The 55896-nt window shown below is 42.5% G+C and carries 63 protein-coding genes and 1 tRNA gene; 55 read left to right on the forward strand and 9 right to left on the reverse strand.

The genetic code is table 11. The features are described 5' to 3' along the window. Positions 1 to 71: 71 nt before the first annotated feature. Together PSU78_RS00295 and glnA are read right to left on the reverse strand one after the other, a co-directional pair. Positions 72 to 581, reverse strand: coding sequence for a DUF4124 domain-containing protein (locus PSU78_RS00295; protein WP_300382571.1), 510 nt, complete (start codon positions 579 to 581; stop codon positions 72 to 74). A gap of 150 nt (positions 582 to 731) precedes the next feature. Then, a complete protein-coding gene (gene glnA, locus PSU78_RS00300) occupies positions 732 to 2141 on the reverse strand; it encodes a type I glutamate--ammonia ligase (RefSeq protein ID WP_013149217.1) in 1410 nt (469 codons plus the stop codon). Between the two features lie 373 nt (positions 2142 to 2514). Between glnA and PSU78_RS00305 the strand changes: the two genes are divergently transcribed. Genes PSU78_RS00305 through mtgA form a run of 3 tightly spaced genes read left to right on the forward strand, consistent with a single transcriptional unit; the run spans position 2515 to position 4572 of the window. Further along, positions 2515 to 2964 carry a rhodanese-like domain-containing protein gene (locus tag PSU78_RS00305; RefSeq protein WP_300382575.1) on the forward strand — a complete coding sequence of 150 codons (450 nt, stop codon included), beginning with the start codon at positions 2515 to 2517 and terminating at the stop codon, positions 2962 to 2964. A gap of 3 nt (positions 2965 to 2967) precedes the next feature. Beyond that, positions 2968 to 3807 (forward strand): shikimate dehydrogenase, encoded by an 840-nt coding sequence (aroE, locus tag PSU78_RS00310; RefSeq protein WP_300382577.1) that lies wholly within the window; start codon positions 2968 to 2970, stop codon positions 3805 to 3807. Positions 3808 to 3837: 30 nt separating this feature from the next. After that, positions 3838 to 4572, forward strand: coding sequence for a monofunctional biosynthetic peptidoglycan transglycosylase (gene mtgA / locus PSU78_RS00315; RefSeq protein WP_300382579.1), 735 nt, complete (start codon positions 3838 to 3840; stop codon positions 4570 to 4572). A gap of 3 nt (positions 4573 to 4575) precedes the next feature. On the opposite strand, the gene PSU78_RS00320 is transcribed toward mtgA, so the two are convergent. Further along, positions 4576 to 4800 carry a DUF2798 domain-containing protein gene (locus PSU78_RS00320; RefSeq protein ID WP_300382581.1) on the reverse strand — a complete coding sequence of 75 codons (225 nt, stop codon included), beginning with the start codon at positions 4798 to 4800 and terminating at the stop codon, positions 4576 to 4578. Between the two features lie 30 nt (positions 4801 to 4830). Continuing rightward, positions 4831 to 7644, reverse strand: coding sequence for an excinuclease ABC subunit UvrA (gene uvrA, locus PSU78_RS00325; protein ID WP_300382583.1), 2814 nt, complete (start codon positions 7642 to 7644; stop codon positions 4831 to 4833). 242 nt (positions 7645 to 7886) lie between these two features. On the opposite strand from uvrA, the gene PSU78_RS00330 reads away from it, so the two are divergent. From PSU78_RS00330 to PSU78_RS00425, 20 genes are all read left to right on the forward strand, one after another. Then, a complete protein-coding gene (locus tag PSU78_RS00330; RefSeq protein ID WP_300382697.1) occupies positions 7887 to 9272 on the forward strand; it encodes an MFS transporter in 1386 nt (461 codons plus the stop codon). Positions 9273 to 9275: 3 nt separating this feature from the next. After that, positions 9276 to 9791: a single-stranded DNA-binding protein gene (gene ssb, locus PSU78_RS00335; protein WP_300382585.1), complete on the forward strand. Its 516-nt coding sequence runs from the start codon at positions 9276 to 9278 to the stop codon at positions 9789 to 9791. A 161-nt stretch (positions 9792 to 9952) separates the two neighbouring features. Then, on the forward strand, positions 9953 to 10237 hold the full coding sequence (locus tag PSU78_RS00340; RefSeq protein ID WP_300382587.1) for a zinc ribbon domain-containing protein: 285 nt from the start codon (positions 9953 to 9955) through the stop codon (positions 10235 to 10237). 30 nt (positions 10238 to 10267) lie between these two features. Further along, complete coding sequence (locus PSU78_RS00345; protein ID WP_300382589.1) at positions 10268 to 10873, forward strand: DUF502 domain-containing protein; 606 nt, start codon at positions 10268 to 10270, stop codon at positions 10871 to 10873. Positions 10874 to 10960: 87 nt separating this feature from the next. Beyond that, positions 10961 to 12745: an aspartate--tRNA ligase gene (gene aspS, locus PSU78_RS00350; RefSeq protein WP_300382591.1), complete on the forward strand. Its 1785-nt coding sequence runs from the start codon at positions 10961 to 10963 to the stop codon at positions 12743 to 12745. Between the two features lie 16 nt (positions 12746 to 12761). Beyond that, a complete protein-coding gene (locus tag PSU78_RS00355) occupies positions 12762 to 13394 on the forward strand; it encodes a hypothetical protein (protein ID WP_300382593.1) in 633 nt (210 codons plus the stop codon). A 35-nt stretch (positions 13395 to 13429) separates the two neighbouring features. Then, positions 13430 to 13957 carry an adenine phosphoribosyltransferase gene (locus PSU78_RS00360; protein ID WP_300382595.1) on the forward strand — a complete coding sequence of 176 codons (528 nt, stop codon included), beginning with the start codon at positions 13430 to 13432 and terminating at the stop codon, positions 13955 to 13957. A gap of 92 nt (positions 13958 to 14049) precedes the next feature. Continuing rightward, positions 14050 to 14442, forward strand: coding sequence for a VOC family protein (locus PSU78_RS00365; RefSeq protein WP_300382597.1), 393 nt, complete (start codon positions 14050 to 14052; stop codon positions 14440 to 14442). A 157-nt stretch (positions 14443 to 14599) separates the two neighbouring features. Continuing rightward, complete coding sequence (locus tag PSU78_RS00370) at positions 14600 to 15403, forward strand: quinoprotein dehydrogenase-associated SoxYZ-like carrier (protein ID WP_300382598.1); 804 nt, start codon at positions 14600 to 14602, stop codon at positions 15401 to 15403. 103 nt (positions 15404 to 15506) lie between these two features. Beyond that, the gene (locus PSU78_RS00375; protein ID WP_013149202.1) at positions 15507 to 15926 is read left to right on the forward strand and encodes a secondary thiamine-phosphate synthase enzyme YjbQ; all 420 of its coding nucleotides are present in this window, start codon (positions 15507 to 15509) and stop codon (positions 15924 to 15926) included. A gap of 151 nt (positions 15927 to 16077) precedes the next feature. Further along, positions 16078 to 16284, forward strand: a complete 207-nt coding sequence (locus PSU78_RS00380; RefSeq protein ID WP_300382601.1) for a hypothetical protein — start codon at positions 16078 to 16080, stop codon at positions 16282 to 16284. A gap of 40 nt (positions 16285 to 16324) precedes the next feature. After that, entirely contained in the window at positions 16325 to 16567 is a 243-nt protein-coding gene (locus PSU78_RS00385; RefSeq protein ID WP_300382603.1) for a hypothetical protein, read from the forward strand. A 108-nt stretch (positions 16568 to 16675) separates the two neighbouring features. Further along, positions 16676 to 16855, forward strand: coding sequence for a hemin uptake protein HemP (gene hemP, locus PSU78_RS00390; protein ID WP_300382605.1), 180 nt, complete (start codon positions 16676 to 16678; stop codon positions 16853 to 16855). A 36-nt stretch (positions 16856 to 16891) separates the two neighbouring features. Further along, complete coding sequence (locus tag PSU78_RS00395) at positions 16892 to 17734, forward strand: energy transducer TonB (RefSeq protein WP_300382607.1); 843 nt, start codon at positions 16892 to 16894, stop codon at positions 17732 to 17734. A gap of 49 nt (positions 17735 to 17783) precedes the next feature. Further along, on the forward strand, positions 17784 to 18527 hold the full coding sequence (locus PSU78_RS00400; RefSeq protein WP_300382609.1) for a MotA/TolQ/ExbB proton channel family protein: 744 nt from the start codon (positions 17784 to 17786) through the stop codon (positions 18525 to 18527). After that, positions 18524 to 18946, forward strand: coding sequence for a biopolymer transporter ExbD (locus tag PSU78_RS00405; RefSeq protein ID WP_300382611.1), 423 nt, complete (start codon positions 18524 to 18526; stop codon positions 18944 to 18946). The genes PSU78_RS00400 and PSU78_RS00405 overlap by 4 nt, the downstream gene beginning before the upstream one ends. 103 nt (positions 18947 to 19049) lie before the next feature. After that, positions 19050 to 21344, forward strand: coding sequence for a TonB-dependent siderophore receptor (locus PSU78_RS00410; protein ID WP_300382613.1), 2295 nt, complete (start codon positions 19050 to 19052; stop codon positions 21342 to 21344). Between the two features lie 25 nt (positions 21345 to 21369). Beyond that, positions 21370 to 22050 (forward strand): Fe2+-dependent dioxygenase, encoded by a 681-nt coding sequence (locus PSU78_RS00415; protein ID WP_300382615.1) that lies wholly within the window; start codon positions 21370 to 21372, stop codon positions 22048 to 22050. 76 nt (positions 22051 to 22126) lie between these two features. Beyond that, complete coding sequence (locus PSU78_RS00420) at positions 22127 to 22390, forward strand: PepSY domain-containing protein (protein ID WP_300382617.1); 264 nt, start codon at positions 22127 to 22129, stop codon at positions 22388 to 22390. A 26-nt stretch (positions 22391 to 22416) separates the two neighbouring features. After that, positions 22417 to 22947 (forward strand): cytochrome b/b6 domain-containing protein, encoded by a 531-nt coding sequence (locus PSU78_RS00425; RefSeq protein ID WP_300382619.1) that lies wholly within the window; start codon positions 22417 to 22419, stop codon positions 22945 to 22947. Positions 22948 to 23011: 64 nt separating this feature from the next. Here PSU78_RS00425 and PSU78_RS00430 read toward each other — a convergent pair whose 3' ends face one another. Further along, a complete protein-coding gene (locus tag PSU78_RS00430) occupies positions 23012 to 23443 on the reverse strand; it encodes a CBS domain-containing protein (protein ID WP_300382621.1) in 432 nt (143 codons plus the stop codon). 94 nt (positions 23444 to 23537) lie between these two features. Here PSU78_RS00430 and PSU78_RS00435 point away from each other — a divergent pair, with 94 nt between their 5' ends. The 25 genes from PSU78_RS00435 to xerD all read left to right on the forward strand — a co-directional run bounded on the left by PSU78_RS00435 (position 23538) and on the right by xerD (position 46118). Further along, positions 23538 to 24473, forward strand: a complete 936-nt coding sequence (locus PSU78_RS00435) for an EamA family transporter (protein ID WP_300382623.1) — start codon at positions 23538 to 23540, stop codon at positions 24471 to 24473. Between the two features lie 59 nt (positions 24474 to 24532). Then, on the forward strand, positions 24533 to 25258 hold the full coding sequence (locus tag PSU78_RS00440; protein ID WP_300382625.1) for a YebC/PmpR family DNA-binding transcriptional regulator: 726 nt from the start codon (positions 24533 to 24535) through the stop codon (positions 25256 to 25258). A gap of 63 nt (positions 25259 to 25321) precedes the next feature. Then, a complete protein-coding gene (gene ruvC / locus PSU78_RS00445) occupies positions 25322 to 25885 on the forward strand; it encodes a crossover junction endodeoxyribonuclease RuvC (protein ID WP_300382627.1) in 564 nt (187 codons plus the stop codon). 73 nt (positions 25886 to 25958) lie between these two features. After that, positions 25959 to 26537 (forward strand): Holliday junction branch migration protein RuvA, encoded by a 579-nt coding sequence (gene ruvA / locus PSU78_RS00450; RefSeq protein WP_300382629.1) that lies wholly within the window; start codon positions 25959 to 25961, stop codon positions 26535 to 26537. A gap of 43 nt (positions 26538 to 26580) precedes the next feature. After that, the gene (locus PSU78_RS00455; protein ID WP_300382631.1) at positions 26581 to 27486 is read left to right on the forward strand and encodes a DUF4349 domain-containing protein; all 906 of its coding nucleotides are present in this window, start codon (positions 26581 to 26583) and stop codon (positions 27484 to 27486) included. A gap of 66 nt (positions 27487 to 27552) precedes the next feature. After that, positions 27553 to 28611 (forward strand): AI-2E family transporter, encoded by a 1059-nt coding sequence (locus tag PSU78_RS00460; RefSeq protein ID WP_300382633.1) that lies wholly within the window; start codon positions 27553 to 27555, stop codon positions 28609 to 28611. A gap of 51 nt (positions 28612 to 28662) precedes the next feature. Further along, positions 28663 to 30705 (forward strand): TonB-dependent siderophore receptor, encoded by a 2043-nt coding sequence (locus PSU78_RS00465; protein WP_300382635.1) that lies wholly within the window; start codon positions 28663 to 28665, stop codon positions 30703 to 30705. A 21-nt stretch (positions 30706 to 30726) separates the two neighbouring features. Next, positions 30727 to 31725: an ABC transporter substrate binding protein gene (locus PSU78_RS00470; RefSeq protein ID WP_300382637.1), complete on the forward strand. Its 999-nt coding sequence runs from the start codon at positions 30727 to 30729 to the stop codon at positions 31723 to 31725. 1 nt (position 31726) lies between these two features. Continuing rightward, positions 31727 to 33844, forward strand: coding sequence for an EAL domain-containing protein (locus tag PSU78_RS00475; protein ID WP_300382639.1), 2118 nt, complete (start codon positions 31727 to 31729; stop codon positions 33842 to 33844). A 57-nt stretch (positions 33845 to 33901) separates the two neighbouring features. Continuing rightward, positions 33902 to 34936, forward strand: coding sequence for a Holliday junction branch migration DNA helicase RuvB (gene ruvB / locus PSU78_RS00480; protein WP_300382641.1), 1035 nt, complete (start codon positions 33902 to 33904; stop codon positions 34934 to 34936). A gap of 2 nt (positions 34937 to 34938) precedes the next feature. Continuing rightward, positions 34939 to 35361, forward strand: coding sequence for a tol-pal system-associated acyl-CoA thioesterase (gene ybgC / locus PSU78_RS00485; RefSeq protein ID WP_300382643.1), 423 nt, complete (start codon positions 34939 to 34941; stop codon positions 35359 to 35361). A gap of 47 nt (positions 35362 to 35408) precedes the next feature. Next, positions 35409 to 36083, forward strand: a complete 675-nt coding sequence (gene tolQ / locus PSU78_RS00490) for a protein TolQ (protein WP_300382699.1) — start codon at positions 35409 to 35411, stop codon at positions 36081 to 36083. Between the two features lie 3 nt (positions 36084 to 36086). Then, positions 36087 to 36485, forward strand: a complete 399-nt coding sequence (locus PSU78_RS00495) for an ExbD/TolR family protein (RefSeq protein ID WP_300382645.1) — start codon at positions 36087 to 36089, stop codon at positions 36483 to 36485. A 35-nt stretch (positions 36486 to 36520) separates the two neighbouring features. Next, positions 36521 to 37354, forward strand: coding sequence for an energy transducer TonB (locus PSU78_RS00500; protein ID WP_300382647.1), 834 nt, complete (start codon positions 36521 to 36523; stop codon positions 37352 to 37354). 184 nt (positions 37355 to 37538) lie between these two features. Next, a complete protein-coding gene (gene tolB / locus PSU78_RS00505; protein WP_300382649.1) occupies positions 37539 to 38858 on the forward strand; it encodes a Tol-Pal system beta propeller repeat protein TolB in 1320 nt (439 codons plus the stop codon). Between the two features lie 132 nt (positions 38859 to 38990). Then, the gene (gene pal, locus PSU78_RS00510) at positions 38991 to 39569 is read left to right on the forward strand and encodes a peptidoglycan-associated lipoprotein Pal (protein WP_300382651.1); all 579 of its coding nucleotides are present in this window, start codon (positions 38991 to 38993) and stop codon (positions 39567 to 39569) included. Between the two features lie 46 nt (positions 39570 to 39615). Beyond that, entirely contained in the window at positions 39616 to 40464 is an 849-nt protein-coding gene (gene ybgF / locus PSU78_RS00515; protein WP_300382653.1) for a tol-pal system protein YbgF, read from the forward strand. Positions 40465 to 40633: 169 nt separating this feature from the next. Continuing rightward, positions 40634 to 41272, forward strand: coding sequence for a 7-carboxy-7-deazaguanine synthase QueE (queE, locus tag PSU78_RS00520; protein ID WP_300382655.1), 639 nt, complete (start codon positions 40634 to 40636; stop codon positions 41270 to 41272). A 26-nt stretch (positions 41273 to 41298) separates the two neighbouring features. After that, positions 41299 to 42003, forward strand: coding sequence for a 7-cyano-7-deazaguanine synthase QueC (gene queC / locus PSU78_RS00525; RefSeq protein ID WP_300382657.1), 705 nt, complete (start codon positions 41299 to 41301; stop codon positions 42001 to 42003). A 151-nt stretch (positions 42004 to 42154) separates the two neighbouring features. Next, positions 42155 to 42655, forward strand: a complete 501-nt coding sequence (rpsP, locus tag PSU78_RS00530; RefSeq protein WP_300382659.1) for a 30S ribosomal protein S16 — start codon at positions 42155 to 42157, stop codon at positions 42653 to 42655. A 104-nt stretch (positions 42656 to 42759) separates the two neighbouring features. Continuing rightward, a complete protein-coding gene (gene rimM, locus PSU78_RS00535; RefSeq protein WP_300382702.1) occupies positions 42760 to 43299 on the forward strand; it encodes a ribosome maturation factor RimM in 540 nt (179 codons plus the stop codon). Positions 43300 to 43320: 21 nt separating this feature from the next. Further along, positions 43321 to 44076 carry a tRNA (guanosine(37)-N1)-methyltransferase TrmD gene (gene trmD, locus PSU78_RS00540; RefSeq protein ID WP_300382705.1) on the forward strand — a complete coding sequence of 252 codons (756 nt, stop codon included), beginning with the start codon at positions 43321 to 43323 and terminating at the stop codon, positions 44074 to 44076. An 86-nt stretch (positions 44077 to 44162) separates the two neighbouring features. After that, positions 44163 to 44558, forward strand: a complete 396-nt coding sequence (rplS, locus tag PSU78_RS00545; protein WP_300382661.1) for a 50S ribosomal protein L19 — start codon at positions 44163 to 44165, stop codon at positions 44556 to 44558. Positions 44559 to 44710: 152 nt separating this feature from the next. Next, positions 44711 to 45217 carry a methylated-DNA--[protein]-cysteine S-methyltransferase gene (locus tag PSU78_RS00550; RefSeq protein WP_300382663.1) on the forward strand — a complete coding sequence of 169 codons (507 nt, stop codon included), beginning with the start codon at positions 44711 to 44713 and terminating at the stop codon, positions 45215 to 45217. Further along, positions 45210 to 46118 carry a site-specific tyrosine recombinase XerD gene (gene xerD, locus PSU78_RS00555; RefSeq protein ID WP_300382665.1) on the forward strand — a complete coding sequence of 303 codons (909 nt, stop codon included), beginning with the start codon at positions 45210 to 45212 and terminating at the stop codon, positions 46116 to 46118. The genes PSU78_RS00550 and xerD overlap by 8 nt, the downstream gene beginning before the upstream one ends. Positions 46119 to 46125: 7 nt before the next feature. On the opposite strand, the gene PSU78_RS00560 is transcribed toward xerD, so the two are convergent. The 3 genes from PSU78_RS00560 to folB form a co-directional block, all read right to left on the reverse strand. Continuing rightward, positions 46126 to 46716, reverse strand: coding sequence for a histidine phosphatase family protein (locus tag PSU78_RS00560; protein ID WP_300382668.1), 591 nt, complete (start codon positions 46714 to 46716; stop codon positions 46126 to 46128). A gap of 519 nt (positions 46717 to 47235) precedes the next feature. Then, positions 47236 to 48243, reverse strand: coding sequence for a nuclease-related domain-containing protein (locus PSU78_RS00565; protein ID WP_300382671.1), 1008 nt, complete (start codon positions 48241 to 48243; stop codon positions 47236 to 47238). Between the two features lie 54 nt (positions 48244 to 48297). Further along, positions 48298 to 48648, reverse strand: coding sequence for a dihydroneopterin aldolase (gene folB / locus PSU78_RS00570; protein WP_300382674.1), 351 nt, complete (start codon positions 48646 to 48648; stop codon positions 48298 to 48300). A gap of 167 nt (positions 48649 to 48815) precedes the next feature. On the opposite strand from folB, the gene plsY reads away from it, so the two are divergent. After that, a complete protein-coding gene (plsY, locus tag PSU78_RS00575) occupies positions 48816 to 49439 on the forward strand; it encodes a glycerol-3-phosphate 1-O-acyltransferase PlsY (RefSeq protein ID WP_300382677.1) in 624 nt (207 codons plus the stop codon). A 7-nt stretch (positions 49440 to 49446) separates the two neighbouring features. Here plsY and tsaD read toward each other — a convergent pair whose 3' ends face one another. Continuing rightward, positions 49447 to 50475 (reverse strand): tRNA (adenosine(37)-N6)-threonylcarbamoyltransferase complex transferase subunit TsaD, encoded by a 1029-nt coding sequence (gene tsaD, locus PSU78_RS00580; protein WP_300382679.1) that lies wholly within the window; start codon positions 50473 to 50475, stop codon positions 49447 to 49449. A 232-nt stretch (positions 50476 to 50707) separates the two neighbouring features. Between tsaD and rpsU the strand changes: the two genes are divergently transcribed. From rpsU to PSU78_RS00610, 6 genes are all read left to right on the forward strand, one after another. Then, a complete protein-coding gene (gene rpsU, locus PSU78_RS00585; protein WP_013149160.1) occupies positions 50708 to 50920 on the forward strand; it encodes a 30S ribosomal protein S21 in 213 nt (70 codons plus the stop codon). Positions 50921 to 50929: 9 nt separating this feature from the next. Beyond that, the gene (locus PSU78_RS00590) at positions 50930 to 51250 is read left to right on the forward strand and encodes a DUF3144 domain-containing protein (RefSeq protein WP_300382682.1); all 321 of its coding nucleotides are present in this window, start codon (positions 50930 to 50932) and stop codon (positions 51248 to 51250) included. Positions 51251 to 51286: 36 nt separating this feature from the next. Continuing rightward, on the forward strand, positions 51287 to 51730 hold the full coding sequence (locus tag PSU78_RS00595) for a GatB/YqeY domain-containing protein (RefSeq protein WP_300382685.1): 444 nt from the start codon (positions 51287 to 51289) through the stop codon (positions 51728 to 51730). Between the two features lie 149 nt (positions 51731 to 51879). Next, complete coding sequence (gene dnaG, locus PSU78_RS00600; RefSeq protein ID WP_300382688.1) at positions 51880 to 53616, forward strand: DNA primase; 1737 nt, start codon at positions 51880 to 51882, stop codon at positions 53614 to 53616. A gap of 161 nt (positions 53617 to 53777) precedes the next feature. Further along, complete coding sequence (rpoD, locus tag PSU78_RS00605; RefSeq protein WP_300382691.1) at positions 53778 to 55715, forward strand: RNA polymerase sigma factor RpoD; 1938 nt, start codon at positions 53778 to 53780, stop codon at positions 55713 to 55715. A gap of 49 nt (positions 55716 to 55764) precedes the next feature. Beyond that, positions 55765 to 55843, forward strand: a tRNA-Ile gene (locus tag PSU78_RS00610). The last annotated feature ends 53 nt before the right edge of the window (positions 55844 to 55896 follow it).

A 55896-nucleotide genomic window follows, 5' to 3' on the forward strand; every position in this document is an offset into this window, starting at 1 on the left:
GGTCACTCTTTAATTTTAATGGCTAATAACTGATGCTAAAAAAGCTGGGCTTTGATTGATCACTGGCTGGCTTAACGTAGGTTATCTAGCTCTTTTTGCAGTAGCTTGATGTTGTTCTCATGGCTATCTACATCGTCTTGCAAGCTTTTCATTTTTTCTTGGAATTTAGGCACGTTGCGCATCGTGGCGCCATTGGCCGTTTTATATATCTCTGGTTTCGCTTCACCTTCAGCGTAGGCTTTTTTGGCTTCTTCTAAAGCGGTTTTTTCAGAGGCAAGCTCATTTTGTAAAATCTCTTGGCGTTTACCATCGCGTTGATTCTGCGTTTGTTTATCCACTTTAGGAAAGCCTTCAGGCGTTGCTGTGCGCTTGTTGCTAGAGTTAGAGCCACCCGTACTTTTTGGACGGTCATTTACAATCGTATTTGCATCAGGGTCAAACTCTAAGCGCGTTGCTCCTTTTGTTTTGATATTGGAGTAAGTAATGCGCCCGTCTGCATCTACGCGCTTGTAAATTTCAGCGATTGCGCTACTAGAAAACGCGATAACAATGAGTGTGGCTATAGACAGAGTTTTTTTCATAGTAATAGTTTAGTAGAGTTAGCCAAGTTAGGCAATGTGCTTAGAAAACGCATGGCTGTGGCTAAAGGTTGACCTGATTTATAAATGAAAAAAGGGGCGAAAATCGCCCCTTTTTATTGCTGATATTTCAGCTACTAATTAAAAGTTAACTTAGCAAGAGTAGTACAAACCAAACTCAACTGGGTGTGGTGTCATACGTACTTTATTCACTTCTTCCATTTTCAAACCAATGTAAGCGTCAATCCAGTCGTTAGTGAATACGCCACCTTTAGTTAAGAACTCGCGGTCTTTATCTAATTCAGAAAGCGCTTCTTCTAGTGATGCACATACTGTTGGGATTTGTGCATCTTCTTCTGGAGGAAGATGGTACAAGTCTTTAGTTGCTGGCTCACCTGGGTGAATCTTGTTTTGAACGCCATCTAAACCAGCCATTAGCAATGCAGAGAATGCCAAGTATGGGTTAGCGATTGGATCTGGGAAGCGCGCTTCAACACGACGACCTTTGTCTGAATGCACAAAAGGAATACGGATAGAAGCTGAACGGTTTTTAGCTGAGTAAGCTAATTTAACTGGCGCTTCGTAGTGTGGCACTAAGCGTTTGTAAGAGTTAGTACCTGGGTTGGTAATCGCATTTAATGCTTTAGCGTGCTTGATGATACCGCCGATGTAGTACAAAGCAAACTCACTCAAACCAGCGTAGCCATTACCTGCGAACAAGTTTTTGCCATCTTTCCAAACTGATTGGTGAACGTGCATACCTGAACCATTATCGCCTGCAAATGGTTTAGGCATGAATGTAGCTGTTTTGCCGTAAGCGTGCGCTGTGTTCAAAATCACGTATTTTTGAATTTGAGTCCAGTCAGCACGTTGCGTTAAAGTGCTGAATTTAGTGCCAATTTCACATTGGCCAGCCGTTGCAACTTCGTGGTGATGCACTTCAACAGGCACGCCCATTGCTTCTAGAGTCATACACATTGCTGAGCGGATGTCATGCAATGAATCGACTGGAGGCACTGGGAAATAACCGCCTTTAACACCTGGACGGTGGCCAGTGTTGCCGCCTTCAAATTTCTCGCCAGATGCCCAAGCGCCTTCTTCTGAGTTGATGCGCACTGAACTACCGTTCATTGCTACATCCCATTGAATGCTATCAAAAATGAAGAATTCTGGTTCTGGGCCGAAGTAAGCTGTATCACCTAAACCTGTTGATTTTAAGTAGGCTTCAGCACGTTTAGCCAAGCTACGTGGGTCACGTTCGTAACCTTTACCGTCAGTTGGATCAACCACATCACAAGTTAAAATAAGTGTTGGCTCGTCCATGAATGGATCGATATTTGCTGTTGATGCATCTGGCATCAATTGCATGTCTGATGCTTGAATACCTTTCCAACCTGCGATTGAAGAACCGTCAAAAGCGTGGCCTTCTGTAAATTTTGATTCATCAAAATGTGAAACAGGCACTGTTACATGTTGTTCTTTACCGCGAGTATCTGTAAAACGAAAATCAACAAATTTAATGTCGTTTTCTTTTACCATTTTCATTACATTAGCCACTGACATCAGAATCTCCTATTGGTGGTGTGGGGATTAAACTTACACTTAATACTTACTAAACAAAAAAATAAAAAACAAAATAATTCAACTCGGTAGATTAGCAGGAAACGTGCCATGCTGAAAAGACCAAACAACGGCTTTTTTAAAGAAGTGTTAAAATCCAATCTAAAACAAAGCACCAAATATGTGCGGCTTGTATAATTAATGCACTTTTAAGGTGCGATTTACTTGCTGTGTTGGTGCGTGAATATTTTCACGATTTTACAGATATACTTTAGGGAAATTGTCGCTAAAAATTTTGAATGCAACATTGTTGAAATTTGATAGAGCACATGAATTGAAGCATAGAACAGCAAAACTATTTAATAAGGTGATTCACATGAGTAATTTAGATGCAATTTTACAATTAGCGCAAAAACGCGCTATTGATAGCAGCTTTCCCTATGCTGGTGCATTGACGCCACGTGAGACATTTGAGCTATTACAAAAAAATCCTGAAGTTATGTTGGTCGATGTGCGCACGCAAGCAGAGTTAGAGTTGGTTGGTCGGGTGCCAAATGCAATGAGTATAGAGTGGGCGACTTATCCAGGGATGGTGAAAAACCAAGATTTCGCCCAACAACTTGCCGATAATGTAGATATAAAACTTACCGTGATATTTATGTGCCGCACAGGTGGTCGCTCTCATAATGCGGCAGTAGTTGCCGAGCAGCTTGGTTTTGATAAAGCTTACAATATGCTAGAGGGCTTTGAGGGCGAAGCAAACGAGCTTAAACAACGTACGCTAATAAACGGCTGGAAACACGCTGGTTTGCCTTGGACTAATTAAATAATGACTGATAAGTATGCCAAGCCTTTTAATGGTTTAGACCGCTATGCGGTCGTGGGCAACCCAATTGCACACAGCAAGTCACCGCTGATACATGAGGCTTTTGCTAAACAAACCAATCAGGATATTAGCTATGAGCGGATATTAGCGCCTTTGGATGGTTTTGAAGCAACCGTTAGAGGGTTAATCGCCAAAGGTTATAAGGGGGCAAATGTCACGGTGCCTTTTAAGTTTGAGGCGTATAAAATTTGTGATAGTTTGACTACTCGAGTAGTGAGTTCTGGCTCTGGCGCAGTCAATACTTTGATTAATATCGACGGGAAAATACTTGGTGATAATACCGATGGAGTAGGTTTGCGTAGTGATATTGAACAAAATCTTAAATTCCCTATTGCAGATAAAAACATATTGATTCTAGGTGCTGGTGGCGCAGCCCATGGTGTTTTAAACTCGTTAGTAGGTGCTAAAAGTATCACTATTGCGAATCGTACATCAGAAAAGGCACTTCAGTTGGTGATGAGTATTTCTGATATAAATGATGTGCGTGCGAAAATGTTTGATGAGTTGGATGTTCCATATGACTTAATTATTAATGCTACCTCAACAGGTTTAACCGATACCGCCCTACCTATCTCAAATATTATTTTTGCTCAAGGCTGTTTAGCTTATGACATGATGTATGGTCGTGAAACGCCTTTTATGAGGCAGGCGCGTGAAAATGGCGCACAAGTGGCGGATGGTCTTGGGATGCTAGTAGAGCAAGCCGCCGAGGCGTTTTACATCTGGCGTGGGGTTAGACCAGAAACGCAAAGTGTGATTCAGCAAATTAGAAGTTTGGCTTAGCTAATTTTAAGTTTAGAAAAAATATAAATAATGAAAAATTGGATATTAAATAACAAGCCCGATGCTGAGCCATTAGGTTTTGGTGGTTATGTGACTCGGGGCTTAGTATTATTTTTTGTAATACTTTTTTTGTATCAAGTTTGGATTTTTTTGCACATTTGTTGGTGGATAAAATTCAATCCATCGTCTAGCGCATTTATGGTTGATCGCTTAGAAATCATTCAAGAACAAAAGCCCGATGCGGAGTTGAAATATCAGTGGGTGGATTATTCTAAAATTTCAAACAATCTCAAACGTGCCGTTATTGCCAGTGAGGATGCCAAGTTTGTAGACCATGAAGGTTTTGATTGGGAGGGAATAGAGAAAGCTTACGCAAAGAACCTTAAAAAAGGCAAAATTGTTGCAGGTGGCTCAACCATCAGCCAGCAGCTGGCTAAGAATTTATTTTTATCTACCAAGCGCACGCCTTGGCGCAAAGGGGAGGAGGCGCTTATTACCGTGATGCTAGAAAACGTATTGAGCAAACGTCGTATTTTAGAGATTTATTTGAATGTCATTGAGTGGGGTAATGGCGTGTTTGGTGCAGAGGCTGCTTCGCGGCATTATTACAAAACCAGCGCGGCCAAATTAAGTAGTGCGCAAGCCGCAAAATTAGCCGCCATGATTCCTAATCCACGCTTTTATGATGCGCATAAATCAACCTCATACCTAAACCGTAGAACAGCTACTATACAAGCTAGAATGCGCTTTGCAGAAGTGCCGTAATGTTTACTCAGTTAAGTTTGCAACAACTTTTCTGACGATAGGCGCAACCAGCAATACGGCTGGAAACGCCACTGGCCAAGCGTGAATAAATGCGCTCATCCAATGAGAAAAAAACTGCGCAGTAATGCCCGCAAATAACGCTGTTAATACGCCAGACATAATAAAAGCCATGAGCAAAGACATGACAAAAGCAAATAGGATGCTGGCGTATTTTTTTGGTATTTTCATACAAGTTCAAAAATATTAGGGTTTATCAAATTAAAGCATCGCTTTAAGATACTTAGCCGTATAGCTTTCAGTGCTTAACGCCACTTGTTCTGGCGTGCCTTGGGCAATAATTGTACCGCCGCCATCACCACCTTCAGGGCCCATATCGACAATCCAATCCGCAGTTTTAATTACGTCTAGATTGTGTTCAATAATGACGATGGTGTTGCCAGCGTCACGTAGGCGATGAATGACATCTAGCAGCAATTGAATATCTGCAAAATGTAAACCAGTCGTAGGTTCATCCAGAATATAGAGCGTGCGACCTGTGTCACGTTTGCTGAGTTCTAGCGCTAGTTTAACGCGTTGCGCTTCACCACCCGACAACGTGGTAGCGCTTTGTCCAAGCGTGATATAGCCTAAGCCTACGTCTAACAGTGTTTTCAATTTTCGTGAAATTACTGGCTGCGCACTAAAGAAGCTGTGCGCTTGTTCAACGGTCATTTCTAATACTTCGCGGATGTTTTTGCCTTTGAACTGAATCTCTAAAGTTTCGCGGTTGTAGCGATGACCTTTACAGACATCGCAAGGCACGTAAACATCTGGTAAAAAGTGCATTTCTACGCGCAATACGCCGTCACCTTGGCAAGCTTCGCAGCGTCCACCTTTAACGTTGAATGAATATCGACCTGGCCCGTAACCGCGAACACGGCTTTCTGGCACGCCTGCAAATAAATCGCGAATTGGCGTGAATAATCCTGTGTAAGTCGCAGGGTTAGAGCGTGGTGTGCGGCCAATTGGACTTTGGTCTACATCGACCACTTTATCGAAAAATGCCAAGCCATCAATTTCGTTATATGGCGCTGGCTCTGTGCTGCTGCCGTATAAATGCTGTGAAACTACGCGGTATAAGGTGTCGTTAATCAATGTAGATTTACCGCTACCAGAAACACCAGTAATACAGCTTAGTAAGCCCACAGGTAGCTTTAAGGTGACATCTTTTAGATTATTGCCTGTCGCATTGCTTAGTTTCAACCAGCGCGCTGGATCTGGCGGAGTACGTTTTTTGTTATAAATTATTTGCTTTTTGCCGCTTAAATACTGCCCTGTGAGTGAGTCCGGATTAGCTAACACTTCAGCGGGAGTACCTTCAGCCACAATTCTGCCACCATGTTCACCTGCGCCTGGTCCAATATCCACCACGTAATCGGCCGTTAAAATTGCATCATGGTCATGTTCCACCACAATCACGCTGTTGCCAATATCGCGTAGGCGTTTTAGCGTTTCTAATAATCTATCATTGTCGCGCTGATGCAAGCCGATTGAAGGTTCATCCAATACGTACATCACGCCTGTTAAGCCGCTGCCGATTTGTGAAGCTAAACGAATACGTTGCGCCTCGCCGCCAGATAGCGTTTCAGCTGAGCGTGAAAGTGATAAATACTCCAAACCAACGTTAGTTAAAAACTTCAGGCGATTGCTAATTTCTTTTACTATTTTGTCGGCAATTGCAAGTTTAGAACCAGTCAATTCAAGCGTATCAAAGAAAGTAAGCGCTAACTTAAGGGGTACTTCGCACACTTCATGAATGTTTTTATTACCCACTTTTACATGACGTGCCTCTTTGCGTAAACGTGTGCCAGAACATTCAGGGCAGCTTTGTGAGTTTAAGTATTTTGCGAGTTCTTCGCGCACGGTTTGCGAGTCAGTCTCGTGATAACGGCGCTGCAAATTATTTAAAATACCTTCAAATGCATGGGTTTTTTCAAAGAAAACACCACGTTCATTCAGGTATTTAAATGGCATCACATCTTTGCCGCTGCCGTTGAGTAATACTTTTTGTATATATTCTGGCAGTTTTTCAAACGCGGTATCAAGGTTGAAGTTGTAATGTGTGGCGATGCTGGCTAGCATTTGAAAGTAAAACTGATTGCGCTTATCCCAGCCTTTAATCGCACCCGCAGCGAGTGATAAATGTGGAAATGCTACCACGCGTTTTGGATCGAAAAAGTTGATATTGCCCAAACCATCACACTTTGGACAAGCACCCATTGGGTTGTTGAAAGAGAATAGACGCGGTTCTAATTCAGCAAGTGAGTAGTCACACACAGGGCATGAAAACTTGGCTGAGAATAAGTGCTCTTTGTCAGTATCCATTTCAACGGCAATGGCTTTACCCTCTGCTAAACGCAACGCGGTTTCAAATGACTCAGCAATACGCTGCTTCATGTCTTGTTTAACTTTAATACGATCTATCACAACTTCAACTGTGTGTTTTGTGGTTTTTGTCAGTTGCGGCAAAGCATCCACTTCATAGATTTTGCCATCTACACGCAAGCGCACAAAACCTTGCGCTTTAAGCTCTTCAAATAAGTCGAGTTGCTCGCCTTTGCGGTTGCTCACTACGGGCGCCAAAATCATCAGCTTAGTGTCTTCTGGCAGCGCTAATACGCTATCTACCATTTGGCTAACGGTTTGCGCTTCTAGCTTGATGCCATGCTCAGGGCACTCTGGGTCACCTGCGCGCGCGTAAAGCAAACGCAGGTAATCGTGAATTTCTGTCACAGTACCCACAGTCGAACGCGGATTGTGTGAGGTGGATTTTTGCTCAATAGAAATCGCAGGGGATAAACCTTCAATCAAATCCACATCAGGTTTATCCATACGCGCTAAAAATTGACGTGCGTAAGCAGACAGTGACTCGACATAACGGCGCTGACCTTCTGCATACAACGTATCAAAAGCAAGGGAAGACTTACCCGAGCCTGATAAACCCGTAATCACGACCAGCTGATTGCGCGGAATATCCAAGGAAATGTTTTTAAGATTGTGCGTTCGCGCACCGCGTATTTTGATGAATTCCATAATGCTTTTACGAAAATTAGGGCAACCTGCTAATATACATACTTTTACGCATTTAGCTACATTTTTAGGCCTTTAGTTTTTTTATGTCTACACCCAAGAATCATTCAAGCAATCAAACGCAAGACCTTTTTGCAGGCATTGCAGTAGATGCGGTTAAGTCAGCTGATGTTAGTTCAGAGGCTTTCTCATCAAACCTTAACGTATCAAATACAGTGAATTCAATCGATTTGCCTGCAGATAAAATGACGCCTTTAGAAGTGCGTGCCACTGTAAGCTTGGCGGCAATCTACGGTTTGCGTATGTTTGGCATGTTCTCAATTTTGCCGATTTTTGCAATTTACGCTTCAAATAATTTTCTACCTCAACCTAATGCCTTGCAAATTGGCTTGGCGCTTGGCGCTTATGGTTTAACGCAAGCCTTATTCCAATTGCCGTTTGGCATGGCTTCAGATAAATTTGGTCGCAAGCCCATGATTTACTTAGGTCTAGCCATTTTTGCCATTGGTAGTATGGTTGCAGCATTGGCGATGAATATTGAAGGTGTGATTTTGGGTCGCGCCATACAAGGCGCAGGCGCTGTTTCAGCCGCAGTAACCGCTTTATTAGCTGATTTAACGCGAGATGAAAACCGCACCAAAGCCATGGCAACCATAGGTGGCACCATTGGTATGGCTTTTGCTGTTTCATTGGTGATAGGCCCATTGCTTAATCAATGGATAGGCGTACCAGGCATATTCGCAATGACGGCGATTTTAAGTTTAGCAGCCATTGCGGTCATGAAGTTTGTGGTGCCTGAACCTTTGCATAGTCACTACCATTCAGATGCCAGTGCGGCGCCAGCCAAACTTAAAGACGTTCTGAAAAACAAACAATTACTACGTTTAAATTACGGCATTTTTGCGCTACACGCCGCACAAATGGCGATGTTTGTCGTGGTGCCGTTTGCCCTTGTGAAAGCTAGCCACATGCATGAAAACCAGCATTGGATGATTTATTTGCCTGTGTTAATTGCGTCATTCGTATTTATGGTGCCAGCCATTATTTATGCGGAAAAGAAAGCCAAAATGAAGCAGGTTTTCGTCGGCGCAATTGCTACCATGTTCATTGCGCAATTAATGTTCTCCGCTTCCATTCAGCTTTTTTGGGGCATAGTGCTTTCGCTTACACTGTACTTTATTGCATTTAACGTACTTGAAGCTTCATTGCCATCAATCATTAGCAAAATTGCACCCGCTGCAGCAAAAGGAACGGCGATAGGCGTTTATAATACTTCGCAGTCATTAGGTGTCTTTGTCGGCGGTGCATTAGGTGGTTATTTGTCGCATAAAGTAGGTTTTGCCAGTGTGTTTATTTTCTGTAGCGTGATGATGCTTTTGTGGCTAATATTGGCATATTCAATGCAAGCGCCGCCTGCAGTAAAAACTAAAATGTACAGCTTAGATGAAGATGCGCCTGAATTAACAACAGACGTGGCTGAGCTGTTAAAAGACAAGCTAATGGCGCTGACAGGGGTGATAGAAGCCGTCGTATTGCCGCAAGAACGTACAGTCATATTAAAAATAGATAAATCGCAACATGGGGATGAAACCCAATTGCAAACACAAGTACATCAATTGTTGAAGGGATAAAAAATGGCATCAGTCAATAAAGTCATCTTAGTGGGTAATTTAGGCCGTGATCCTGAAGTAAGATTCATGCCAAATGGCGAAGCTGTTTGTAACTTCAGCATTGCGACTACCGATAGCTGGAAAGATAAATCTGGCGCAAAGCAAGAGCGCACTGAATGGCACAATATTGTGATGTATCGCAAACTTGCTGAAATTGCAGGTGAATACCTTAAAAAAGGTCGCCCAGTCTACGTTGAAGGCCGCTTGCAAACACGTAAATGGCAAACTAAAGAAGGCCAAGATCGCTATACAACAGAGATCATCGCAGACCAAATGCAAATGTTAGGCGGCCGTGACGGTGCTGGCTCAAATGCTAGCTACGACGGCGGTATGGACCAAAGTAGCGGCAGCAGCGATTACGATCAAGCGCCATCAAACGCTAATCAATCATCAGCAAAGCAACCGCCAGCGCAATCAACCGCAAAAGCAGCGACTAGCGGTTCAGGCTTTGATGATTTTGAAGATGACATTCCGTTTTAGTCAGAACTAGTTTTAAATTGTAATAAAAAGCCAGCTCATAGCTGGCTTTTTGTTTAAATTGTATTTGTATTAAATTTGGCTGTTGGGATTAGCTAAGTCGTAAAATTAAGTGGTCAAATAAGGTATAATTCGCGGTTATCTAACTGTTTAATGAGGTATTTATGCCTATTTACGATTACCAATGTACAAGTTGCGGCCATAAGGCTGAAGTCATGCGCAAAATTAGCGCGGCTAGCACCGAGGCCTGCCCATCCTGTGGCGCTGAAACTTTTAGTAAGCAACTATCTGCACCTAGCTTTCAATTAAGCGGTAGTGGTTGGTATGCGACTGATTTTAAAAATGGTGGTAAGTCTGTACCCGCTGAAAAAAGCGAGACTTCGACTGAAAAAAAGTCTGAAGTAGCAGCTGCACCAGCTGCTTGTGCTACAGGCTGTGCTTGCCACTAAACCTAATTGATTACTTGATTCACTGAGCGCATGAAAAAATATTTTATTACTGGTTTGCTAGTCTTAGTACCACTGTTTATTACAGTATGGGTGCTGTCTAGTGTTATCGGCATTATGGATCAAAGTTTGTTCCTGTTACCGATGAGCTGGCGTCCAAAGGCATTATTAGGCCATGAGATAGTTGGTATCGGCGCAGTGCTTACCGTGGTGATTATTCTTTTCACTGGTGTGGTAGCGACCAACTTTTTTGGTAAACAGTTGATTAATCTGTGGGAAGCGATGCTGTCTCGCGTGCCCTTTGTAAAATCAATCTATGCCAGCGTGAAGCAAGTATCTGATACGCTGTTTTCAGATTCTGGTAATGCATTTCGCCGTGCGGTGTTAGTGCAGTTTCCACGACAAGGTAGTTGGACAATTGCCTTTATCACAGGTCAACCTGGTGGCGATATTGTGAATCATTTGCAAGGCGATTTTGTCAGCGTTTACGTTCCTACAACGCCCAACCCAACAGGCGGATATTTTTTAATGATGCCGCGTGCAGATGTCGTTGAGCTTGATATGAGCGTGGATGAAGCACTGAAATACATTATTAGCATGGGTGTAGTTGCGCCACCTAAAAAGCTTAAAACAAAATAAGCTTAAAGCTAAAGAAACTTAAAGCTAAAGAAACTTAAAGTAGTAAAACCATTTAATTAACCGACTATTTAACAAGAACTTAACATTATGCGTACACATTACTGCGGACATTTAAACCGCGAACACATTGGCCAAACAGTTACTTTATGTGGTTGGGCACACCGTCGCCGCGACCACGGAGGCGTGATTTTTATTGACTTGCGTGACCGTGAAGGTTTGGCGCAAATTGTGATCAACCCAGATGCAAAAGCAGCCTTTGCTATTGCTGAAAGTGTGCGTAGTGAATATGTACTTAAAGTGACTTGTGTGGTTAATGCGCGTCCAGAAGGCGCAACTAATGCTAACTTGGCCACTGGTGAAGTTGAAATGATTGCCACTGAGATTGAAATTCTAAATGCTTCACTCACGCCACCGTTCCAGTTAGATGATGAAAACTTAACTGAAACCGTGCGTTTAGAGCACCGTTACATTGATTTACGTCGCCCAGCGATGCAAAAAAACATGATGTTGCGCTATCGCGTTTCTAAAACTTTACGTGATTATTTAGATACCAACGGCTTCATTGAAGTTGAAACGCCGATGCTCACACGCTCAACCCCAGAAGGTGCGCGTGATTACTTGGTGCCAAGTCGCGTACATGCTGGTCAGTTCTTTGCATTGCCGCAATCGCCACAATTGTTTAAACAATTATTAATGGTGTCAGGTTTCGACCGTTATTTCCAAATCACCAAATGTTTCCGCGATGAAGATTTACGCGCAGACCGTCAGCCAGAGTTCACGCAAGTGGATATCGAAACATCGTTCATGACTGAAAATCAAATCATGGACATTGTGGAAGAGATGATTCGTCAAATGCTGAAATCTGTGCAAAATGTAGATTTGCCAGCCGCGTTCCCACGCATGTCATTCCATGAGGCAATGACCCGTTACGGTTCAGATAAACCAGATATGCGCGTAACGTTAGAAATTACGGAGCTTTCAGATGTGATGAAAGACGTAGATTTCAAAGTGTTTGCAGGCGCAGCCAATATGGCAGGCGGCCGTGTAGCGGCATTGCGCGTGCCAGGTGGCGCGGCAATTGCTCGTAGCGAAATTGATGCTTACACCGAGTTTGTTAAAATCTACGGTGCAAAAGGTTTAGCGTACATCAAGATTAACGATATAACAAAATTGAACGAAGAGGGTCTACAAAGCCCAATCGTTAAAAACATTCATGTGACAGCACTTCAAGCAATTATCGACCGCACAGGCGCACAAAATGGCGACATCGTGTTCTTTGGCGCAGATAAATCAAAAGTGGTAAACGAAGCACTAGGCGCATTACGCCTTAAAGTTGGTCACGATAAAGGCCATGTCGATGGTCGCGCATGGGCGCCATTATGGGTGGTTGACTTCCCAATGTTTGAACATGATGAAGAAAATGATCGTTGGGCTGCATTGCACCATCCGTTCACTGCACCAAAAGACGGTCACGAAGACTTGCTCGTGACTAACCCAGGCGCTGCGCTTTCAAAAGCATACGACATGGTACTAAACGGCTGGGAAGTAGGCGGTGGTTCAGTGCGTATCCATAAACAAGACGTGCAATCTAAAGTATTCGACGCACTAAAAATCAGCAAAGAAGAAGCCCAAGAGAAATTCGGCTTTTTGTTAGATGCCTTGCAATACGGCGCACCTCCACACGGCGGCCTAGCCTTCGGTTTAGACCGTTTGGTGACTTTAATGACTGGCGCAGAGTCTATCCGTGATGTGATTGCCTTCCCTAAAACACAACGTGCACAGTGCTTGATGACAAATGCGCCGAATGAGGTAGATGAGAAGCAACTTCGTGAGCTGCATATTCGAGTTCGTTCACAAACTCCAGCGGCTTAAAGGTGTTAAAAGTTTTATGGAGTTGCACTTAAGTCCAAATTTTAAGCACGACAAATTAGATTCTCCAAATTTTCAGGATTTAGTTGATGTATTCGAGGACACATGGGAGCACTGCATTTTTGCACCAGTTCAATTGATGTTAAAGACACCTCATGGCGATATAGCTGCAATGATGATTTTGTCTACATACTTTGAAGTAATACAAATTTGTAGTACTGGTCAGGATAGTATAGGTAAATCACAAGCTTTTTTTGTAAATGGATTTTGCCGAGTTTTTAAATCTGACTCTCATGGACTTGAGGAGGCTGCAAAGGCCATATATAAATATATTCGTTGTGGATTAACACATGAAGGTATGTTGAGTCACAAAGTTAACTATAGTAGATTAGGTGCAAAGCCATTTTTTCTTACATATCCAAAGAAAGATGGCAATTTAGACTTGAATGCGGGAGTTACTTCTATTGTAATTAACCCCCAAACTTTTTATATAGCTATAAAAAATCATTTTGATGGTTATGTATCAGTGCTTCGAGCCGAAAGAGATAAAGAAATAATGGATGCTTTTGAGGTTACTTTTAAGCGATTGTGGGGACTAGGAACTGGTGAAAATATTGTAGGAATGACGGAGCATGAATTTTTAGCCAAGTAGGGTGGGGTTAAAGCCACACCCTACAATTTTAACTCATGCCTATCAAATCCCTCATCCGCACCGTTCCGCATTATCCCAAGCAGGGCATTCAATTTCGCGACATTACCACTTTGTTGAAAGACCCAATTGGCTTTCGCATGGTGGTTGATGCGCTTGCTCATCATTATGCCAATCAAAAAATAGATAAAATCGCGGGGATTGAGGCGCGTGGTTTTATTATCGGTGCCGCGCTGGCATATAAGCTGGGTGTGGGTTTTGTACCTATTCGTAAATCTGGCAAGTTGCCTGCTGATACTATTGGTCATGATTACGCCTTAGAGTATGGCGCTGACCGCGTAGAAATTCATACCGATGCAATTGCTCATGGAGAGCAGGTGTTGTTAGTGGATGATTTAATTGCGACGGGCGGCACAGCAGAAGCCGCGGTGGCGCTGATTCAGAAGCTGGGCGGCTTTGTCATGGGTTGTGCGTTCGTGATTGATCTGCCAGATTTGGGCGGCGCTAAACGTTTAGTTGAAAATGGGCTCAAACCTTTTTCATTATGTGAATTTGAAGGTGACTAAATGTTTTACGGGTTTAGTCTGCACTCTTGCACTAAGAGCTAATTTCACACAAACTACCAACATATACTTAAATCTAGATTGCTAAAAAAATTATGCCAGTCACAGAAATCAACCACATTAACCTCCGCGCGAATCGTGACATGATGCATGTGTTACGCGATTTTTATTGTGATATTGTTGGTTTAAAGGTTGGTCCGCGTACGGCAACTACCAGCTATGGTTTTTGGTTGTATATTGGCAACAATGATGTGCTACATATTGCTGAATACAATAAAGGCGTTGGCGCGCCTGATTTGCATGTGAATGGCACTTATGATCATGTTTCGTTTACCTGCACCGATATGCCCGCTACCGAGGCGCACTTAACAGCGCATCAAGTAGCCTATACCACTCGAGTGTTAATGAATGGCGTGCGGCAAGTTAACTTTAAAGACCCTGCAGGCAATGGCATTGAACTTAATTTTGAAGAGTTTCGTAATGTATAGTGGCTGATAAGCAACTTTGTATTGTGTGACTCGCATCACATACAAGCGCTTGAATAAAACTAAAATGTTATTCTGTAGTCTTAATAAGAGTTGGTTGTATTGGCAAGCAGCGAACTTTTAGCATAAATTTAGCACAATAAAATCGTGAGTGTGGAAAATGATAAACGTAAAAAAAACATTATGGGGCGTGCTAGCTAGCGTCACTTTACTGCTGACTAGCGCCTCTGCTTTTGCCGAGCCTGATCCTAAATTATGGCCTGTGATGAAAGAAGCCTTTTTTGCAAAGCGTGATATGCAAGAGGTGAATTTTATCAAAATAGAGGCGCCGCGTCGTGCTGAAAGTGGTGCGCAAGTGCCTGTGACTTATAGCGTGGATAACGCTGCAGCCAATGGTGTGAAAATCACTAAACTGTATGCATTTGTCGATGCTAATCCGATTCCATTGACGGCAACTTATCATTTAACGGATGCGCTTGGCAACTTTCAGTTAGCCACACGCATCCGCTTTGAAACCGATGCATTTGTACGTTTAGTAGGTGAAGATGCTAATGGTAAGTTATACCTCGCCTCTCGTGAGATTCGCGCGGCTGGCGGTTGCGGCGGCACGGTTGAAGGTGATGAAGCGGCGATTCGTGCTAGTGCAGGAAAAATCAAATTTAAAGTCGATGAGCCCGCAACTATTGGCGGCGTCACCTCTACTACTTTTAATATCAAACACCCTATGCGTACAGGCTTACAGCGCGAGCTGGTTTCTCAAGGGTTTGTACCAGCATTTTATATTAAAAAAACTGAGTTCTCCTATAACGGAAAACCAATGTTAACCATAGATGTGGGCGTAGGTACGGCAGAAGACCCATATTTCAAATTCAACTTTGTGCCAGATGTAGCTGGTAAATTAGAAGTGACGGCTACTGATAATGAAGGTAAGAGTTTTGTACAGCAAGCGGAAGTGAAAGGTTAACTTAACTCAGTGCTTAAAAAGGCTTCCAATTGGAAGCCTTTTTTATTGGGTTTAGTATTTTCTGTAATGCTAAAATAGTACGCAATTAACTCTGGAGGCAATAATGAAAAGCTATCGTAAAGAACTATGGTTTAACCCGCCAACTCGTGTGGCATTTATTCGTATTACCGAGCAAGTAAATGAGTGCTTGCGTGAGAGTGGTGTGAAAGAGGGCTTGGTGCTGATTAATGCCATGCATATTACTGCCAGTGTTTTTATTAACGATGATGAGCGCGGATTGCACCATGATTATACGCAATGGCTAGAAAAACTTGCCCCGCATGAGCCTGTGAGCAGTTATCGTCATAATGATACTGGTGAAGATAATGCTGATGCACACATGAAGCGTCAATTGATGGGACGTGAAGTGGTGGTGGCGATTACTGAGGGACGTTTGGATTTTGGGCCATGGGAGCAGATTTTTTACGGTGAGTTTGATGGCCGTAGAAAGAAGCGTGTTTTAGTCAAAATTATTGGTGAGTAGCTGATTGCATTTCAGTACTTTGAGACCAAATAAAAAAGAGGCCTATGCCTCTTTTTTTATTGCTTAGTTTAAGTCGCTAGAAATATATAGTTGACATTTTAAATGAGAATGATTATCATTAAATACAAATTAACGATACGGAAAGTTAATCATGAAAAAACAGCTAATCATTAGCCAAGCAAAGTTGGCTGGCAATCAAGAGTGCAAAGTGCTTTATAACAAAGCAAAGGACATGATTGAGTTAGAGGTTGGCGGCACTTCATTAAGATTTGAAGCACGAAACTTTTTTATGATGAACGAGATGCTGCGTAAAGCGGCAGCGAAGCTGGTCATGCAAACTGAATTACATCATGCGTAAGCTAGCATCATGGTAACTGCTTATTTATTAGGATGAAATAATGAGAACTAAGAGTCAACACTCAAGAATGCTTTTATCTAAAAATGAAGGTGGTGCGATTACATTTTGTGAAGGCTGTGATGTGCTGGAGCTGGAAATTGGCGCAGTCAGTCTCAGAATAGATTCATCCTCATTGGAGCTCATAAATAAATTAATGAGTGAAGCTACAACAAGCATGAAAACATATACGCAAGAAAAAGCTAGGTTTACGCAGGCGATGGAACAAAACTTTGGCTTGCATTAATCGTTAAGTTATCAGTAAACATAGGATTGCATTTACAAATGATAATTGTTATCATTTGTGTTTGTATTTAAGTGCTACTCACGAACAATTTAAATAATGAAGAATGAAATGCTTAGCCAATTTGAGATTGATCACCTAAATAAAGAAACGCCCCAAAATGTTGCCAGCAATCGAGTGGTCACGAGTGAGGTGTTATTTTCTGGCGCTCGTGAATTGGTCATTAAGCATGCGGGTGAAGACTATCGTTTGCGATTGACTAATCAAGGCAAGCTAATTTTAACTAAGTAGTTAGAGTGTGTTGCAATAGGAAATGAAAATCAAAATATGCAAACCTTAACCCTAGTAAGTAATAATGTAGATCGAGGCTTGAAATTTGAAGGTCTGGAATCTTCATATGATGAGCAGCGTAATCACCATCAAAATCAAGATGATGCAGGTAGTGTTTATGCCTGGAAAGTAAAGGGGTTAGCATCTGCTCACGCTGAGCATGCACGTCATGCTAAAAAATCAGCAAGCTCTTACGGAGTGTTGGCATTGGTGGTGTGTGCTCACGTCATTGCGGTATTTGCGCTATTAAATGCCAAGGCGACTCATCCCGTCATTAAAGATTTACAGGTGCCGATGATGGTGAGCTTAGTGTCTAGTCCTGCGCCAGAGCCTGAAGTTGTACCTTTAATACCAACGCCGCCGCAGCCTGTGGTTAAGAAACAAAAACCAATTGCTAAAAAAGTGCAGCCAACTCCTACACCAGTAGAAGTGGTGCAAGAGGTTGCGCGACCTGTTGCGACAGAGGCGCCACCTACAGCAGCCACACCAGTAGTGGTAGCAAAGGCGCCTGAAGTGATAGAAACGCCACAACCCAAACCAGTCGCTGAGCCAGTAGTGGAGCCGCCTCGCTTTGGCGCAGCATATTTAAATAACCCTGCACCTGATTACCCTAATATGGCTAGAAGGTTGGGGCAGCAAGGGCGTGTATTACTGAAAGTGCTGGTGGCTGAAAATGGTACGGCAGAAACTGTAGCGCTGGCAACAAGTAGTGGCTTTGAAAAGCTGGATCAGGCGGCGATAGAAGCGGTGAAAAAGTGGAGTTTTATTCCGGCTAAACGCAGCAATCAGCCAATAAGCGCGTATGTTTTGGTGCCAGTGAAATTTTCACTTAATAACTAGATAAATGTAAATAAACAAAATTTAATCAAGATTTAAAAAGGAAACAAAAATGCAAAACGGGTATGAATTTAATAGCTTGGCGTTTATCACTGCAGGTGGTCCAGTATCTATCGGGGTGGCACTGATTTTGCTCGCAATGTCGGTGGCAAGTTGGTACTTAATCGTTTCAAAAAGCTTACAAGCATGGCGCGTACGTCAAGCATTTAAAGCCTATGCACAACATTTTTGGAGTGCGCCAAATCTGGCAGCTGCGATTAAGCAAAACAATAAAACTGCGCTGGCTAACTTAGCAAAAAATGCAATTGCTGCAGCTGAACACTATAAAACACACGCATCAAAAAATAGTGAAAAAGTGGCACAAGATGAGTTTGTAGCACGTGCCTTGAATCGAAGTATTGCAGAAGAAAATACTAAGATGGAAAACGGTCTTAGCGTACTAGCATCTGTAGGCAGCGTGTCACCATTTGTGGGTTTATTCGGAACGGTCTGGGGCATCTACCATGCGCTTGCAAGTATTAGCCAGAGTGGTCAGGCAACGCTTGATAAAGTGGCTGGTCCTGTAGGTGAGGCGTTGATTATGACGGCTTTAGGTTTGGCGGTAGCCATACCTGCGGTGCTAGCATATAACGCTTTGGTGCGCAGTAATCGATTGCTAGCTGCTGAGCTTGAGGACTTTGGTTATACGTTACATACATTGCTTACAACAGGCGCAGTGATTAACGTTAATCATGAAGATGCAAAAGCAGCAGTAGAGACTAAAGAGCGCACTCACATTGCAGGGGTACCGGCATGATAGGTTCTGGAAATGGCGTAGGGTCTGCTTCTCATACTGTGCCAATGTCGGAAATCAACACCACACCTTTAGTGGATGTGATGTTGGTGCTTTTAGTTATCTTTATCATTACGGCGCCATTGCTAACGCATGCAGTGAAAATCGATTTGCCGCAAGCGAGCAGTCAGCCATTGCCTGAAAAACCTGAAGTGATTTCGGTAGCTATTGATGCCGAAGGCAAGATGTATTGGAATGATGCGCCTTTGGTGCAAGGGGAATTGAAAGCCAAGTTGCAAGGAATTGCAGACAAAAAACCACAGCCAGAATTAAACATTCGTGCAGATAAAGAAACGCGCTATCAAGTATTAGCTGAAGTAATGGCGGATGCGCAAAATGCTGGCGTGACAAAACTAGGTTTTGTTAGTGAACCAAAAAACTAATTCATTAGTTCGAACGTTCTTCATTTAGTAAAAAATAATTAATACACTCATTAGCCAGCCAGCAGTTCTGCAAGCCAGCCAAGTTTAACTTTAAGGGAAAATCATGAAATCAAGAAAAATGCCTAGGCTGGCAATAAATGTCGCTGCACTTGCTATCGCCTCAGTCTATCCGTTGGTCAGTCTGGCTGAAGATGCCGCAAGCAAAGAAAAAGCAGTTCCAACCACTGTCAATAAAGCGGAAAGTGCGCCAGCAGAACTTACTGAAGTGACGGTAAATGCTAAAGTCGAATCAAAAGCAGATGGCTATCAAGCGACTAAAACCCGCGTTGGCAAAGTACTACAAGATCCACATGATATTCCTCAGGCAATTACTACTGTTACACGAAGCTTAATGGAAGATCAGCAAGTAAGCTCGTTACGTGATGCGCTACGAAATGTTTCAGGTTTAACTTTTAATGCCGCAGAAGGCGGTCGCGGTGGTGACAACTTTAATTTACGTGGTTTTTACACCTTTGGTGATATTTATCTCGATGGAGTGCGTGATACTGCTCAATATTATCGCGAGACTTTTAACTTAGAGCAGGTTGACGTATTGCGTGGTTCTGCAGCGATGCTGTTTGGTCGTGGTCAAGCTGGCGGTGTAATTAATCAAGTCACTAAGATGGCTGAGCTTCAAGATTCCAATTCAGTGACTGGTAGTTTAGGTAACATGGATTATCATCAAGTGACGGGTGATTTTAACAAAAAATTGGCTGAAACTACTGCAATTCGTATCAATGTGATGGATCGTTCAGAACAGACGTATCGCCAGAACCCAGCGACAGGGGATAGGCCAGAAAATGACCGTCAAGGCATTGCATTAAGCTTGGGCACAGGGATTGGTACTAATAATGAGTTTTTCTTAAATCATGTTTATACTAAAACGCGTGATGTGCCAGATTACGGTATAAGTTTTGTAAATAAAACTCCAATCAATACTCCAGCATTGAATGATAAAACGTTTTGGGGTACTGCTAGAAATTTCGATGATAGTGAAACACAAATTACAACAGGGATTTTTACACATAAGTTCACTGAAGATACGCAATTGCGTACACAAATTAGACACGCGGAATATGACCGTGGATACTGGGCGCAAACACCAAGAACAATAGCGCCTACAGCCACGGGCACTGGCGGTTCAAATGGCAATACAACAAGAACTTCAAATTATAAAACTGATACGATACAGACTGATTTCAGTACAAAATTTGATATTTCTGGGATGAAAAATCAGTTTCTTGCAGGTTTAGAGTATTTAAAAGAAGACTCTCAAAGAAACTCATTGCAAGCCTTTAACGCACGAACAGGCGCCTCTTATGGCGCACTGAGCGGAGCTGCACTTAATACAGCTATTGCTACGGATGGTGTATTTTATGATAGAGATATTGCAAGTAGCACAGCCGTGCCTGCAAAATTCACTGCAGATAACTACGCACTATATATGCAAGATAGTATCGAATTTTTAAAAAACTGGGACTTACTAGTAGGTGTTAGACGTGATGAAATGCGTGCAGAATATTCAAGTACAACATCTCCTAAGTTAAATTATGGTGAAAATAGTTACCGCACAGGTTTGTCTTGGCATCAAACAGAGGATAGTCATTACTATGTAAGTTATAGTGACTCATTTAGTCCAACAGCCGATCTATACCAATTAACCGTAGCACCATTACCGCCTGAAAGAAGCAAAACAGTTGAAGTGGGCGCTAAATGGTTATTTTTGGACGGTGACTTTTCTTTCAGGACGGCGTTGTATCGTACCACTAAGGATTGGGAGCGCAATACTGATCTAGAAGCCACTGCGGCAATTCTTACTAAAAAACGCCGTACAGATGGGTTGGAGTTTGAAGCTGCTGGCAATCTAACCGACAATTGGGACGTATTCGGTGGATTAGCATTTATGGATGCAAAAATCCTTGAAGCTGCACAAAACATTAGTACTGGTGGAACTGGCCAAGGGCCTGTAGGGTCTATATACAGTGCTGACACAAGGTTCAATGGTCAACGCGCACGTAACACGCCTAACATGACATTCAATATGTGGACAACTTATAAGATTGCTGGAAACTGGAAGATTGGTGGCGGCTTTGAATCTAAAGGCGAACGTTCTGGCTATCAACCATCAGCAGTTGATGGCAGCTCTAACTTTGTTAACGGTAGCTTTCAACCAAATATGCTACCAGGATACACCCGTTGGGATGCAATGGCGTCATATGAAGCAAAAGCATGGGCTGTTCGTTTGAATGTAAAAAACTTGTTTGACAAAGTTTATTATGATTCTATCTATGATAATGGTGGTTTCTCAGTACCTGGTAATGGCAGACAAGCCATCATTACGACTGAGTATAAATTTTAATCACCTTACGTTTTAGGATATAAAAATGTTGTTGCGCGTACCTCAAGTATTAAATGCTGATGAACTTGCTAAGTTACAAGCCCTCATGGCTAAGGCCGAGTGGGCTGATGGTAAGGTCACAGCGGGTACGCAATCGGCACAGGTTAAACGTAATATTCAGTTGCCAGAAACGTCACCAGATGCGGAGGCAGCTCGTGAGATAGTGCTTAGAGCATTAAGTCGTCATGCACTGTTTTTTTCTGCGGCTTTACCAAAAAAAATCTATCCGCCGTTGTTTAACCAATATCGTGTAGGCATGGATTTTGGTGCACATATTGATAATGCCGTACGTACCCATGCCATGACTGGCTTGCATGTGCGGACTGATATTTCTTGCACACTTTTTATTGCTGAGCCTGATAGCTATGAAGGCGGTGAGTTAGTCATAGAAGATACCTACGGACACCAAGCTGTTAAATTACCAGCAGGTGATATGGTGCTTTATCCTGGCACCAGTTTGCATCATGTGCGCCCTGTCACAAGCGGGGCGCGCTTAGCATGCTTTTTCTGGGTGCAAAGTATGATACGGGATGACGCGCAAAGAACCTTGCTATTTGATATGGACGCGGCAATTGTAACGTTGCGCCAGCAAGTGGGTGATAACGCTGCTGTGATTAGGTTGACGGGTAATTATCATAATTTGATCCGTATGTGGGCCGATACTTAGAAGCCGGCTCGCTAGTCGCTAACTTGAAATCAAACTCTAAAATCAAACTGTTGAAATTTAACTCTAGGAAAAAATCATGCGTTTTATATTTGCACTATTAAGCTTACTCCCACTGCAAGCATTGGCTTCTGCAGATTGCCCTGTATATCCAAAATCAGAATGGGCAGCTGAAGAAACCTTAAAAAAAGCCTTAACAGATGAAGGTTACACGATTAAAAAATTCAAAGTGGATGGCAATTGCTATGAAATGTACGGTAGAAATAAAGAAGGTAAAAAAGTAGAAATTTACTTTGATACAAAAACACTAGCCATCATTAAAGCAGAAGGCCTTAAAGACTAAGCATTCATTTAGCTTGATTAATGAGTATGAGCGAAACAAAACCGCAAGCCCTCATTTGGACGGCTTTTGTGCGGATTACGCATTGGCTGGTAGCGCTTTTTGTACTCGTTAATTTTTTTAATGAGTCAGGTTTTTGGCATCGGTTGATTGGGTACTTTTGTTTGGTGCTAGTGTTTGCAAGAATCAGCTATGGACTATGGCTAACTAAAGCCGCCTCGTCCAAGTTTTACATGCCGACTATTGCAAATATGAAGCACCATCTTAATGAAATACGCACACGAATATTTGCACCACATATTGGCCATAACCCACTTGGGCAGCTAGCCGTTTATCTTATTTGGGCATTAATTGTAGCGTTAGCAATAACTGGTTGGTTAAGCCGCACAGATGCTTATTGGGGTGAAGATTGGCCTGTCGATTTACACCTGGTTTTGTCAAATGCTTTGCAGGGCTTGGTGATATTGCATATAGCCGCAGTGGTGTTGATGTCCAAACTGCAAAAGAAAAATCTTCTGAAACAAATGATTTCTTGCAAGTCGTCAGACACCACTCGCTAAGCTACAGCGCAGTTGCAAGTGGTGTTGATGACAAGTTGTATTAATGGAACGATTTAACTAAAACTTAACCAGTAATATAGCTCTCAAGCTGTTTGATGAGCATTTGCTGATACTCAATGGTTTCTTTCACTAAATCACCAATCGATAGCATACCAATAACTTTGTCACCGTCCATCACAGGTAAATGGCGAATATGCTTATCAGACATAATATTCATTGCAACCTCAACCGTATCGTTAGGCTTCACTGTGAGCACATTAGATGACATTACTTCACTAATAGGCGTAACTTTTGAAGACTTGCCTTTGAGAATGATTTCCCGCGCGTAATCACGTTCTGAGAAAATACCCGCGAGTTTGTCGCCATCAAGTACCACTAATGCACCTATTTTATATTCCGCCAGCACCACTAAAGCATCATAAACAGGGCGATGTGGAGCAATTGAAATAACGGTTTTATGTTTTTTAGTATCTAGTAATTGTTGTAATGTTTTCATGTTGTTCTCCTCACATTTAGTACTACCATAAAAATATACACCTTATAATGGCGTAAGCAAATTCAAAATCATCTAATTCTGCAAAAAAACATTCATGCAATCAGAAATTGAAAGTAAGCAAGAGAAAAAGCTCGTTGTTAAAGCATTCTTAGCACTTTTTATACTCACTATTATTTGGGGGTATAACTGGGTGGTGATGAAGCAAGCGGTGCAGTTTGCTAGCCCTTTTCAGTTTGCGGCAATACGCACTTTCTTTGGTTCTATTGTTCTATTTATACTCATTTTTGTGACTAAAAGACCATTGGCGCTTAAAGAGTTTCCTACTATGTTAATACTCGGACTTTTGCAGTCCTGTGGCTTTACTGGCGTGCTGATTTGGGCGCTTGTAGAAGGTGGCGCAGGTAAAACTGCGGTATTAACCTATACCATGCCATTTTGGGTCATGCTATTTGCTTGGCCCATGTTGGGCGAGAAAATACAAGGCTGGCAATGGCTGGCGGTGTTGTTTGCACTATTTGGCATGGTGCTTATTTTTGATCCAATGCATATTAAGTCAGATGGCTTTAGTATGTTTCTGGCAGTTTGTTCTGGTGTTTCTTGGGCTATTTCAGCCATTATTTCAAAGAAGCTGCATCAGCGTGCGCCTCATTTGGATTTGCTAAACCTTACTGCTTGGCCTATGTTTCTTGGCTCCATTCCTATTGTCGTGATTGCTTTTATTTTGCCAGCGCCGCCTATGCAGTGGACACCAACTTTTGTGTTTGCCGTGCTGTTTAATGTCTTGCTAAGTGGATGTTTGGCTTGGGTGTTGTGGTTATATGCGCTTCAACGTTTGCAAGCAGGCGTGGCAAGTATGGCCAGCATGCTGGCACCAGTGATTGGCGTGATAGGTGCATGGGTTCAACTAAATGAAGTGCCAAATACTTTTGAGTCAATAGGTATGGTATTTATTGCGCTATCACTAGTGACTATTTCTGTTATCAGTATTAGCAAACGTACACAGATTGATCCTGCGCAAGGGCAAGAGTGAGTGGCAACGTAAGCTTGTGTTAAAATTGAATTATTTTTCAAGTATTAAGGGTTGGTAATATGGCTGGTCATAGTAAATGGGCAAATATTCAGCACCGCAAAGGTCGTCAAGACGCAAAACGCGGCAAAATTTTCACTAAAATCATTAAAGAAATTACCGTGGCTGCGCGTATGAGCGGTGGCGATGTAAACATGAACCCACGTTTACGTGCGGCTGTGGCAGAAGCTAAAGAAGAGAACATGCCAGCAGACAATATTATTCGTGCCATTAAAAAAGGTACGGGTGAGTTAGAAGGCGTGAACTACGAAGAGATTCGTTATGAAGGTTACGGCATTAACGGAGCGGCGATTATTATTGATTGTTTAACCGACAACAAACAACGTGCGGTGATGGATGTACGACACGCACTAAGCAAACATGGCGGCAATTTAGGTACAGACGGTAGCGTGGTATTTATGTTTAAACACTGCGGCAGTCTAATTTATGAGCCAGGTACCGATGAAGATAAAGTCATGGAGGTTGCGCTAGAAGCCGGCGCAGAAGATGTGGTGACGGATGAAGATGGCAGTATAGAAGTCATCACGCCACCAAATGATTTTATGGTGATTAAAGAGGCCATGGAAGCTGCGGGCTTAAAAGCTGTGATGGCAGAAGTCACGATGAAGCCGAATATGGAAACGGTGTTTACAGGTGATGATGCCGTGAAAATGCAAAAAATATTAGATGCCTTAGATGATTTAGATGATGTGCAGGACGTATATACCAGTGCTGTCATCGAAGAGTAAACAAGTGAATCACTTAATGTCTTTTTTCGTTCATGCCTTTTCTAGTATCACGCGATTGATTTTTTGAGTAATGTCAGAATCTTAGGCATAGACCCTGGCCTGCGCTTAACAGGCTTTGGGGTTATTGAAAAAGTGGGTGAGAAAATCACCTACATCTCAAGCGGCACCATTAAAACTGCTAGTGGTAAAAAGAATAAAGTAGAAGGCGAAGATGACAGGGAAGAGCTGCCAGCTCGCTTGAAGATCATTTTAGATGGTTTGTTTGAGGTGATTGATACCTATCAGCCTAACCAAGTGGCCATTGAAAAAGTGTTTGTGAATATCAATCCGCAATCCACTTTGTTATTAGGTCAAGCCCGTGGCGCAGCTATAAGTGCGGCCGTCATCAGAAATCTTGTTGTAGCCGAATATACGGCGCTACAAGTCAAACAAGCCGTGGTCGGCAATGGCCATGCGCAAAAAGAGCAAGTGCAAGAAATGGTCAAACGCTTACTCAACTTACCCGCAACCCCTAAACCAGATTCAGCCGACGCTTTGGCTTGCGCAATTTGCCATGCACATGGCGGACAAGGTTTGGGAAAACTAGCTACCGCTGGGTACCGAGTGCGCGGCGGAAGGTTGGTTTGATAGCGCTTACATTTGAAATTGATGTGGTTAAATAGACACAGTTGTTAACATTTGTAATGATTTGGACGAGGCTATGATAGGAAGATTAAACGGAATTTTGTTGGAAAAAACACCGCCGTTGGTGTTAATCGATTGCAATGGCGTGGGCTATGAGTGCGAAGTGCCAATGAGCACATTTTATAATCTACCTGCCATTGGTGAAAAAGTGGTGATGCTCACGCATTTTGTAGTACGTGAAGATGCGCAACTGTTATACGGTTTTGGCAGTGACCAAGAACGTGCTACTTTCAGACAATTACTTAAAGTGAATGGCATCGGTGCAAAGTCAGCACTTTCAATTTTAAGTGGCTTGTCCATAGACGATTTAGTGCAAGCGGTTGCCATGCAAGATACCGCCATGCTTACACGCGTACCAGGTGTGGGCAAGAAAACAGCCGAGCGTTTATTGTTAGAGCTGAAAGATAAATTTACAGTTGCGGGATTAAATCCAAGTAATAGCAATCAGCCAAAATCAGCTAGCAGCGATGTGCTGAATGCGCTGATTTCACTAGGCTACAATGAACGCGAAGCCTTAGCTGCTGTGAAGTTATTGCCAGCAGATGCCACTGTGGCAGACGGTATTAAATTAGCATTGAAATCATTATCCAAATAAAGCGGCTATGTTTGAAGCGCATCAATCTAACATCGGAGAAATAATGAATATTTCGACAAAATTATTTTTGGTTGTTGCGATATTTTTGCTCGCGGCTTGTGGTCAACATAACGATCGTGCCGCTGAGTCAATGCCAGCGACAGATGTTGCGATGAAGTCAGCACCAGCGTCAGATATGGCAAGAGCCAAAATGGCGGATAGCACAGGCGGTGGCGAAGAGTCACTCACCGAGGTGAGTGAGCCAAGTGCCGCCAACTCAGCAGTGAAACGCTATATCGCTTTACGCCATGCACTGACGGTAGAAACTGAAACAGAACAAATGCAGGCAGCATTTGATGCCACGGTGGCGCATTGCGAGCTGTTGAAATGTCAGATTCTGAGTGCTAATTACAATCGCGAAACGCCGTACAGCCCACCTTCAGCCAGTTTGTCGGTACGTGTGCCACCTAGGTCGGTTGAAATATTTCTTTCGGGTTTGGCAAAAAATACAGAAGTGTTGCAGCATCACCAAGACAGTGAAGATAAAACAGATGCTGTGATAGATGCAGAAGCGCGCATTAAAAACCTGACAGAATTCCGCGATAGTTTACGTGCGATGCTCACCGATAAATCCGCTAAATTTAAAGATTTAATTGAGGTGCAGCGTGAGTTAGTGGATACGCAAAGTCAGCTCGACACCATTCAAGGCGTGCGTAAAGTATTGGCACAAGAAACCGAGTTGGTTGCAGTAAATATTGATTTTACTGCCAAACAAGGCATTACCGAGCAAGGCTTTTTTTCACCTGTTGCACATGCACTTAAAGATTCTGGTCATGTGATGATGGAAAGCTTTGCCGCAGTGATTACGTTTTTTGTGACGATATTGCCATGGCTATTATTTGGCATCCCTATGCTCATTTTAGCGCGAAAATTGTGGACTAAAATTAAAACGAGATGGCAGAATAAGTAGTTTTAAGTAAGTCTGCGAGACTTTGGCAGCCGAGTATTTGAATGTTAAATTTAAGGCATGACCTCAATGATTAATACCAACCAAGTCACACGAATCGCTATTATTACTCTATTGGTAATAGGGTGTATCTATGTATTACAGCCTTTTATGGCAGCGGCTTTATTTGCCGCAATATTTTGCTTATTCACATGGCCACTTTACTACCGATTATGGTTACGGTTAGGCAAGCGAGATACGTTAGCAGCCGTGACAATGACTATATTGTTATTGATCGCACTGATTTTGCCTATGGCATTTCTAGCAACTAATTTGGTTGAGACTTCAGATGATTTATTCAACAAGATAGGTAGTAACTTACAAAGCTTTCATCTTCAAGTGCCTGATTGGATAAGCAACCTACCGATTGTTGGCGAGCAAATTAAACAGTCATTAGAGCGTGCTACGGCTAGCCATGAAGATTTGATGACACTGTTACGGCAGTATTATGAACCTATGCGAACTTTTACTTTACGCGCTGTACAAGTAGTGGTTGGTGGGTTTGTACAACTGCTATTAGTTGTTTTCGTGGCATTTTTTTTCTATCGCGATGGTGTGCGAATTTCACAAGGTCTTTTAATTATTGTGCGTAGATTAGGTGGCGCTCTTGGGCTAGAGATGCTTGATCTTTCTTGTAACACCGTTAAAGGCGTAATGCTCGGTATATTTGGTACAGCTTTAGCTCAGGCTGCCGTAGCTTTGGCGGGGTTTCTGCTGGCGGGTGCCCCAGCGCCAGTATTGTTGGCATGTGCTACTTTCTTCTTATCGGTTGTCCCTGTGGGGCCGCCGTTAATTTGGGGAGGTGCTTCATTCTGGCTTTATAGCCAAGGGGAACCTAGCTGGGCATTATTTTTGGCGCTTTATGGCTTGTTAGCGATTAGCACAGTAGATAATGTGCTTAAGCCTATCCTTATTAGTCAATCCTCACATCTGCCAATATTGCTCATCGTGTTTGGTGCACTTGGTGGCATTTTAACTTTTGGGTTTATTGGTATTTTTCTTGGGCCTACCTTGCTAGCAGTAGGATTTACGCTATTGTTGCATTGGCTAGCCGTACAAAATAAGAAGCTACTAGAGGTTCTAGAATGAAGGTGAATCATATTATTTCTGCTGGTGTTTACTGAAAGTTAGGAGAAACTAATGATTAATAAGCTGATTAATAAAGGTTTTTTTACTCTAAGTTTTGTGGTCCTTGTAAGTGCTGGCCCCCTTTTTGCGGCTGAAGAAAAGCCTATCAAGGAAGTCTCTGAAGATGACTATATTGGTGACGTGCCTCGAGTGCTCACGGTGTCTAGGTTGTCACAATCCATCGCTGATGCACCTTCAGCTGTTACAGTGATAGACAAGGAAACAATACGAGCTTCTGGAATTGTAGATTTACCTGAAATTTTTCGTTTAGTACCAGGTTTTTATGTGGGTACTAATGCAGGGTTTGTACATAACACCAATCACGTGGTCAGTTATCATGGTATGACAACTGCCTATGCAGGCTCAATGCAAGTGCTGGTGAATGGTCGCTCAGTCTACAGTCCACTTTACGGTGGTGTGCAGTGGAGTGAGTTGCCTATTGCGATAGCTGATATTGACCGCATTGAAATAACACGTGGCCCAAATGCTGCGAGTTACGGCGCTAATTCTTTTTTTGGTGTGATTAATATCATTACACAAAGCCCATCTGATCAAGTTGGGGCTAGTTTAAGTGCCACCTATGGCAATGGTCGTCATGAAGCGTTTGCTCGATATGGCGCTAAACAAAATGATTTAAGCTATCGAGTGACTGCAGGCTATCGTGACGACGATGGTTTAGATAATCGTTATGATTTTAAACGTACACGCTTGCTAAATGCCCAGATGGATTATCGAGTGGACGATAAAAATAATCTTGAGTTTGAGTTGGGTCTAGTCAATGGTGATCGCGAGGATGACCAGTCTCTCGGTAGAACTCGTTACTTCGAGCCAAGAGTCAGAAGCATCGAAAATAATTATGAGCTTATTCGTTGGCGTCATAACGTTAGTGATAGTAGTGACCTTTCATTACAAGCCTATCATTCATTTGATAGGACTAAAGATGTAATCAATAGTGTTAATTTAGTGGGGCTACTTCCATTCGCTACCTTGCTTACACCTACTCTACAAGTTAACAATGACATAGAGATGGAGCGTTACGATGTGGAAGCACAGCACAACTTTTCTATATCTCCAATTTTAAGAGGAGTTTGGGGTGCCAGCATTCGACAAGATATAATGTATTCGCCTTATTATCTTGGGACTCAGAATACAGACACATTTAACCTGCAACGGTTATTTGGACATATCGAATGGCGTCCAATTGAGCGTGTAGTGCTAAATATGGGAGCAATGTTAGAAAATAATAGCTTTACCGATACCGATATTTCACCACGCGCTAGTATTAATTTCAAATTAAATCCAAATCAAACTATTCGGTTTGGCATCTCAACCGCCTTAAGAACACCGAATTATTTGGAAGATAAGTTTAATACTAATATTGAAGTCAAAACGACCTCTACACCATTACAGGCACAATACATCAGAGGCAACTCTAACCTTAATCCAGAGCGAATTATTTCTAAAGAAATTGGCTATTTGGGTGACTTCGGAAAGTTTAGCTTAGACGCGCGAGTTTTTTACGACAATATTCATGATTATATTAAATCGGATATTGATAGAACAACACCATTGTTAGCTGTAACTTCTTCAGGTTATGTTTTGATAAAACAACCTACAGTCTATACAAACGCTGGCGATGTCAACGTGAAAGGTTTTGAAGCACAAGCCAAATGGCATGCCACTAAAGACACACATTTGTTGTTTAATTACGCTTATGTGAATATAAATGCTGATGGAAATCAGACTGCTGACACTATTACCATGTCAATGCCGCGCGATACCATTAGTGCTTTACTCACGCATCGATTTAGCTCTGAGTGGGATGCTAGCTATGCTTACTATCAAACCAGTGAAGTCACCGCATTGGGGGATGGTAATTATGTTGGTTTAGCGAGAAGATCTGACATTCGACTAGCGCGTAAATTTAAAGCAGAACGAATTAGTGGCGAAGTTTCTGCTGTTGTTGAAAATTTGTTTAACGAACATTATCAAGAGTTTGCAGATTACAACACGCTCAAACGTCGTGCTCGTCTTAATGTAAGGTTAGACTTTTAATGCAACTGAGTAATAAGCTGAATGGTTGAGAAGTCAATTTTGTTATTTAGGCTAGATAGAAAAAGCTGGGTGAACAGCTTAATGAAGAGCTTACTCGCATGCGTAATGCTAGTGTTTGGTCTTTTTGCCCCCTTTGTTGCGCATGCCTATACAGGTGTAACGATTGTGATGAGCGTACAAACGCCAGCCAATCTCGAGTTTGTTGATCAGTTCAATGCCGAGCTTGCAAAGAATAAGCAAATTAATCTTAGAGTGAATGTGATTACGCTGCCAGATACTGAAAAGCTGGTAGTGGCTGAAAACAGTGAACTAGTCATTGCGTTGGGTGTAAAAGCGCTTGAGGCGGCTAGTAAATTAAGGCGGTCAACACCTGTATTAGGCGTGTTTACGCCACTTCCCGCATTCAATAGTGTGATGGCAAAAAATCGACGTGAATTAGGTAATTTTAGTGCCATTGTATTAGACCAGCCTTTTTCGCGGCAAATGGCACTGATTAAACATGTGCTACCCGAAGCACAAAAAATAGGCGTTTTACTGGGCACCACTTCTTCACAATATCTTGAGTATGTGCGAGAAGGAGGTGAGAAACGTGGTCTGAATATTCTCGAAGAAAAAGTTAATCAAGAGGCTGACTTAATTCCACAGTTAAAAAAACTCTTGGATACAGCCGACGCTATTTTAGCGATTCCAGACCCTACAATTTACAGCCGCGAAACTGCACAGCCTATTTTATTAACCAGCTACCGTTATCAAAAGCCTATCTTTGGCTATTCTCAATCCTATGTACGTGCTGGCGCTTTAGCTGCGGTATATAGCACTAGCAAGCAGTTGGCAAAACAGGCTGCAGAAATTGCGATTAAATCACGCCAAGCGTCTAGTGAATTGCCGCCACCGCAAATGCCAAAATACTTCTCTATCATGTTGAATTATCAAGTCGCCCGCTCACTTAATATTCCTTTGATGGATGAAGATGAGCTTTTAAAGAAAATGCTAGAGTCTGACGCTCCAGAGGCCATGTAATATGAAAAATATCGGCATCAAGTCACGTGTTATATTTTTGGGTACGATACCCGCTTTGCTGTTCGCTATTATTTTAGTCGGGTATGCAATCACCAATATTTTTGGTGTGTTGGATCAGTCACTTGAAGATCGAGGCAAAGTCATTGCTTCGCAGCTTGCTCCGGCAGCAGAATATGGCGTGATTTCTGGCAATAGTCAGGTGCTACAAAGGCTGGTTCAACAAGCGCTGTCTAATGAGCAGGACTTAAGAACGGTGATGGTGGTTGACAGCCAAGGCTTAACGCTGGCACTAAGTGGCCGTGAATTGCCTAAGTCGTTAATTACTAAGATCATCAACGAAAACCTAGAGCAAATTCCGCAAAATAAAGGCATTATTTTTACGTTCCCCATTTACCGAAGTTTAGTGGAGATTGATGACTTTTCTAATCTAAGCAGTAAAGAGTTAGAGCTGAAAAAGTCTTACACGCCAGAGAAAATTGGTCAGGTGTATGTAGAACTGAGTAATCAGACTTTACAAAATATTAAGCAAGATTTAATCGTAAAGATTTTCTTGACGGCTATTTTTGGTTTGGTTTTAAGTGGCCTGCTGGCATGGAAGCTTGGTCGGCATATCACTAAACCTATCCAAGAGATTGCTCAAGCAGTGAATCGCATTGGTGAAGGTGTGTTTTCGCATACGATTATGGAGGATTCCAGTGGTGAGCTGAAAACCCTGCAAAAAGGTTTTAATTCCATGTCTAGCAGCCTCAAGCACGCTTATGACAGTATGCAAGATAAGATCAATGATGCGACATCAATGTTGCGCCATCAAGCACAACATGATGATTTAACAGGTTTAATTAACCGCCGTGAGTTTGAGGTGCGCTTAGAGCGCTGCCTAAAAAGCGTACATGAAAATAATACACAACATATTTTTTGCTTTTTGGATTTAGACCAATTTAAATTAGTGAATGACACTTGTGGGCATTCCGCAGGGGATGAGTTGTTGAAGCAAGTGAGCATTTTATTAGCCAATAAAATGCGTGAGAGAGACACTTTGGCGCGCTTAGGTGGCGATGAGTTTGGCTTACTACTAGAAAACTGTACTTTGACCGATGCGAATCAAATCAATAATACCTTGTTGAAAACTATTCGGGATTATCGTTTTATTCATGATGATAAGATTTTTAATATTGGTGTCAGCATTGGTTTGGTTGTCATTAATCAAGGCTTTGAAAATGTGAGCGAGATTATTCATGCAGCTGATTTAGCCTGTTACTCAGCAAAATCAGCTGGGCGAAATCAAAGCTTTCTGTTTAACCCAGGTGATGTTGAGGTGGTTCGCCAGCGCAGCGCGGTGGAATCAATATCAGACATTACCGATGAAATTGATGATGAGCAGTTCATGCTCTATTGTCAGCCAATCGTGCCACTCATAGCTGTGGCAACACAAGTGCAACACTATGAAATTTTGCTTAGAAAAGTTGATCTAGACGGCAAAATAATTCTGCCAACCACATTTATACCGTCTGCAGAGCGTTATCATTTGATGCCCAATATCGATAGATGGGTCATTAAAAATGTATTTATAGCGTACCAAAAGTTGCTGGAAATTAATGCAGAAAAGTGTAACTATATATTTTCAATTAATTTATCTGGTACCTCATTAGGCGATAAAAGTTTACTGAGCTTTATACAAGATATGTTTATCAAGTATTCAATTCCACCTCAAGCGATCTGTTTTGAAATTACCGAAACGGCTGCGATTGTTAATCTAAAAAATACTATACTGTTGTTCAGCTCATTGCGAAAACTTGGCTGTAGCTTTGCCTTAGATGATTTTGGTAGCGGTATGTCATCATTTACCTATTTGAAAAATTTTGACGTGGATTATTTGAAGATAGATGGTGCTTTTGTTAAAGAAATGCACATTAATAAAGTTGACCATGCCATGGTGCGCTCGATTCATAGTGTAGCGGAGGCTATGAATATTAAAACGGTAGCTGAATTTGTCGAAAATAATGAGATATTAAGTGAGTTGAAAAGCATAGGCGTACACTATGGACAAGGGCTATATTTGGGTCCTCCTGTAGCCGTCAAAGGATTAATTGAACGCTACGCTAAAATACATGCACAATAAATAGGCGCGTGTTTTAATGGCGTCTTAGCGCCAAAACTCAAATAACAAGATGAATTTATGATAGAAACAGACCGCCTGATTGCCCCTGATGCTGAAAGCCCTCGTGAAGAAGCCTTAGAGCGTGCTTTGCGCCCCAAGCTTTTAGACGAATATGTTGGGCAAGAAAAAGCACGTAGCCAGTTAGAGATTTTTATTAATGCCGCACGCGGTCGCAGCGAGGCGCTTGATCACGTATTACTCTTCGGCCCACCAGGTTTAGGTAAAACCACTTTAGCACATATTATAGCCAAGGAAATGGGCGTCAATATGCGCCAAACCTCAGGCCCCGTGCTGGAACGCGCTGGTGACTTGGCGGCGCTACTGACTAATTTAGAACCCAATGATGTGTTGTTCATTGATGAAATTCATCGACTTTCACCCGTGGTCGAGGAGATTTTATATCCAGCGATGGAAGATTATCGCTTAGACATTATGATAGGCGAAGGCCCAGCTGCGCGAAGTGTGCGACTTGATTTGCCGCCGTTTACCTTAATTGGCGCAACCACTCGTGCAGGGATGTTAACGAATCCATTGCGTGACCGTTTTGGGATTGTTTCTCGGTTAGAGTTTTATACTTCTGAAGAGCTGGCTAGAATTGTTCATCGCAGCGCTGGTTTATTAGAAGTTGAAATGGCAGATACAGGCTCGCTGGAAATTGCCCGCCGTTCACGCGGCACACCACGTATTGCCAATAGATTACTGCGCCGTGTACGTGATTATGCTCAAGTGAAAGCCAATGGCATTGTGTCATCAGAAGTCGCTGATGCTGCGTTGAAAATGCTAGATGTCGATAAATTAGGTTTTGACGTGATGGATAGAAAACTTTTGCTTGCCGTGATAGAGAAGTTCGGTGGCGGTCCTGTAGGTTTGGACAATCTAGCCGCAGCCATCGGCGAAGAGCGTGATACGATTGAAGATGTGCTTGAACCTTACTTGATTCAACAAGGTTATTTAATGCGCACGCCGCGTGGACGTATCGCCACACAGCAAGCGTATCAGCATTTTGAATTGCCCATGCCTAAGCATTTAAATAGTGAAACTTGGCAAGATTAAGCATGAGTAGTCCTCAATTTAGTTGGCCAGTCCGTGTGTATTACGAAGATACCGACGCCGGCGGTGTGGTTTACCACTCAAACTATTTAAACTTTATGGAGCGTGCCCGTACTGAATGGTTGCGCGCTCTGGGTTACGAGCAAACCACAGTTAAAGATGATTTAGGCGTAATTATTGTGGTACATAGTTTGTCGATTAACTTCAAAAAGCCCGCAAGGTTTAATGACCTGCTAGAAGTGCATTGCGAGCTAACAAACATCGGGCGCGGCAGTATAGAAATGGCGCAAACAATTATCTGTAATAGCGTTGAGTTGATTCAAGCACATGTTAAAGCGGCCTTCGTCGATGCGGAAACTTTTAAGCCAGTATCCATTCCTATAGCCATGAAGCAAGACATGATTAAAATACAAGCAATCAATTTATAAGCAGTGAATTAACAAGTATTGAACCAAAAAGTGGAGAAGTTATGAGTATAAGCGCGGCCAATGATATGTCTATTTTTTCGCTAGTGGCTGGCGCCAGCCTGCCTGTGCAGATGGTGTTACTGGTGTTAATTGGCACCTCACTATTTTCTTGGTGGTATATTTTTATTAAGTTAGCGACGATTAAGCAAGCTGAAACCAATGCTGAAGATTTTGAAAAAGCATTTTGGTCGGGTGGTGATTTGAATAAACTATTTGAAGGTCTCGCCTCGAGTCGTCGCAAGCCGCAAGGCATGGCGAGCATATTTGAAGCTGGTTTTAGAGAGTATGCGCGTCATAAGCAGCAAACGCATATAGATGTTTCTGATGTGATGGAAGGTTCTCGCCGAGCAATGCGTGCTGCCTATAACCGTGAGTTAGATGATCTAGATGCGCATCTGCCATTCTTAGCCTCAGTTGGCTCTGTGAGCCCATACATCGGCTTATTTGGAACGGTTTGGGGCATTATGAATGCGTTCAGAGGCTTATCTAACGTGGCACAAGCCACCCTTAGTCAAGTGGCGCCTGGTATTGCGGAAGCTTTGGTGGCAACTGCGATTGGCTTGTTTGCTGCAATTCCAGCCGTGATTGCCTACAACCGCTTCGCAAGTTCAGTTGATAGACTTTCTGTGCGTTACGAAAGTTTTATGGAAGAGTTCACTAATATTCTGCAAAGAAAGTGCTAAACCATGGCGCGTACTCGCAAACGTCGCATGATGAATCAAATCAATGTAGTGCCTTACATTGATGTGACTTTGGTGCTACTGGTTATTTTTATGGTCACCGCGCCCATGACTAATCCTGGTGTGGTTGATTTGCCTAAAGTCGGGCAAGGTTTAAAACAGCCGCAAGTGCCGCCATTGGTGCTCACGGTTAAACTTAATCACAAAATAGAGTTCGACAATAAGCCTATGCCGCGCGATGAATTACTTTTGGCTGTGCGCCAAGCGCTTACCAAAGCGCCAGAACGCTCAGTGGTGATTGCCGCAGATAAAAATGTTAAATATGACGACGTGATAGGCGTGATGGATTTACTCAAGCAGAATAAAGTGGATAAAGTTGGACTATTGCTAGCGCCAGCCAAGTAAGCCCGCTGAATGATTGAAATGACCAATTTATTAAAATGATTAGAACGTACGAAAAAGAAGTTTCCTGGAAAGCTGGTGGGCAGGCGATTGCCGTGCATGTCGCCTTACTTGCGGCATTGCTGATTTCTTTTAATTGGAAAGCTGCTCACACTGCATTAGACGTAACGGAAGTTGAACTGTGGGATAGCATTCCCAATCAAGCAGCACCCATGCCAGAGCCAGTTGTGCAGCCAGAGCCAAAACCTGTAGTTAAAGAAGAAGTTAAGCCAGAACCTAAACCTGAGCCCAAACCAGTAGTAGAGGAAAAGCCAAAAGAAGAGCCGCAAGTAGATATTGCACTAGAAAAAAAGAAAAAAGCATTAGAGTTGAAAAAAGTGGAAGACCAGCTCAAGAAAGAGAAAGCAATTGAGCAAAAGAAACAACTTGATGCGCTAAAGCTAGAAGCGTTTAAAGATGATGCGAAGCCTGCTGTAAAAGTAAATAAACCTAATGATGCTTTAAAGAAACTACAACAAGAAGCGTTGGCTGAAGAAAAAACAGAGGTAGATCAACGGGCGATAGGCGCTAAAGCTGCTGCCAATGCAGGCATCATAAATGAGTTTACTGATAAAATAAGAGCCAAAATTCGTGGGAATGTTAATACCACACTTTGTGGCACTGGCAGCCCAATTATTAAGATTACGATAGGACTCTTACCAACAGGACAGTTGATGGGAGGCGTTAAGACAACAAAATCAAGTGGAAGTCCAGCGTGTGACGATGCAGTGGAAAGAGCAATTTTATTGTCTGAGCCATTTAAACTTCCTGAGGACTCTAAATTAAAAGCTGAGTTTAGAGAGCTAAATCTTACGATTACTCCTAACGACTAAGTTTAATTTAGAGCATAATTATTCGAATGGCACTTTGTAACAAAGTGTAAATCGTGTGGCGTCAAAATGCTTGAGGCGTCAAAATAAGCCTGGGTTAAAATTCAAAGTGAACTTAGTAGGTGCTTCTGGGTTCCAAATTTTAGATTTTAATAAGTGATTAATTTAAAGACATTAAACATAGCCTATGCATATACTTAGATTTCCCAAGTTAAGTTTTTTAAACCTGCAATTCTCCAAAATACTTAATTTAGCTATATTTTCTGCAAGTCTGTTTATTCCATCGTTAGCTAGTGCCGCGTTAGAAATTGAAATTAGCGGCGGTAGCGCACAGCAAGTGCCAATCGCCATTGTGCCTTTTGAGCAAAGTGGTAACAGCGCAGACAGTATCAGTAATATTATTGCGGCTGATTTGAAACGCAGTGGTTTATTTCGCGTGCTAGAAACTGGCGGCGTGGTGAATAAACCTACCGATATTACGCAAATCAAATATTCTGAGTGGGCAAATTTGCAAGCACAGGCTATGGCAGTTGGTGCTGTAGAGACGCTACCAAATAATCGTTTGAAAGTTACGTTTCAGTTGGCAGATGTACTTAAGCAAACGCAATTAACTGGTATGCAATACACCATTGCTCCGAATCAGCTAAGGGCAACCGCACATAAAATTGCAGATGTGATTTATCAGAAACTTACCGGTGAATCAGGTATCTTTGCTAGTCGTATCGCTTATGTGACCAAGGCTAATGACCGTTACATGCTTAAAGTGGCCGATGCTGATGGCGCAAATCCACTGACGATGGTGTCATCAAAAGAGCCAATTATTTCGCCAGCATGGTCACCTGAAGGCAATAAAATTGCCTATGTTTCGTTTGAAAAGAAAAAACCGATTATTTACGTGCAGGCCTTAAGTGGTCAGCGCACTGTATTGGCCAGCTTTAAAGGTAATAATAGTGCGCCAGCATGGTCGCCAGATGGCAGTAAGTTGGCGATTGTACTCACTTATGGCGCTAACTCTCAGGTGTACACTATCAATGTCGATGGTTCTGGCTTGAATCGTATTACAAAAGGCAATGCGATTGACACCGAGCCGACTTGGTCTTCAGATGCTAAGTGGATATACTTTACTTCAGACCGTGGTGGTAAGCCGCAAATCTACAAGGTTTCTGCCAATGGCGGTGATCCCCAACGTGTGACTTTTGAAGGCGCGTATAACGTTAGCCCACGTTTCTCGCCAGATGGTAAATCTTTGGCGATGATACGAAATGATGGTGGTAAGTTTCGAGTGGCATTGCAAGATCTAGCAACAGGGCAAGTACAGTTGTTAAGCGATGGTTCGCAAGATGAGTCGCCAAGCTTTGCACCAAATGGTCGTGTGATTCTTTATGCAACACGCTCAAGTGGACACGGTGCTTTAGCTGCTGTATCTGCAGATGGCCGCGTTAAGCAAAAGTTGAATGAATCTAGTGGCGACATTCGTGAGCCAGCTTGGGGGCCTTTAATTAAATAGTGCCTGCTAATTAAATAGCGGGCGTCTAAAGTGCATAGGTTGTAGTAAACATAGTAGTAATACGTGTAATAGAAATAATAAAGTTTTAGTTTGAGTATATTTTATAAAGCATGACTTCTTGAGGAGAGTAATATGAATAAATCTACATGGAATACCAAGTTACTAAGCAGCTTATTGTTGGCATTAGTGTTAAGCGCTTGTAAAAGCACGCCAATGAACACAGCCCCAGTAGCCGTGGAAGATAAAAGCCCAGCGCAGGCGACTAAACCAGCAGAAAATAATACAGGTGCAGATACTTCAGCTGTTAAAGAAGTGGCGATTGATGGCAATGCGACAGATTCAGCCAACAATCCATTAAAAGATCCAAACAATATCTTATCTAAACGTAATGTTTATTTCGATTTTGATAGTGATGCAGTTAAGGCTGAGTTCCGCCCACTAATTGAGGCGCATGCTAAATACTTGCTTGCACACACTTCAGCAAAAGTAATTTTACAAGGCAATACCGATGAGCGCGGTACTCGTGAGTACAACTTGTCATTAGGTCAACGCCGTTCAGTTGCTGTGAAAAGCTCACTTAACTTACTGGGCGTAAAAGATACACAAATTGAAACTGTAAGTTTTGGTGAAGAAAAAGCCACGGAAGGTTGTGAGGACGAAGCATGTTCAAAACAAAATCGTCGTGTAGATGTAGTCTACGAAAACGAGTAATTGTAGAATCGATTGCTGAGAACTGACTATTTAGGACTTAAAAAGTATGATGAAAAAACTGATACTGGCTAGTGTGTTGTTGTCTGTGCAGCTATTTGCAATAAGTGGCCATGCAGCTTTGTTTGACGACAAAGAGGCGCGCAAAAAGATTCTAGAAGTAGAAGCGACAATGAATAGTCAGGATCAGGCGAATCAGACTGAGTTGGCGAACCTAAAAAAAGACTTTGAGCAGCGTTTGCAAGCCATTGAGGCCATCACCAAGGGTGGTGGCTTAATGGAGATGCAGAATCAGATTGAATCTTTAAAGCAAGAAGTTGCAAGACTTAAAGGTGAGTTGGAAGTGGCGAATCATAATGTTGATGCGACTCAGCAACGACAAAAGGATTTGTATGGCGATACCGATACACGCTTGCGTAAGCTAGAAAGCGGCGCTACGTCTTCTGTGGCAGCTGGTTCAAGTGATACCTCAGCGCCACCGCCAACTGCGGTTGTAGCAGCTCCAGCTAAAAATACGCAAGAGTATCAATTGTTAGAGTTGGCCAATGGTCTATCCAAAGAGTCTAAACATAAAGATGCATTCAATGCTTATGATAAATTCTTAAAGGATTATCCAAACAGCACTCTGGCAGCAGAGGCAACTTACGGTTTAGGCTATTCACAATTTGCATTAAAAAACTATAAATCAGCCATTGCCACACAACAAAAAGTAATAGATTTACATCCCGAAAGCCCGAAAGTGCCAGATGCGATGTTGAACATGGCGAATAGCCAGATTCAGCTAGGCTTAGTACCAGGTGCGAAAAAAACTTTGCGCGACTTAATCGCTCAGTTTCCCAATAGCGAAGTAACGCCTACTGCACAGAAACGCTTAAAAGCATTAGAGGCGATTAAGTAACTTGTATTGAATGAACGACTATTGAAATAAGTTCTTTTGCTAAAACATTCACTTAGCTCAATTTAAGTAAATCAATATTTAAGTTACAATGGCGCCAATTCAAGTTGGCGCTATTTTTTTAAGTCAATCAGTCTCTCTGGCATATTAAGTGTTTAATGAAACTCAAGTAATGAAGCTCAAAGTCCACGAAATTTTTTACTCAATACAAGGTGAATCCTCACGCGTAGGATTACCCACAGTATTTGTGCGCCTAACGGGCTGCCCAATGCGCTGCGTGTATTGCGATACCGCTTATGCATTTAGTGGCGGCAGTAATATTGAGATTGCTGATATTTTGACTAAGGTCACTGAATTTGGAGCAAAATATGTCACCGTAACAGGCGGTGAGCCGCTAGCGCAAAAAGATTGCCATGTGTTGCTAAAAGACTTATGTGATGCAGGCTACAGCGTATCGTTAGAAACAGGTGGTGCAATTGATATTAGCCCAGTAGATAAACGTGTTTCTGTGATACTTGATGTCAAAACACCAGATTCAGGTGAGCTAAAAAATAATGTTTGGAGTAATTTAGAGCATTTAAAAAGCTCAGACGAAGTGAAATTTGTATTGTGTAGTCGAGAAGATTACCAATGGGCGAAAGAGCTATTAAATACACATAAAATTGCCGAAAAATGTCCCGTATTATTTTCACCAGTCTATAGTCAAGTAAACCCTACCGAACTAGCAGAGTGGGTATTGGCGGACAAGTTACCTGTGCGTATGCAAGTACAGCTACATAAAATTTTATGGGGCGAAAAACCTGGGGTTTAGATTAGAGTTTCGGCATGGATTTCAATATGGAAAATAAAACAAAAAAGAATGCAGTGGTACTTCTTTCTGGCGGACTAGACTCCGCTACCTGTCTTGCAATCGCAAAATCTCAAGGTTTTGAATGTTATTGTTTGAGCTTGGACTATCATCAGCGCCATATTGCCGAGTTACATGCGGCTAAAAACGTGGCTAGTATTATGGGCGCTTCAGCACATAAAACCGCTAACTTGGATTTATCTTTATTTGGTGGCTCGGCATTAACAGATGATGCGATTGCTGTGCCAGAAAGTGAAACGGCTGGCATACCGATCACATACGTACCCGCACGAAACACTATTATGCTGTCTTTAGCTTTGGCATGGGCGGAGGTGTTAAAAAGTCAGGATATTTTTATCGGCGTGAACGCGCTCGATTACTCAGGTTACCCTGATTGTCGGGGTGAATACGTTAAAGCATTTCAAGCGATGGCGAACCTAGCGACTAAAAGCGCAGTAGAGGGGCATGCAATTACCATACACGCGCCATTAATTGATATGACAAAAGCACAAATTATTACGCTTGGCACTGAGCTTGGTGTTGACTACGCGATGACCGTCTCTTGCTATCAAGCTGACAGCCATGGCGAGGCATGTGGATTGTGTGACTCATGCCGTTTAAGGCGAGAAGGTTTTGCCGCCGCAGGCTTGACAGACCCAACGCGATATAAAAAACACAACTCAACATGGCGCTAAAACTGTGTATAAGCAGCACAGTTTTAAAACGACAGATTTTGCACAAAGATTAATTATGGGATTAATGCACAAACTACTTGCCAAACCCATCATTAATAACGTAAAATCCGCGCCTTTCTGCTTTAAAATTTTCTAAAAGAGAACAAAGATTATGGTTATTATTCGTTTAGCTCGTGGTGGCGCGAAAAAAACTCCTTTCTACAACGTGGTAGTTGCTGATTCACGCAATCGTCGTGACGGCCGCTTCATTGAGCGTGTTGGTTTTTACAACCCATCAGCAAAAGCTGGTGCAGAAGCGCTTCGTGTAGATCAAGAGCGTGTTACATTCTGGCAAGGTCAAGGTGCACAACTGTCTGATACAGTGGCACGTTTGGTTAAATTTCACGCTAAAGGCCCTGAGTACGCTATTGCTGCTAAAGCAAAAGATGCTGCTAAAGCTGATGCTGTTAAAGCTAAAATTGCTGCTGTTGAAGCTGCAAAACAAAAAGCTGCTGCAGATGCTGCTAAAGCTGAAGCGGATGCTAAAGCCGCTGAACAAGCAGCTCAGGCCGCTGAAGCTTCGGCCGCAGCAAAAGCTGCTGAGGCCGAAGCTGCCGCTGCTCCAGTTGAAGCCGCTGCAGAAGTTGCTGAAACACCAGCTGCAGACGCTTAATATCATCGCTCAGGTGATTTGTGTCACCGAGCGATTGACTAAGTCTGTAGCTAATTTTGGCAAGTACTAAGGTTTTGGCAAATACAAAGCAAACAAGCAGTAGTATGGTAGTCATGGGGCGCATCGTTGCGCCCTACGGCGTTTTTGGCTGGCTGAAAATTGTGCCAGATACAGAAGCGTTTGACGGCTTATTTGATTACGATTCTTGGTGGCTGGGCAAAGGCGAAGATTGGCGTGAAATGGTGGTTGAAACTGCCAAAACACACAATGACGTACTAGTTGTTAAGCTTAAAGGCATAGATGACCGCGATGCGGCGCTTGCTTGCAAGGGTAAGCAAATAGCCGTGCCAAGAGAGCAATTACCAGAAGCTGAAGAAAATGAGTATTACTGGTCAGATTTGATTGGTTTACGCGTTAAGAACAAACAAGATGTTGATTTTGGCTTGATTGTTGATGTGTTTGAAACTGGTGCAAATGATGTGATTGCAGTACGTGCAGATGCCGTAAAGCAAGAAGATTCAGCTGTTAAAGCCATAGCCAAAGAAAAACCGCAAGAAAGATTATTGCCATTTATTGACGCAGTAGTGCTTGAAGTAGATACAACAGCAAAAACAATGTTGGTGGATTGGGATGCAGATTTCTAGTCATGCCGTTCAAGTTTGATGATGGCTTTTAAATTTGATGTAGTTACGCTGTTTCCTGAAATGTTCGATGCCATTACGAAATATGGCATTACCAGCAGAGCATTACAGCAAAAGATTTATGATGTGCAATATTGGAATCCACGCGATTTCACTACAGATAATCATAAAACCGTAGATGACAGGCCATACGGTGGCGGCCCTGGTATGGTGATGCTGGTAGAACCATTAGAGCAAGCCATTAGCTCAGCGAAGTTAAAACAAGCTGAAGAAAATATTGAAAGTTGGGTCATCCATCTTTCACCAGCGGGTAAACCGCTGACGCATGAAAAAGTCATGCAGTTAAGTAAAAAGCAAGGTTTAGTGTTGTTGGCAAGTCGTTATGAAGGTGTTGATCAACGACTGATAGATGCCTTAGTCGATGAAGAGATCTCGATAGGTGACTATGTGTTAAGTGGTGGTGAATTACCTGCCATGACATTGATAGATGCCATTGTCAGGCAATTGCCGGGTGCTTTAGGTGATAGTGATTCTGCGATTGAAGATTCTTTCGTAGATGGCTTGTTAGATTGCCCGCACTACACAAGGCCAGAAGAATATAAAGGTGTGAAAGTGCCAGAGGTTTTAACTTCGGGCAATCATGCAAAGATTAAGCAGTGGCGTTTGAAAATGTCGCTGAAAAGAACTCGGGATCAACGTCCCGATTTATTGGCCGCAAGGCCGTTGACGAAAGAAGAAGCACGTCTGCTCAAAGAACTCGATACAGATTTGAGTGATTAAATCTGTAAAAAGTTGGCTAAAGTGCAGGAACAAGTTTCTTCATAATTAAAAGGAACCACACAGGGGAAACCCAGTGGATATAGAAAATGGCAGATATTATTAAAATGTTGGAAGAGGAAGAAATTGCCCGTTTAGGCAAAGTTATTCCATCTTTTGCACCAGGCGACACTGTAGTAGTTGGCGTGAACGTAGTTGAAGGTACACGTAAACGTGTGCAATCATACGAAGGCGTTGTAATTGCTAAACGTAACCGTGGTTTGAACTCATCATTCATCGTGCGTAAAATTTCATCTGGTGAAGGTGTTGAGCGTACATTCCAAACTTACTCACCGCTAATCGCTAGCATTGAAGTTAAACGTCGTGGCGATGTTCGCCGTGCGAAACTTTACTACCTACGTGAGCGTTCAGGTAAATCAGCACGTATTAAAGAAAAATTGTTCACACGTGAAAAAGAAGTGATGGCTCCAGCAGAAAGCGCTTAAATTTAAGCCCTTCTTGCTGAAAGCAGAAACCCAAATGTCGAAAGGCTTTTGGGTTTTTTTACGTCTATTTATTCTCCAAAAATTCAGACGCACGAATTTTCACTCAAGACTTTTCGTTTGCATCTGCATCATATTGGTTTAACATAACACTGATGATTCCTCAATACGAAGCTCTTGTTGATGCGCCTTTTGGTGTGGTTGCCATTGCCATGCAAGGCAATCAACTTGCGATTGATTTATTGCTTGAATCTCCACCGCAAGAAAATCTGCAATTTTATCATCCCACAGTGATAAAAAATTCGCTCGTACAGCAAGCTTGCGAGCAGATACAACAATACCTAAAACAAGCCAACCTGCAATTTAACTCAGCTCTTTACCAACAACAAGGCACAGCCTTTCAACAACGTGTTTGGCAGGCGATTGCCGCCATTCCATTAGGTCAAGTAGCTACCTATGGGCAGATTGCCAATCAAATTGGTTCAGGGCCACGCGCTGTGGCAAATGCTTGTGGTGCAAATCACATTCCACTTATCATTCCATGCCATCGCGTAGTTGCGAAGAATGGCATAGGCGGATTTATGCAGGGTAAAGACTATGGATTATCTTTTAAACGCTGGCTGTTAGCGCATGAAGGTGTGAAAGGCTACTCGCATGAGTGAACACACGCTCTCGTCGCAAGATGCGGCAGAGCTGGATACTTTCATTGACCATTTATGGCTGGAAGATGGCTTATCTAAAAATACCTTAGAAAGCTATCGCTTAGATTTAACCTCATTTGCGCTTTGGCTCACACCACAGAACAAGCAATTACTCACCGTTGACCAAGCCGATATTCAACAATATCTAGCGGTTAAGTTTCCACTGAGCAAGCCGCGTAGCATTAGTCGATTGATAGCTAGTATGCGCAGATTTTATCGCTACTTAATGCGCGATAACAGAATTAGCCTAGACCCGACCATCCAAATTCAATCGCCTAAACTACCGCGCAGCTTGCCAAAAAGTTTAAATGAAGAAGAAGTGATAGCCTTACTCAATGCCCCGAACATTGAAGAGCCAGCAGGATTGCGCGATAGGGCGATGTTAGAGCTACTCTACGCCTGCGGACTGCGTGTGTCTGAATTGGTAGGTGTTAAAGTCACAGAAGTCAGTTTGGGCGACGGCGTTGTGCGAATTACAGGTAAAGGCAGTAAAACGCGATTAGTACCGATGGGCGAAGAAGCGGTTGACTGGATTTCGCGTTACTTAAGCGGCGCACGCGCGGCAATTTTACAAAAGCGATTATGTGATGCGCTATTTGTCACAAATCGGGGCGAGGAGATGACGCGTCAAGCTTTTTGGTATTTAATTAAGCGCCATGCACTTTTAGCAGGCATTACTAAACATATGTCGCCGCATGTATTGCGTCATGCGTTTGCAACGCATTTACTGAATCACGGTGCGGATTTACGTGTGGTGCAGATGCTACTTGGGCATTCGGATATTTCCACCACGCAGATCTATACGCATGTGGCGCGCGAGCGCTTGAAGCAGTTGCATAGTATGCATCACCCGCGTGGGTAAGCCTGCCTTAGTAACTGCATTCCATAGCAGGATTAATGCCTTCTTTATCCATCGTTAGCATGGCTTTTCCATCTTGGTAATTGATTATCCAAACGCTATCAAAGTCTTTATCAGCCCATTGCGGCGCGTCTTTCACACCAAGCGCACCAGCCAATGCCTGAATAGCGCTATGCTCCCACACCATCAGCACTAGACCATCTTTGTTAAATACACTCTTGGCGATTTTTTCATTTTCGTCCGCGCTATATTTACTGTTAATGGGCAGATTATATTTAATCGCAAATGGGCTAATGGTTTGAAACATCCGACTATGTTTAGTTTCATCATCGCTTTTTAGCGCGGGCACATAAATATAATCTGGAGTATTTAATTTTGCATACAGCACAGTAGGCAATTGCAATGCGCGATTTTGACCTTGGCAGGATAAATTGTTGCCATCTTTTGGTTTTTCACCGTGGCGAATAATGACGACTTTGAGATTGTTGCTAGGCGAGTTTTTATCAGACTGATGTTTTTTATCATCGCAACTTGTTAGTAAAACCGCTGCGATTGCGAGTAAAAGCGCTAAGTAATACTTTTTGAATGGAATGTTTTGCATGTAAATTATCATACAGGCTTTTATAAGTAAAAGCATCGTGCTGGGAGGCGCGTAGATATTGACTCCGATGGCAGGTGTTTTATACCTTATATTCCGTCATTCTCGCGCACGCGGGAATCTTTTTACTATCCCCTCGCCCTTTAGGGAGAGGGCTAGGGTGAGGGTGAAGTCCACCTCAATTCGTCATTCCGATGAGACCGTAAAGGTCTTCCCCAGTTTACTAAGCCACTTAAATGGCAAGTAAAATGTGAAAAATCGGAATCTAGTGACTTATGCGATATTTCTAGGTGATTCAACGTGTCGGGGGTAGCCCGACGGCTAGTCACTTTCTTTTAACTGCCTGAAAAGAAAGTAACCAAAGAAAACGGCACCCCAACACCACGGGCTTCGCCTTCCCTGCGCTACTCAACATAAAGGCAGCAATCGGAAACTCGCCAAGAAAATCATTTGGCTCAAACAGCCGCTTGCTGAAGGCTTCCTTTATGTCTGCGTTGCTCGGCGTGGTGAAAGGGGGAAGAATTAGCTGTTGCAGTGAAATAACTCAGAAGAATTACAATTTTTGCATTCGGCAAAAAATAAATTTTTATCTTTACGGATTTTGAGAAGACTCTTGCATTTAGAACAACAGGAATCGATCCGATTATTTTCATCGCAACTCAAGCACTTTAAGTAATAGTTTTTACCAAACCTTACCTCTAGTTTGTCTGATTTGCACTTGCGACAAATATGCTTGAACTGGTTTTTTTGAGGCGTTAAAGTATTGGTTAGGAAGCTAGCAAATGTACCAAAAGCGCTATTTGGATTTTCAACGGAAGTATATGCAGCAATTGTTTGCTCAACTTTAATTGTCGCTTCGATTTCTTGTTTTGGATAAGTCTTATTTGTTGCAGAAACAGGTGCTTGGTAAGGTTTATGAATTTTAGTTAAATAGTTTGCGAGTTTGTCTCTATTTGTTTCAGATAAACTAAAGTCTTGCGGTTTTTTGGCTCTTATCGCCAAAATCTCTTTGACTCTATCATCTGCAGCATCTGCAGGACACATTTCAGGATATTGGCTTTTATCTTTAGCGATGAAAACGCCACCATTATGATTTGAAAAAGCGACTAGAACATCCACTGGAAGGGTTTGTAGTGCGGGGCGGACATTTTCGTTTACCCCCTGTGACAAGACGCTCATAAGTGTCTGCCCTTGAAGTCTTGCTTGCTTAATAGGACTTGGCATTCCAACACTTTTATCTTTACCTGATTTTTGTGTATACCACTTCACCCATTGCCCATCATCTTGAACTGAAAGCTTGCCCGCAACACTCTTACTTTCAATAATAATGAGGCCGTGTTGGTGAATGATAAGGTGATCCATCTGTGCTGTAATATCGCCAGACTCCAAACGTAAATCATGCAGCACAAGTAAGTCAGGGTTTTCATCAAAAGCCATTTTTAGATAGAAGGCTACTTTCCTCTCTGCATCATAGCCTGCTTTTTCAAATTTATCAGTTGGTGCTGCGTTATTATTTTCTTTGAAAATCATATTTTTTAAAGTTTAAAAGCTTATTGAAAAGAATTGATGATACATCAAAAAATCTTATTTAATGCGCTCAATCACCACCCCCAAAGCCTTCAACCCTGGCAATATCGCTGGCTTAGCCACTTTAATCTTCACACTCAACGCACCAAACTCCTTCAAAATTAATTGGCAAATATGCTCCGCCAAGGCTTCTACCAATTGAAAGCTATGTTCAGTTAATGTTTCACGTATTCGGCCCACGACTGCGCCGTAGTCTATGGTATCGGCAATGGCGTCGCTTTTGCAGGCGTTGGTTAAGTCGTAGCCAATTTCAATGTCTAGAATGATGGTTTGCGGCATCATGCGTTCCCATTCGGGTACGCCTAATTTGGTTTGCACTTTAACTTGCTCTAAAAATATGATGTCCATTGGTTTATTCTCGTGTTGTGATTCTTGTAATGTCCAGAATCCAGTAATATTTTGAATATTAAACTACAATATATAGTTGTGATTAAAAGTTCTGTGATTAAAAGTTGCTTGATTGATTATTTGTTCGAATGTTCGCTTCGGTGAGCATCATCGCTAAGAGAATTTAAATGAATGAATTAGGGTTTGTACCAGTCACGTTGATTCCTGTGGTTTGGATTGTGGCTGCGTATCTATTGGGTTCTGTTGCATTTGGCATTATCGTGAGTAAGCTGTTTGGCTTGCCTGACCCGCGTACTGTGGGCTCAGGTAATCCTGGTGCGACGAATGTATTGCGTAGTGGCAAAAAACTGGCGGCTGCGCTTACTTTATTGGGCGATGTGTTAAAAGGTTGGTTGCCCGTTTGGTTGGCGTTGCAGTCTGATATGTTGATGTGGGTAATCGCTTCAGTTGGCTTGGCTGTATTTTTTGGGCATTTGTACCCGATTTTTTATAAATTCAAAGGCGGCAAGGGTGTGGCTACTGCGCTGGGTGTAATGTTAGCTATTTCACCATTACTCGGTTTAGCGGCAGTTGTTACTTGGATTGTGGTTTTTGCGATTTCGCGCTTTTCATCACTCGCTGCGATTGCGGCAGCAGCATTTGCGCCAGTATATGCGTGGTTTTTATTGTCAGCGTATAAAGATTATGTGATTGCAGTAACTGTGATGGCGGTAATTCTGATTTGGCGCCATAGAAGCAATATTCAGAAGTTGCTGGCAGGTACCGAATCAGGTTTTGGTAAGAAAAAGTAAGCTGTTTCTAAATCGTAGGTTTTTGCAACTCAGCTAAATCCCAACGTGGGCGTACACTAAAACCGTAGTTTTTATTGCCATTACCATGCATGGCTTTAAGGCGCATTGCACCTGCAAAGGCAATCATCGCGCCGTTGTCTGTACAAAATTCTAAACGTGGATAGCTCACTTTGCAAAGTTTACGTTTAGTAGCGGCATTCAGTTTTTCACGCAGTTTTGAGTTGGCGCTTACGCCCCCTGAAACCACTAAGTTATCTAAGCCAGTTTCACGCAAAGCCGTCATGCATTTCAGCGTTAATATTTCAGTGACCGCTTCTTGAAACTCCCAAGCAATATCTGCAGTAGTTGTGGCATCTAAGGGTTGGTGCTGATTCACCAGTGTTAACACCGCCGTTTTTAAGCCACTAAAACTAAAATTCAAATCGCCGCTATTTAATAATGGACGAGGTAATTTAAAGCGCGGGTTACCACTTTGTGCCAATTTAGATAGCGCAGGCCCACCTGGGTAGCCTAAGCCTAACAATTTGGCGGTCTTATCAAAAGCTTCACCTGCGGCGTCATCTAAGGTGTCGCCAAGTAATTCATATTCACCAATGCCATCCACGCGCATCAGTTGGCTGTGCCCGCCCGAAACTAGCAGCGCCACAAATGGAAAAGCAGGAGGATTGGCTTCAAGCAAAGGCGCAAGCAAGTGGCCTTCAAGATGGTGCACATTAATCGTAGGAATTTGTAAGCTAAACGCGAGCGATTCAGCAAAGCTAGTGCCAACTAACAACGCGCCAGATAGGCCTGGGCCTTGTGTGTAGGCGATTGCGTCAATGTCTTGCAGCGTTTTGTTAGCGGTTTTAAGTACGCTTTCAGTGAGTGGTAATACGCGGCGAATGTGGTCGCGCGAGGCAAGCTCTGGCACTACGCCGCCATATTCAGCATGCATTTCAACTTGCGAGTGCAACGCGTGTGCAAGTAAACCTTGCTCGGTATCGTATAATGCAAGCCCTGTTTCGTCGCAGGATGATTCCACACCTAAGACTATCATATGAGAAATTCTGGCATCTAATTAATTACTTTAAAGATTTTAAAAGTGGAATTATTACGCATTTCAACCATAAATGTACAAAACTAATGGTAAATGCATAAAAGTAATTGAATAAAAACAATTATGCGATTAAAATAGTCGGCTTTTCTCAGTTTCTAAATCAGAAGCGCTACAGTGCCTGTTAGAAATTAGAGTAATCCCATATTAAATTTGTTGTTATAAGAGAGATCGAATGTCTAGTGTACGCGTAAAAGAAAATGAGCCGTTTGACGTTGCCCTTCGCCGTTTTAAACGCCTAATTGAAAAAACAGGTTTGTTGAATGATCTTCGCGCTCGCGAGTTCTACGAAAAACCAACTTGGGAACGTAAACGTAAAGCTGCTGCTGCCGTTAAACGTCAGTACCGCCGTTTACTAAAACAAACACTTCCAGCTAAACTTTACTAGTTCATCGTAATGGCTGGTGAAAATATTACAGAGCCAATGCAAGAGGCTAGTGCGGATGATGCTGCATTTTGGAGCTTGACAGATAAGTTCATTGGTTTTGCCAATGAGCAAGCTGCAAGCAACGATGTGAGTGTTGTGAATGCCAGTTTCTTGTTTGCATCTGCTAGGTTCAATACGTTTTTAATTGCCAATCAATGTGGCACTAAAGAAAACTTTGAAGCTGAAAAAGCGGCCGCGTTAGAGTACTTTGTAAATCAATACAAAATTGCACTAACTGAGCACATGGCAGATTATCAAGCTAAGTTTGATACTTACATCAAAAATACCTAAGACCAGAACGCCTGAGTCTAGAATACCTAAGTTAAGATGAGCCTTAAGTTACAAATCACTGAAGATATGAAAACCGCAATGCGCGCTAAAGATAGCGCGCGTTTAGGTGCTATTCGTTTATTGCAAGCGGCTATCAAACAGCGTGAGGTTGATGAGCGTATTGAGTTAAGCGATGCTGATGTGATTACAGCTATTGAAAAAATGCTTAAACAGCGCCGTGATTCAATTGCTGCATATGAGTCTGCCAATAGAACAGATTTGGCCGATGTTGAAAAGTACGAAGTGAGCGTGTTGCAAGAATACTTGCCCCAACAGTTAACTGAGGCAGAAATTCTAAGTATTTTAGATCAAGTGGTCGCTGATACAGGCGCCGTTGGTGTAAAAGATATGGGCAAGGTGATGGCTGCGATTAAGCCACTTGTTGCTGGTAAAGCTGATATGGGGAAAATATCAGGTTTGATTAAAACTCGATTAGCTTAAGTAAAAAATTGGTTGGTAAAAATATTAAAGGAGCGAAAAGCTCCTTTTTTGTTTCTGCAGTTTTCTATTAATTGAAGCGACTCTAATTGTAGAAACGCCCCTTCGAAATTAAGCTAAAATTAACTAAAATCTTATAAAAGCAGAACACTTTGATTCCAGAGAGCTTTATTCAAGAGTTGTTAAATCGCGTTGATATTGTAGACGTGATTGATAAAATCACGCCCTTGAAAAAAGCCGGGGCGAATTATTCTGCTTGTTGCCCGTTTCACAACGAAAAATCCCCTAGTTTTACCGTTAGTCCCACTAAGCAGTTTTATCACTGCTTTGGTTGCGGTGCGCACGGCACTGCCGTTGGTTTTTTAATGGAATACCAAGGGTTAAGTTTTGTAGAAGCGATTAATGACCTTGCTCGAATGGTTGGCATGGTTGTGCCGCAAGAAACGCGCGATTCGAACAAGCCTGAGCATAAAGTGGTGGTAGGTTTACAAGAGTCTTTGCAGCAAGCCGCTCAGTACTACAAAGCGGAACTTAAAAAATCTCCTCGAGCCATTGAATATCTAAAAGCGCGGGGCTTGAGTGGTCAAGTCGCGGCTAAATTTCAAGTGGGTTACGCGCCTGCGGGTTGGCAGAATTTACAGAGCGTATTCCCTAACTACGATAATGAAGCTTTGAGTGTTGCGGGCTTGGTGGTAGAGAACGATCAAGGTCGTCGCTATGACCGATTTCGTGATCGGATTATGTTCCCAATTCATGACCAAAAAGGTCAGGTAATTGGTTTCGGCGGGCGCGTGATTAATCCAGAAGATACCCCAAAATATTACAATTCACCAGAAACGCCGCTATTTCAAAAAGGCCATGAACTTTACGGTTTGTTTCTAGCGCGTAGAGCCATTCGCGATGCAGGCCGTGCCTTAGTGGTTGAAGGTTACATGGATGTAGTGGCTTTGGCGCAATATGGTATTGAATACGCGGTGGCAGCGTTAGGTACGGCCACAACACCATTTCACATTACCAAACTGATGCGTCAAACCGATGAGGTGGTATTTTGCTTTGATGGCGATAAAGCAGGGCTAACAGCAGCTTGGCGTGCTGCCATGAATGCATTGCCTGCACTTACGGATGGATTGAAGTTGTCATTCCTATTTTTGCCAAAAGAGCATGATCCTGATTCTTATGTACGTGAGTTTGGCAAAGAAAAATTTGAGGCAGAGATTAAAACGGCAATGCCACTTTCGCAATATATTCTCAAGCATTTAAGTGAGGATAATCCTTTGCAAAGCCAAGAGGATAAAGTGCGATTTTTGAATGAGGCTGAACCAATTATGCAGCAAATCAATGCGCCGCGAAGCGCCATGTATTTGCGAAAAAAAGTGGCGGAATTATCAGGGTTATCCATTGATGAAATGCAAAGCTTGCTTAAGTTGCCTAATCTAAACAAAGCGCCAGTACAAGCTAGACCAAAGCTTACGCGTACGACTAATTCGTTGCATCACCATTTTTGTTTAACCATGATTATGCAGCCCACGCTGGTGGATAAATCTGATTTGCTATGGGTCTCGGGTAGTTCAGATGATGAATTATTATTAAGGCAGACTATTGAAACTTGCCTCATGCATCCTCATTCTAAACCAGTAGTGATTATGCGTGAGTTGGAAAATAAAGTTGATGCACATATCATTGCTGAAATTAAGAAAGAACTTAATGTGCTTGATGAAACGTTGGATTTAGCACAGGCCATGTCTGGCGCAAGACAGCAATTAAAGCAGCTTTATTTACAAAAAAACGAAAGTGCGCTGCTGGCACAGGTCAGCGAAAAGCCTTTAAGCGCGCTGACAGATGATGAGCGAAGTTTACTTAAAAATTTAGGAAGTAAACCAAAGAAATAGCTGTTACGAGGCGAGTTGAGTGCCGCGACATGGAATTATTAGCAGTGCCTGTGGGTCAAAATAGCGTTATTTTCTGCTATAATAGAGGGTTACGGAAATTACATTCACCATGCCCATTTTTAAATAAAAACATGGTAATTGCATAAATTAGAGGTGAGTACATGGCAAGACCAAAGAAAAGCGATCAGTTAGCAGAAAAAAATAAAATGGAGTTTGTAAGCCCTGAGCTTCAAGAAGCTAGCGCAGAAGAACGCCGTTCACGTTTAAAATCTCTCATCGTTCTAGGTAAAGAGCGTGGCTACTTAACCTACGCTGAGATTAACGATCATCTTCCAGATGACGTTCAAAACTCTGAGCAAATCGATGGCATCATCGGCATGATTAATGACATGGGTATTCAGGTGTACGAAGAAGCGCCTGATGCTGAAGTGTTGTTAATGTCTGATGCGCCGCCAGCAGTAACTGATGAAGATGCGGTTGAAGAGGCTGAACAAGCCCTTGCTACAGTAGATTCAGACTTTGGCCGTACAACTGACCCTGTGCGTATGTATATGCGCGAAATGGGTACAGTGGATTTGCTTACCCGTGAAAGCGAAATTGAAATTGCACGTCGTATTGAAGACGGTCTTAAACACATGGTTCAAGCGATTGCAGCTTGCCCAACGACTATTGCGGCTTTGTTGGCATTGGTTGATAAAGTTGAAAACGATGAGTTAAGCGTTGATGATTTAGTAGATGGTTTGATTGATTCTGACGTAGGTGCGGTTGCGGATGTTGTGATTGAAGCTGCCGAAGATGAAGATGAAGATATTGAAGAAAGTGACGAAAGTGAAGATGAGGACGGAGCAAAAGCTGCCGCAATCTCTGCTGAAGCGCTAGCAAAACTTAAAGAAGAAGTCGTTAATCGCTTTATGGTAGTGCGTGCTGCGAATAAAAAAATGACTCAGATCTTGCCTTTAAGAGGCTCTCAAGATCCTGAGTATCAAGCATTGTTATCAGAAATTCTGGTTGAATTAACAGCATTCAGATTCTCACCAAAACAAGTTGAAGGTTTGTGTGATCAGGTGCGTGATTTGGTTGAAACTATACGTAGCCATGAACGCAAAGTGCTTGATTTCTGTGTAGAAAAATCAGGTATGCCTAGACTGCACTTCATTAAATCATTCCCAGGTAATGAGAGTAATTTAGCTTGGCTAGCAGAAGAGCTGAAAGCGGATAAACCTTACGTTGAGAAGTTAATACGTTATAACCACTCAATTTTAGATCAACAACAGCGTTTAATTGATTTAGAAAAAAATGTTGGCATTCCAATCAAAGAGTTAAAAGAAATCAATAAGCAAATGACGACTGGTGAGGCGCGTGCGCGTCGTGCTAAACGTGAAATGATTGAAGCTAACTTGCGTTTGGTAATTTCGATCGCTAAAAAGTATACAAACCGTGGTTTGCAATTCCTGGATCTAATTCAAGAAGGCAATATCGGTTTGATGAAAGCGGTAGATAAATTTGAATATCGTCGCGGCTTCAAATTCTCAACCTATGCAACATGGTGGATTCGTCAGGCAATTACCCGTTCTATTGCCGACCAAGCACGTACCATTCGTATTCCTGTGCACATGATTGAAACGATTAATAAAATGAATCGTATCAGCCGTCAGATTTTACAAGAAACGGGTGTAGAGCCAGATCCAGCATTACTTGCAGAGAAAATGGAAATGCCTGAAGATAAGATTCGTAAAATCTTAAAAATCAGCAAAGAGCCAATTTCAATGGAAACGCCAATTGGTGATGATGAAGATTCACATTTAGGTGACTTTATTGAGGATGGTCAAACGTTAGCGCCTGTTGATGCAGCCATTTACGCCAGCTTACGTGATGCGACCAGTGAAGTGTTGGAGTCATTAACACCACGCGAAGCCAAAGTATTGCGTATGCGCTTTGGTATTGAAATGAATACGGATCATACCTTGGAAGAGGTTGGTAAGCAGTTTGATGTAACCCGCGAGCGCATTCGCCAAATTGAAGCAAAGGCATTGCGTAAACTACGTCATCCAACGCGCTCAGAAAGATTGCGTAGTTTCTTAGAAACAGGGCAAGATTAACTAGTCTTGGTTTCAACTCTTAGTTTAGAATAGCGTCTTTAAAAGTTTTGGCCCCCTAGCTCATGCTTGGTTAGAGCAGCGGACTCATAATCCGTTGGTGCTGTGTTCGACTCACAGGGGGGCCACCATATAAATCAAGGGGTTAGCTTAATTGCTAACCCCTTATTTATTTGAAAGTACG

The organism is Methylotenera sp., assembly GCF_029945705.1.
In the GTDB taxonomy this organism is placed as follows: domain Bacteria; phylum Pseudomonadota; class Gammaproteobacteria; order Burkholderiales; family Methylophilaceae; genus Methylotenera.

What these genes read in the sequence shown, in the direction of transcription:
- PSU78_RS00295 (WP_300382571.1), bottom strand. Translation starts at nt 581, where the DNA reads ATGAAAAAAACTCTGTCTATAGCCACACTCATTGTTATCGCGTTTTCT.
- glnA (WP_013149217.1), bottom strand. Translation starts at nt 2,141, where the DNA reads ATGTCAGTGGCTAATGTAATGAAAATGGTAAAAGAAAACGACATTAAA.
- PSU78_RS00305 (WP_300382575.1), top strand. Translation starts at nt 2,515, where the DNA reads ATGAGTAATTTAGATGCAATTTTACAATTAGCGCAAAAACGCGCTATT.
- aroE (WP_300382577.1), top strand. Translation starts at nt 2,968, where the DNA reads ATGACTGATAAGTATGCCAAGCCTTTTAATGGTTTAGACCGCTATGCG.
- mtgA (WP_300382579.1), top strand. Translation starts at nt 3,838, where the DNA reads ATGAAAAATTGGATATTAAATAACAAGCCCGATGCTGAGCCATTAGGT.
- PSU78_RS00320 (WP_300382581.1), bottom strand. Translation starts at nt 4,800, where the DNA reads ATGAAAATACCAAAAAAATACGCCAGCATCCTATTTGCTTTTGTCATG.
- uvrA (WP_300382583.1), bottom strand. Translation starts at nt 7,644, where the DNA reads ATGGAATTCATCAAAATACGCGGTGCGCGAACGCACAATCTTAAAAAC.
- PSU78_RS00330 (WP_300382697.1), top strand. Translation starts at nt 7,887, where the DNA reads ATGACGCCTTTAGAAGTGCGTGCCACTGTAAGCTTGGCGGCAATCTAC.
- ssb (WP_300382585.1), top strand. Translation starts at nt 9,276, where the DNA reads ATGGCATCAGTCAATAAAGTCATCTTAGTGGGTAATTTAGGCCGTGAT.
- PSU78_RS00340 (WP_300382587.1), top strand. Translation starts at nt 9,953, where the DNA reads ATGCCTATTTACGATTACCAATGTACAAGTTGCGGCCATAAGGCTGAA.
- PSU78_RS00345 (WP_300382589.1), top strand. Translation starts at nt 10,268, where the DNA reads ATGAAAAAATATTTTATTACTGGTTTGCTAGTCTTAGTACCACTGTTT.
- aspS (WP_300382591.1), top strand. Translation starts at nt 10,961, where the DNA reads ATGCGTACACATTACTGCGGACATTTAAACCGCGAACACATTGGCCAA.
- PSU78_RS00355 (WP_300382593.1), top strand. Translation starts at nt 12,762, where the DNA reads ATGGAGTTGCACTTAAGTCCAAATTTTAAGCACGACAAATTAGATTCT.
- PSU78_RS00360 (WP_300382595.1), top strand. Translation starts at nt 13,430, where the DNA reads ATGCCTATCAAATCCCTCATCCGCACCGTTCCGCATTATCCCAAGCAG.
- PSU78_RS00365 (WP_300382597.1), top strand. Translation starts at nt 14,050, where the DNA reads ATGCCAGTCACAGAAATCAACCACATTAACCTCCGCGCGAATCGTGAC.
- PSU78_RS00370 (WP_300382598.1), top strand. Translation starts at nt 14,600, where the DNA reads ATGATAAACGTAAAAAAAACATTATGGGGCGTGCTAGCTAGCGTCACT.
- PSU78_RS00375 (WP_013149202.1), top strand. Translation starts at nt 15,507, where the DNA reads ATGAAAAGCTATCGTAAAGAACTATGGTTTAACCCGCCAACTCGTGTG.
- PSU78_RS00380 (WP_300382601.1), top strand. Translation starts at nt 16,078, where the DNA reads ATGAAAAAACAGCTAATCATTAGCCAAGCAAAGTTGGCTGGCAATCAA.
- PSU78_RS00385 (WP_300382603.1), top strand. Translation starts at nt 16,325, where the DNA reads ATGAGAACTAAGAGTCAACACTCAAGAATGCTTTTATCTAAAAATGAA.
- hemP (WP_300382605.1), top strand. Translation starts at nt 16,676, where the DNA reads ATGCTTAGCCAATTTGAGATTGATCACCTAAATAAAGAAACGCCCCAA.
- PSU78_RS00395 (WP_300382607.1), top strand. Translation starts at nt 16,892, where the DNA reads ATGCAAACCTTAACCCTAGTAAGTAATAATGTAGATCGAGGCTTGAAA.
- PSU78_RS00400 (WP_300382609.1), top strand. Translation starts at nt 17,784, where the DNA reads ATGCAAAACGGGTATGAATTTAATAGCTTGGCGTTTATCACTGCAGGT.
- PSU78_RS00405 (WP_300382611.1), top strand. Translation starts at nt 18,524, where the DNA reads ATGATAGGTTCTGGAAATGGCGTAGGGTCTGCTTCTCATACTGTGCCA.
- PSU78_RS00410 (WP_300382613.1), top strand. Translation starts at nt 19,050, where the DNA reads ATGAAATCAAGAAAAATGCCTAGGCTGGCAATAAATGTCGCTGCACTT.
- PSU78_RS00415 (WP_300382615.1), top strand. Translation starts at nt 21,370, where the DNA reads ATGTTGTTGCGCGTACCTCAAGTATTAAATGCTGATGAACTTGCTAAG.
- PSU78_RS00420 (WP_300382617.1), top strand. Translation starts at nt 22,127, where the DNA reads ATGCGTTTTATATTTGCACTATTAAGCTTACTCCCACTGCAAGCATTG.
- PSU78_RS00425 (WP_300382619.1), top strand. Translation starts at nt 22,417, where the DNA reads ATGAGCGAAACAAAACCGCAAGCCCTCATTTGGACGGCTTTTGTGCGG.
- PSU78_RS00430 (WP_300382621.1), bottom strand. Translation starts at nt 23,443, where the DNA reads ATGAAAACATTACAACAATTACTAGATACTAAAAAACATAAAACCGTT.
- PSU78_RS00435 (WP_300382623.1), top strand. Translation starts at nt 23,538, where the DNA reads ATGCAATCAGAAATTGAAAGTAAGCAAGAGAAAAAGCTCGTTGTTAAA.
- PSU78_RS00440 (WP_300382625.1), top strand. Translation starts at nt 24,533, where the DNA reads ATGGCTGGTCATAGTAAATGGGCAAATATTCAGCACCGCAAAGGTCGT.
- ruvA (WP_300382629.1), top strand. Translation starts at nt 25,959, where the DNA reads ATGATAGGAAGATTAAACGGAATTTTGTTGGAAAAAACACCGCCGTTG.
- PSU78_RS00455 (WP_300382631.1), top strand. Translation starts at nt 26,581, where the DNA reads ATGAATATTTCGACAAAATTATTTTTGGTTGTTGCGATATTTTTGCTC.
- PSU78_RS00460 (WP_300382633.1), top strand. Translation starts at nt 27,553, where the DNA reads ATGATTAATACCAACCAAGTCACACGAATCGCTATTATTACTCTATTG.
- PSU78_RS00465 (WP_300382635.1), top strand. Translation starts at nt 28,663, where the DNA reads ATGATTAATAAGCTGATTAATAAAGGTTTTTTTACTCTAAGTTTTGTG.
- PSU78_RS00470 (WP_300382637.1), top strand. Translation starts at nt 30,727, where the DNA reads ATGGTTGAGAAGTCAATTTTGTTATTTAGGCTAGATAGAAAAAGCTGG.
- PSU78_RS00475 (WP_300382639.1), top strand. Translation starts at nt 31,727, where the DNA reads ATGAAAAATATCGGCATCAAGTCACGTGTTATATTTTTGGGTACGATA.
- ruvB (WP_300382641.1), top strand. Translation starts at nt 33,902, where the DNA reads ATGATAGAAACAGACCGCCTGATTGCCCCTGATGCTGAAAGCCCTCGT.
- ybgC (WP_300382643.1), top strand. Translation starts at nt 34,939, where the DNA reads ATGAGTAGTCCTCAATTTAGTTGGCCAGTCCGTGTGTATTACGAAGAT.
- PSU78_RS00495 (WP_300382645.1), top strand. Translation starts at nt 36,087, where the DNA reads ATGGCGCGTACTCGCAAACGTCGCATGATGAATCAAATCAATGTAGTG.
- PSU78_RS00500 (WP_300382647.1), top strand. Translation starts at nt 36,521, where the DNA reads ATGATTAGAACGTACGAAAAAGAAGTTTCCTGGAAAGCTGGTGGGCAG.
- tolB (WP_300382649.1), top strand. Translation starts at nt 37,539, where the DNA reads ATGCATATACTTAGATTTCCCAAGTTAAGTTTTTTAAACCTGCAATTC.
- pal (WP_300382651.1), top strand. Translation starts at nt 38,991, where the DNA reads ATGAATAAATCTACATGGAATACCAAGTTACTAAGCAGCTTATTGTTG.
- ybgF (WP_300382653.1), top strand. Translation starts at nt 39,616, where the DNA reads ATGATGAAAAAACTGATACTGGCTAGTGTGTTGTTGTCTGTGCAGCTA.
- queE (WP_300382655.1), top strand. Translation starts at nt 40,634, where the DNA reads ATGAAGCTCAAAGTCCACGAAATTTTTTACTCAATACAAGGTGAATCC.
- queC (WP_300382657.1), top strand. Translation starts at nt 41,299, where the DNA reads ATGGAAAATAAAACAAAAAAGAATGCAGTGGTACTTCTTTCTGGCGGA.
- rpsP (WP_300382659.1), top strand. Translation starts at nt 42,155, where the DNA reads ATGGTTATTATTCGTTTAGCTCGTGGTGGCGCGAAAAAAACTCCTTTC.
- rimM (WP_300382702.1), top strand. Translation starts at nt 42,760, where the DNA reads ATGGTAGTCATGGGGCGCATCGTTGCGCCCTACGGCGTTTTTGGCTGG.
- trmD (WP_300382705.1), top strand. Translation starts at nt 43,321, where the DNA reads ATGGCTTTTAAATTTGATGTAGTTACGCTGTTTCCTGAAATGTTCGAT.
- rplS (WP_300382661.1), top strand. Translation starts at nt 44,163, where the DNA reads ATGGCAGATATTATTAAAATGTTGGAAGAGGAAGAAATTGCCCGTTTA.
- PSU78_RS00550 (WP_300382663.1), top strand. Translation starts at nt 44,711, where the DNA reads ATGATTCCTCAATACGAAGCTCTTGTTGATGCGCCTTTTGGTGTGGTT.
- xerD (WP_300382665.1), top strand. Translation starts at nt 45,210, where the DNA reads ATGAGTGAACACACGCTCTCGTCGCAAGATGCGGCAGAGCTGGATACT.
- PSU78_RS00560 (WP_300382668.1), bottom strand. Translation starts at nt 46,716, where the DNA reads ATGCAAAACATTCCATTCAAAAAGTATTACTTAGCGCTTTTACTCGCA.
- PSU78_RS00565 (WP_300382671.1), bottom strand. Translation starts at nt 48,243, where the DNA reads ATGATTTTCAAAGAAAATAATAACGCAGCACCAACTGATAAATTTGAA.
- folB (WP_300382674.1), bottom strand. Translation starts at nt 48,648, where the DNA reads ATGGACATCATATTTTTAGAGCAAGTTAAAGTGCAAACCAAATTAGGC.
- plsY (WP_300382677.1), top strand. Translation starts at nt 48,816, where the DNA reads ATGAATGAATTAGGGTTTGTACCAGTCACGTTGATTCCTGTGGTTTGG.
- tsaD (WP_300382679.1), bottom strand. Translation starts at nt 50,475, where the DNA reads ATGATAGTCTTAGGTGTGGAATCATCCTGCGACGAAACAGGGCTTGCA.
- rpsU (WP_013149160.1), top strand. Translation starts at nt 50,708, where the DNA reads ATGTCTAGTGTACGCGTAAAAGAAAATGAGCCGTTTGACGTTGCCCTT.
- PSU78_RS00590 (WP_300382682.1), top strand. Translation starts at nt 50,930, where the DNA reads ATGGCTGGTGAAAATATTACAGAGCCAATGCAAGAGGCTAGTGCGGAT.
- PSU78_RS00595 (WP_300382685.1), top strand. Translation starts at nt 51,287, where the DNA reads ATGAGCCTTAAGTTACAAATCACTGAAGATATGAAAACCGCAATGCGC.
- rpoD (WP_300382691.1), top strand. Translation starts at nt 53,778, where the DNA reads ATGGCAAGACCAAAGAAAAGCGATCAGTTAGCAGAAAAAAATAAAATG.